Raw genomic sequence first — 54,817 nt, 5'->3', positions numbered from 1 at the left:
TGCCGACCCGGGCCGCGACGCGCTGCTGGTGCACGGCCACCTGGACGTGGTGCCCGCCGACGCCGACGAGTGGTCGGTGCACCCGTTCTCCGGCGAGGTCCGCGACGGCTACCTGTGGGGCCGTGGCGCGATCGACATGAAGGACTTCGACGCCATGGTGCTCGCCGTGGTCCGCGACTGGCAGCGCACCGGGGTCCGCCCGCCGCGCGACATCGTGCTGGCGTACACCGCCGACGAGGAGGCCGGCAGCGACTACGGCGCCCGCTACCTGGTGGAGCGGCACCCCGACCTCTTCGACGGCTGCACCGAGGCGATCGGCGAGGTCGGCGGCTTCTCCTACTCGGTCAACGACGCCACCCGGCTCTATCTCATCGAGACCGCCGAGAAGGGACTGGACTGGCTGCGGCTGCACGCCAAGGGCCGCCCCGGGCACGGCTCGTTCATCCACGACGACAACGCGGTCACCGCGCTGGCCGAGGCGGTCGCCCGGATCGGCCGGCACCGCTTCCCGGTCACCGTCACCGACACCGTGCGGGCCTTCCTGGCGGAGGTCTCCGACGTCCTCGGCGTCGAGCTGGACCCGGAGGACCCGGAGACCGCCATCTCCAAGCTCGGCCCGATCGCCAACATCATCGGCGCCACCATCCGTAGCACCGCCAACCCGACCCGCCTTCAGGCCGGCTACAAGGACAACGTCATCCCCGGTCGGGCGACCGCCACCATCGACTGCCGCAGCCTGCCGGGCCAGTCGGAGATGCTGGAGCAGCAGCTGCGCGAGCTGGTCGGCCCGGACATCGACATCGAGTACATCCAGCGCCAGCCCGCCTGGGAGACCACCTTCGACGGTGACCTGGTCGCCGCCATGTCGGCGGCGCTGCGCGCCGAGGACCCGGGCGCCCGGCCGGTGCCGTACATGCTCTCCGGCGGCACCGACGCCAAGGCGTTCGCGCAGCTCGGCATCCGCTGCTTCGGGTTCGCGCCGCTGCGGCTGCCCGCCGACCTCAATTTCTCCGCCCTCTTCCACGGCATCGACGAGCGGGTGCCGGTGGACGGGCTACAGTTCGGCGTGCGGGTTCTCGACCGGTTCCTCCGCAGCTGCTGACCGGCTGCGGTCCTTCCCACCCGGCCCGAACCTCCCCCCATCGCGAAGGGACTGCCTCACATGACCGACCAGCACGGTGAGCTGGACGCTGCCCTCGAGCGCGTGATCGAGACCGCCCGCCGGCACCTGGCCGCCGTCCGCGCCGCCCAGGGCCGGGTCGACGACGACGACGTCTGGCAGGCGTACGTGGCGTTGAACAACGCCTCCTACGCCTACGACGAGTTGCTGCTCGACGCCTTCGGGGAGGTCACCCCCTGGGACGTGGAGTCCATCGACCCGGACGAGGCCGACGAGCGGTTCGCCGGCGCCGAGGGCGTCGAGGCCTCCGACCCGCACCCGCGGGTCATCTCGGTGCGTCAGCGCCGCGACTACCGGGTGCCGAGCATCGCGGCGCTGGTCCGGGTCGCCGACGCGGCCCGCCGCGAGAGCACCCCGGAGGGCGACGAGCCGGCGCCGGTCGAGGGCGTCGGCGAGGCGGTGCTGGAGCTGCTCCAGAGCGGCGACGGTTCGCTGTCCGCGCTGGACGTGCCGGAGCTGGAGCCGCTGGACGGCGTGGTGATGGTCAGCGAGGTGGGCACCCCGGTGGACCTGGAGTCGTTCGACGACGACGACCCGGTGGGCCCGTTCCAGCCGGCCGCCGACGACCGCCTCGTGGGCCGGCTCGACGAGCACCCGTACCTGGACGACGAGGAGCACGACCACGCCGGCCACAGCCACTAGGGCACGGAAGAACGTCGGGGCCGGGCCGTGGTACGCGGTCCGGCCCCGACGCGTACGCCCGCCGAACTAGTACGACAGGCCCGGCTCCAGCTTGTTGACCCGGCGCCGGCGCAGCATCACCTGCCGCGTCCCGTCCCGGAACAGCTGGACCCGGGCCAACTCCCAGCCGGAGAACTCCGCCTGGATCGCCAGCTGCACCGCGGCGGTCACCCGGTCGACGTTCGGCGGCAACCGCAGTGGCGCGTATTCGTAGTCCATGCCGTCCATGCTGCCCAGCTCGCGGGCCCGGCGCCACCCCCTGGCCGGTGACCCGCGCCGCCCGGGAACCGGACAGTCGGGCTCAGCCGTCGCGTTCCGGGTAGCCGACCGGCATCGCCGACACGTCGTCGAGGGCGGTGACGATCTCCTCGGGCAGGGTCATCCGCTCGACCTGGAGCGCGCCGAGCAGCTGCCCCACCGTCCGGGCGCCCAGGATCGGCGCGGTCACCCCGGGCCGGTCCCGGATCCACGCCAGCGCCACCTCCAGCGGCGAGACGCCCAGCCCACCGGCCGCCGTGGCGACCGCCTCCACGATGCTGGAGCAGCGCGGGTCCAGGTAGCTTGCGACGAAGCGTTCGAAGTGCGGCGACACCGCTCGGGAGTCCGCCGGGCGACCGTTGCGGTACTTGCCGGTGAGCACCCCCCGACCCAGCGGCGACCAGGGCAGCACCCCCAGCCCCATCGACTCGCAGGCCGGCAGCACCTCGCGCTCCACCCCCCGCTCCAGGAGTGAGTACTCCACCTGCGCGGCGACCACCGGCGCGCGGCCCGGCCAGGCGGCCTGCCAGGCGGCGGCCCGGGCGGTCTGCCAGCCGGCGAAGTTCGACACCCCCACGTACCGGGCCCTCCCGCTGGACACCGCGTGGTCCAGGGCCGACAGGGTCTCCTCCAGCGGGGTGTGCGGGTCGTACCCGTGCACCTGCCACAGATCGACGTGGTCGGTGCCGAGCCGGCGCAGCGACGCCTCCAGGGTGCGCAGCAGGTGCCCCCGGGAGCCGTCCCGGCGGCGGCCGCTGCCCGGCCGCAGCCCCGCCTTGGTGGCGATGAGCAGCTCGTCGCGGGGGACCAGGCCACCCAGCAGCGACCCGATGACCGACTCGGCGTCGCCGTCGGCGTACACGTCGGCGGTGTCGACCAGGTTGCCGCCCGCGTCGAGGTAGCTCTTCAGCTGGGCGGCCGCGTCGTCGGCATCGGTGTCCCGTCCCCAGGTCATGGTGCCGAGCGCGAGCCGCGAAACCGCCAGCCCGCTTCGGCCGAGCGGTCGCTGTTGCATGGGTGAACCTTATTTCGAAGCTGCCGTCACGGATATCCTCGCCCGGAGTCAACTTCCCGCTTCACCCGCCGGACGGTGTGACGTTTTCGGGTGAGCCGGTGATCGGGCCCACGTCCGGCATTGCGTAACCTGGTGCGACCTGTGGTGCGGATGGGGGAGGACCAGTGCGACTCGGGCTCAGCCTCGGATACCAGACGGCGTGGAGTACGCCGGCAGACCACCTGGCTCTGGCGCAGGAGGCGGACCGACTCGGCTACTCGGTGGTGTGGGCGGCGGAGGCGTACGGCTCCGACTCGCCGAGCATGCTCGCGTGGATGGCCGGTCAGACCGAACGGATCGACGTGGGCGCCGCGGTGATGCAGATCCCCGCCCGTACCCCGGCGATGACCGCGATGACCGCGGCGACGATCGACGCCCTCTCCGGCGGCCGGTTCCGGCTCGGCCTGGGCGTCTCCGGGCCGCAGGTCTCCGAGGGCTGGCACGGCGTGCGCTTCGCCAAGCCGCTGGCGCGCACCCGCGAGTACGTCGACATCGTCAAGCTGGCGGTGGCCCGCAAGGAGGTCGCGTACGACGGCGAGCACTACACCCTGCCGCTGCCGGACGGGCCCGGCAAGGCGCTGCGGCTGGGCTTCCACCCGCCCCGCGAGCACATCCCGATCTACCTGGCCGCCGTCGGCCCGAAGAACCTCGAACTGGCCGGCGAGATCGCCGACGGCTGGCTGGCCGTCTTCTACGCCCCCGAGTTCGCCGAGGAGCAACTCGCCTCGGTGCGCGCCGGCCGGGCGAAGGCCGGCAAGGAACTGGCCGGCTTCGACGTGGTCCCTTCGGTGCCGGTGGTGGTCGGTGACGACGTGGCGTCCTGCGCCGAGCTGGTCCGCTGGTACGCCGCGCTCTACGTCGGCGGGATGGGCAGCCGGCAGCAGAACTTCTACAACCAGCTCGCCACCCGGATGGGCTACGGCGACGCCGCCCGCGAGGTGCAGGACCTCTACCTGGCCAAGCGGCAGCGCGACGCCGCCGCCGCGGTGCCGATGGAGTTCATCGACCGCACCTCGCTGCTCGGCCCGAAGGAGCGCATCGCCGAGCGGATGCGCGAGTACGCCGCGGCCGGCGTCACCACCCTGTCGGTGACCCTCTTCGTGGCCGACCGGGACAGCGGCGTGCAGACCCTGCGGACCGTCGCCGAGGCCCTGGAGCTCTCCGGAGTCGGCGAGTGACCTGGATCGAGGCCATCGTCCTGGGCATCGTCCAGGGGCTCACCGAGTTCCTTCCGGTCTCCTCCTCGGGGCACCTGCGGATCACCTCGGCCATCTTCTTCGGCCGGGACGCCGGTGCGTCGTTCACCGCGGTGACGCAGCTCGGCACCGAGGCCGCCGTGCTGATCTACTTCTTCAAGGACATCTGGCGGATCGTCCGTACCTGGTGCCTGGGGTTGGTCGACAAGTCGGTGCGGTCCAGCCTCGACTACCGGATGGGCTGGTACGTCATCGTCGGCACCATCCCGATCGGCATCCTCGGTCTGCTGTTCAAGGACCAGATCCGCACCGCCGGCCGGAACCTGTACCTGATCTCCTTCACGCTGATCTTCTTCGCCCTGGTGCTGGCCTTCGCCGAGTACTGGGGTCGACAGACCCGCACCCTGGAGAACTTCCGGATGCGCGACGGCGTGGCGATGGGTCTGGGCCAGGCCATGGCACTCATCCCGGGCGTCTCCCGTTCCGGCGGAACGCTGACGGTCGGCCTGTTGCTCAACCTCACCCGGGAGACCGCGGCGCGGTACTCGTTCCTGCTGGCCATCCCGGCCGTGGTGATCTCCGGGGTGTTCAGCATCCCGGACGTCTTCGAACCGTCCGCCCCGGGCACGGCCGCGCCGAGCGTCGCGCAGATGATCGTCGCGACGGCGATCGCCTTCGGCATCGGGTACGCGGCCATCGCCTGGCTGCTGCGGTACGTCGCGCACCACACGCTGTACCTGTTCGTGCTGTACCGGGTGGCGCTCGGGACGCTGGTCCTCTGCCTGCTGCTGACGGGGACGATCAGCGCTACCTGACAGTTCGGTTGAATACGCCGCTGGCCGGCACCCGTCGGGGTGCCGGCCAGCGTTCGTTCATGGGTCAGTTGTTCCAGTGCTGGGCGACGAGGTCGGCGGCCTGCTGCTCCCACTGGGCGTAGGCGTCGGGGTAGGCCGAGACCTGGACGGTCTGGGCGGCGTCGGTCAGGGGCATGTCCTGCCAGCCGTCGACCTGCTTGAGGCCCTTCAGGAACGCGGTGGTGGAGTAGGCGGGGTCGGTGATCTGCTCCGGCGAACCCCAACCACTGGACGGGCGCTGCTGGAACAGACCCAGCGAGTCATGGTCGTTCTTGTCGCCCAGGTGGCCGAGGTTCTCCAGCTTCGACTCCTGCAAGCTGGTGGCGATCGAGATGACCGCGGCCCGCTCGGGCAGGCCGGCCTTCTTCGTGGCGGCGATGATCGCCTTGGCGTTGGCGGTCTGCTCGTCGTTCAGGTCGATCTTCGACTGGGTGCCCTGCACACCATGCGGGATCAGCGCCTTGGCGTCAGGCTTGTCGGCCTGCTGCACCGCGGCCGGGGTGAGGGCGGTGGTGGGGGTGGTGTCGGCGTGGTTCAGCGGACCGGCGGCCATCCCACCGGCGAAGGCCAGACCAGCGATACCCAGCACACTCTTGGTCAGCATCTTGTTCATGGGGAAGCTCCGTTCGGGGGTTGGCGCGGCACCCGATGGGGGTCGGGCGACGCGCAAGCACCGTCAGGCGCTCGAAAAGATCCAGGGGGAAAGTCTTTGGGTGTCCGGCACGGCCACGGACCCTGCGGGGGCTCGTCGTGGCGGCGGACCATGTGTAACGACCTCGGACCCGGGATCATTCCGGGGCCCGGCCCGATCCGTCGGGGCATCGGTGCTGGCAGCCGGGGGTGCTGCTGCGGTCGTCCAGTGGATGTAACGACCCGGCCCCGGCCGCCATTCCGCCGCCGGGGTGCGACCGGTCACCCCGGATTCGGACAACCGACCCCAGACCGCCCAAGCGCCCCGATGACTCACCCGGCGGACGGGCCGGTGGGTGCCGGTGAGGCACCTGCGGGTGCGCACCAGCCGAGGTGCGGGACGGGCCGGCCGGTGCCGCGGGGCCGCAGCCGTCCCCCTGAGCTCGTCGGGCGGGCGGGACGCCACCGGGGCCGCCGCGGGTGGTGGGGCGGTGTCAGGCCCTAGGGTGGTCACCGTGGCGACCCTTCTGCTTCTGCGACACGGCCGGACCACCGCGAACGCCGAGGGCGGTCTGGCCGGCCGGCAGCCGGTGGAGCTCGACGACACCGGCCGGGCCCAGGCGGCGGCCGTCGGCGAGCGCCTCAAGGGGCTGCCGCTGGCCGCCGTGGTGACCAGCCCGCTGATCCGTTGCCGGCAGACTCTCGAGCTGGCCCTGCCGCAGTCCACCCCGGTGGTGGAGGAGGGGCTGATCGAGTGCGGGTACGGCAGCTGGGAGGGGCAGCCGCTGAAGAAGCTGGCGAAGGAGCCGCTCTGGCCGGTGGTCCAGCAGCACCCCAGCGCGGCGGTCTTCCCCGAGGGGGAGGCGATGGCCGCGATGGCCGCGCGTGCGGTGGCGGCGGTGCGCTCGTGGGACGCCCGGATCACCGCCGAACACGGCCCGGAGGCGGTCTGGCTCGCCTGTAGCCACGGGGACGTGATCAAGGCCATCGTCGCCGACGCCCTCGGCGTACACCTGGATCTCTTTCAGCGGATCGTGGCGGACCCGGCGTCGGTGACCGCGGTCCGATACACCCCGCTACGCCCGTTCCTGGTCCGGCTCAACGACACCGGCGGCGACCTGGCGGGCCTGGTGCCGCCGGCGCGCAAACGGCGCCGGCGGGCCACCCGGGCGACGGACTCCGACGCGGCGGTCGGCGGTGGCGCGGGGGCGGCCCGGTGAGCAGCGCCGCCACGCCCGGGACGGCGGCGGGGGAGCACCGGCGTTTCGCCCTCGGCGGAACCACCCTCGGTGCGCTGCGCGTCGTTCCCACCCGCCGGATAGGGTCGTGGGTATGACCCACCAGGTGCACGCCTTCGAGCCGCCGGAGCGGTTCGTCGCCGGGACCGTCGGGCCGCCGGGGGAGCGCACGTTCTTCCTGCAGGCGCGCGGCGGCGGCCGGCTGGTCAGCGTCGCGCTTGAGAAGGTGCAGGTGTCCCTGCTCGCCGAGAAGCTCGAGGAGCTGCTCGTCGAGGCGCAGCGCCGGTTCGGCGTGGACCTGCCCGAGGCGCCCGTGGCCCCCGTCGTCGGCGACAACGAGCCGCTCGACACCCCTGTCGACGAGGAGTTCCGCGTCGGCACCCTCGGCCTGGCCTTCGACGTCGACACCGCCACCGTGGTGATCGAGGCGATCGCGGCCGGGGAGGCCGAGACCGAGGTCGAGCTCGGCGGCGACGACGAGGACGACGACGATGACGACGAGGTCGAGGAGCTGGACGAGGACCTCGACCGGCTGCGGGTGCGGCTGACCCCGGAGGCGACCCGCGAGTTCATCGCCCGGGCCCGCCGGGTGGTCAACGCCGGCCGGCCGCCCTGCCCGCTCTGCGGTCAGCCGCTGGACCCCGCCGGGCACCTCTGCCCGCGGCACAACGGTTACCACCGGTGACGTCGTCGGAACTCCGACCCCGGCAGGACGAGCGTGCCGCTCTGCGGCTGCTGCACGACGGTGAGCTGGAGCTGGAGGGCCGGTTGGTCGACGCCTCCAACACCACGCTGCGCGGCATCGTCACCCTGGACGGGGTGAGCGCCCGCTGCGTCTACAAGCCGGTGCGGGGCGAGCGCCCGCTGTGGGACTTCCCCGACGGCACCCTGGCCGGCCGGGAGGTCGCGGCATACCTCGTCTCCCGGGCCAGCGGCTGGGGCCTCGTCCCGCCCACGGTGCTGCGGGACGGCCCGTTCGGCCCTGGCTCCTGCCAGCTGTGGATCGACGAGCCGGAGGACGCCGAGCCGCTGGTCGGCTTCGTCCCGGCGGACGCGCTGCCGCCGCGCTGGTTCCCGGTCGCGGCGGCCCGGGACGACGACGGCGCCGCGTACGCGCTGGCGCACGCCGACGACCCGCGGCTGGCCCGCCTCGCGGTGCTCGACGCGGTGATCAACAACGCCGACCGCAAGGGCGGCCACGTGCTGGTCGGCCCGGAGGACCGGATCTACGGCGTCGACCACGGGGTGAGCTTCCACGTCGAGGAGAAGCTGCGTACGGTCCTCTGGGGCTGGGCCGGCCGGCAGTTGCCGCCGGACGCGGTGGAGATGCTCGACGGCCTGGTCGACCAGGTCACCGGGGCGTTCGGTGAGGAGCTGGCCGAGCACCTCACCATCTCCGAGGTGGCCGAGCTGGCCGCCCGCTGCGAACGGCTGCGCGACGCCGGCGCCTTCCCGCTGCCCTCGGAGGACTGGCCGGCGATCCCCTGGCCGCCGATGTGAATCGCTGTCATGTTGATCACCCGAGTGCTGGCAGTGGCCCGTGCCGGGCGGACGGCTCGTTAGGCTGGGGTAATGGAGTCTTGGGCGGGTCACGAGGTGCCACGGCTGCCGGGTGAGGGCAGCACCCTGGGGTTGTACGACTCGGCGCGGCAGCGCGTCCAGCCCAGCCGTCCCGACGGCACGGCCACCATGTACGTCTGCGGCATCACCCCGTACGACGCCACCCACCTCGGCCACGCCGCCACCATGATCACCTTTGACCTGGTGCAGCGGATGTGGCGCGACGCCGGCCTTTCCGTGCGGTACGTGCAGAACGTCACCGACATCGACGATCCGCTGCTGGAGCGCGCCAACCGCGACGGCGAGGACTGGAAGGTCCTGGCCATGCGGGAGACCGCGCTGTTCCGGGAGGACATGGAGGCCCTGCGGATCATCCCGCCGGCGCACTACGTGGGCGCGGTGGAGTCCATCCCGGACATCGCCGAGAAGGTCGAGGTGCTGCTCAAGGACGGCGCCGCGTACCGGCTCGACGACGGCACCGGCGACGTCTACTTCGACATCAGCGCCGCACCCCGGTTCGGTTACGAGTCCAACCTGTCCCGCGCGGAGATGCTGGAGATCTTCCCGGAGCGCGGTGGCGACCCGGACCGGGCCGGCAAGCGCGACCCGCTGGACCCGCTGCTGTGGCGCGGCGCCCGCGAGGGTGAGCCCTCGTGGCCGGGCGGCGAGCTGGGCGCGGGCCGCCCCGGCTGGCACATCGAGTGCGCCGTCGTCGCGCTGAACCTGCTCGGCGACCAGATCTCCGTGCAGGGCGGCGGCAACGACCTGCTCTTCCCGCACCACGAGTGCTCGGCCGCGCACGCCGAGCGGCTCACCGGCCAGACGCCCTTCGCCGACCACTACGTGCACGCCGGCATGATCGGCCTGGACGGCGAGAAGATGTCCAAGTCCCGGGGCAACCTGGTCTTCGTCTCCCGGCTGCGGGCCGACCGGGTGGACCCGATGGCGGTCCGGCTGGCGCTGATCAGCGGCCACTACCGCGCCGACCGCTCCTGGACCGACGACCTGCTGACCACCGCCGAGCAGCGGCTGGACCGCTGGCGGCGGGCCGCCGCCGCGCCCGCCGGGCCGTCCGGGGCCGAGCTGGTGGCCGGCGTACGCGCCCGGCTGGCCGACGACCTGGACACTCCGGGCGCCCTGGCGCTGGCCGACGCGTGGGCCGACCGGGCGCTCGCCGGGGTCGCCGACGACGCGCAGGCCCCGAAGCTCTTCGCCGACACCGTCGACGCCCTCCTCGGCGTCCGCCTGTAAGGAGGGGCCCCCTGTCAACGCCTCCGGTATGGCAGGGGCCCCTTCTTGACGCTCAGCCCAGGACGAGGCCGGGGTCGGGGTCCTGCTCGGGAACGGGGCCGGGGATCCGGTACTCCTCGGTGAGGGTGGTCATCGGCCCGGGCCAGGTGGCCTGGGCGACCTCGATCGGCTTGTGGTGGGCGTCGTAGGCGACGTGCAGCAGGTGCAGCACCGGCGTGTCCGGGCGGATCTGCAACGTCTCCGCCTCCTCCCGGCTGGGCTGCCGGGCGCTGATGGTGTCGGTCGCGGTGGCGTACCGGCGGCCGGTGGCCTCCTCGGCCTCCTGGTAGAGCGGGCGGCCGAACGCCTCGGCGCGTTCCAGGGAGGTGCCGGCGGTGTCGGCCGGCAGGAACCAGGAGGCGCCGACCTCGACCGGTGAGTCCTCGGTGCGTACCAGGTGCCGGCGGCAGAGCAGGTCGGTGCCGTCGGCGACGCCGAACGCGTCGGCCACCTCCGGCGGCGCGGGGGATCGGCCCACCGAGACCAGTTGCTGCCGGTACCGGGCGGCCAGGTCGGTGTGGTAGCCGCGGAAGCCGCCGTACCGGCCCCGGGAGAGCCGGTTGAGCCGCCGCCGGGTGCCCCGGACGTACGTACCCGAGCCGGGCTTGGTGATCAGGATGCCCTCGACCCGCAGCTGGTCGACGGCGCGCTGCACGGTCTGCTTCGCGACGCCGAACATCTCGGCGATGGCCGGGATGGACGGCAGCCGCTCGCCCGGCCCCCAGTCGCCGCGGCGCACCTGGGCCTTGAGCTGCGCGGCGATCTGCCGGTGCGGGAACTCGGCGGCCCCCGGGTTGATCTGCACGCCCGCCTCCTCAGAACAGCTAGGTTCCTAGGATGCCCTACGCGCGGTGTCGAGGGAAGCCGGGCACGCGCGGAACGTCGGTAGATCGCCTCCGGACGGAGCGCGGGTCAACCCCAGTCGGGGCCGCGGGCGTCGCGCCGCGCGGCCGCCGACAGGGGGACGTTCACCAGGAGCCGGCGGTGGGGCCGGCGGAGCCGCCGCGACGGCGCAGGTACTTCTCGAACTCCTGGGCGATCTCGTCCCCGGTCAACGGGGTGATGCCGGCGTCGCCGACCCGCTCCTCCAGCTCGCGCACGTACTCGCCCAGCTCGGCGTCCTGCTCGGCGGCACTGTGTACCCGCTGCTCCCACTCGGCGGCCTCCTCGGCCAGGTCGGCCATCGGCACCGGCAGGTCGAGCACCTCCTCGACCCGGTGCAGCAGGGCCAGGGTCGCCTTCGGGCAGGGCGGGTTGTTGGCGTAGTGCGGCACGTGCACCCAGAAGGAGACGGCGTCGACCTCGGCCCGGGTGCAGGCGTCGTGCAGCACCCCGACGATGCCGGTCGGTCCGTCGTAGCGGGTCGGGGTGAGCTGGTAGCGGCGGGCGGACTCCGCGTCCGAGGCGCTGCCGGTGATCGGCAGGGGCCGGGTGTACGGCACGTCGGCCAGCAGCGCGCCGAGCAGCACCACCCGCTCGACCTCCAGGCTGTGGCAGATCTCCAGCACCTGCTCGCAGAAGGTGCGCCACCGCATGCTCGGCTCGATGCCCCGGATCAGCACCACGTCGCGCTCGGTGCCCTCGGGGCTGGCCACCATGAACCGGGTCGTCGGCCACTCCACCCGCCGGGTCTCACCCTCGGCCATCGTGATCGTCGGCCGGCTGACCTGGAAGTCGTAGAAGTCCTCCGGGTCCAGCTCGGTCACCTGGCGGGCCTGCCAGACCTGCTCCAGGTGTTCCACCGCGGCGGTGGAGGCGTCCGCGGCGTCGTTCCAACCCTCGAAGGCCGCGATCGCCACCGGGGACCGCAGCACCGGCAGTCCGTCGAACTCGGTCACGCCGTCACCCCGCCCTGTTCGTCGGCCCGGACGGTGGCGTCCTTGTTGTCCTTCACGTCCGTCAGCCTACGTGCCGGCGCGGTGGCCGGCCCGTCGGCCGCGCCGGTCAGCCGCCGCCCGGGCGGCGGACCGGTCGGGCGAAGCGGACGAACGGGACGCGGTGATCCCGCTGACAGTATGTGGGAAGCCCCAGCGTGGTGCGGCGGAGGCGTTGGTGGGCGCACTAACCTGGCGGGGTGCGGACTTCGTTGCTGGATGTGCTGTCAGATCGGATCCTCATCGCCGACGGGGCGATGGGCACGATGCTGCATGCCGCCGACCTGTCCCTCGACGACTACGAGGGGCTGGAGGGGTGCAGCGAGATCCTCAACGTGAGCCGCCCCGACGTGGTGCGCGGCGTGCATGAGGCGTACCTGCTGGCGGGGGCGGACTGCGTCGAGACGAACACCTTCGGCACCAACCTGCCCAACCTCGCCGAGTACGGCATCCCCCACCGGATCCGGGAGCTGGCGGAGGCCGGGGCGCGGATCGCCCGGGAGGCCGCCGACGCGTACGCCACGGCGGAGCGCCCCCGGTTCGTGCTCGGCTCCATCGGCCCGGGCACCAAGCTGCCCACCCTGGGCCACGCCCCGTACGCGGCGCTGCGCGACGCGTACCAGGAGAACGCCGCCGGCCTGATCGCCGGCGGCGCCGACGCGCTGATCATCGAGACGTCGCAGGACCTGCTCCAGGTCAAGGCCGCGGTGGTCGGGTCGAAGCGGGCGATGGCCGAGCTGGGCCGGGACGTGCCGATCATCTGTCAGGTGTCGGTGGAGACCACCGGCACCATGCTGGTGGGCAGCGAGATCGGCGCCGCGCTGACCGCGATCGAGCCGCTCGGGGTGGACCTGATCGGGCTGAACTGCTCCACCGGCCCGGCCGAGATGGGTGAGCACCTGCGCTACCTGTCCCAGCACTCCCGCATCCCGGTGTCGGTGATGCCGAACGCCGGCCTGCCGGTGCTCACCGCCGACGGGGCGTACTTCCCGCTGACCCCGGTGGAGCTGGCCGACGCCCTGGAACGCTTCGTCACCGAGTACGGCGTGGCGCTGGTCGGCGGCTGCTGCGGCACCACCCCGGAGCACATCCGGGTGCTGGCCGAGCGCCTGCACGGCCGCGCCCCGGTGGCCCGAGAGCCGCAGTCCGAGGCGGGTGTCTCGTCGATCTACCACCACGTGCCGTTCGCCCAGGACGCCAGCGTGCTGATGGTGGGGGAGCGGACCAACGCCAACGGCTCCAAGGCGTTCCGGGAGGCGATGCTCGCCGCCGACTGGCAGGCCTGCGTGGAGATCGCCCGCAGCCAGGCCCGGGACGGCTCGCACCTGCTGGACCTCTGCGTCGACTACGTCGGCCGGGACGGCACGACGGACATGCGGGAGCTGGCCGGCCGGTTCGCCACCGCCTCCACCCTGCCGATCATGCTGGACTCCACCGAGCCGGCCGTGGTCGAGGCGGGCCTGGAGATGCTCGGCGGCCGATGCGTGGTCAACTCGGTGAACTTCGAGGACGGCGACGGCCCGCAGTCCCGCTACGCCCGGGTGATGCCGATCGTCCAGGAGCACGGCGCCGCCGTGGTGGCGCTGCTCATCGACGAGGAGGGCCAGGCCCGCACCTCCGAGTGGAAGGTCCGCGTCGCCGGCCGGCTGATCGACGACCTGACCGCCCGGTGGGGGCTGCGCCGGGAGGACATCCTCATCGACGCGTTGACCTTCCCGATCGCCACCGGCCAGGAGGAGACCCGCCGCGACGGCATCGAGACCATCGAGGCGATCCGGGAGATCGCCACCCGCTGGCCGGGGGTCAACTTCACCCTCGGCATCTCCAACATCTCGTTCGGCCTCAACCCGGCCGCCCGGCAGGTGCTCAACTCGGTCTTCCTGCACGAGTGCGTGCAGGCCGGCCTGACCTCCGCCATCGTGCACGCCAGCAAGATCCTGCCGATGGCGAAGATCCCCGACGAGCAGCGGGAGATCGCCCTGGACCTGGTCTACGACCGGCGCCGCGAGGGGTACGACCCGGTGCAGCGCTTCATCGAGGTCTTCGAGGGCGTGGACGCGGCCTCGGCGCGGGCCACCCGGGCGGAGGAGCTGGCGGCGTTGCCGCTGGACGAGCGGCTCAAGCGACGGATCATCGACGGCGAGCGCAACGGCCTGGAGGCCGACCTGGACGCCGCGATGGCCGGCGGTCGGGCGCCGCTGTCCATCATCAACGACATCCTGCTCGACGGGATGAAGGTGGTCGGCGAGCTGTTCGGCTCCGGGCAGATGCAGCTGCCGTTCGTGCTCCAGTCCGCCGAGGTGATGAAGACCGCCGTGGCGTACCTGGAACCGCACATGGAGACCGCCGAGGACGGCGGCAAGGGCCGCATCGTGCTCGCCACGGTCAAGGGCGACGTCCACGACATCGGCAAGAACCTGGTCGACATCATCCTGTCCAACAACGGCTACGAGGTCGTCAACATCGGCATCAAGCAGCCGATCAACGCCATCCTGGAGGCGGCCGAGGAACACCGGGCCGACGCCATCGGGATGTCCGGGCTGCTGGTCAAGAGCACCGTCATCATGAAGGAGAACCTGGCCGAGATGGCGTCGCGCGGGGTCGCGGAGCGCTGGCCGGTCCTGCTCGGCGGGGCGGCGCTCACCCGGGCGTACGTCGAGGACGACCTGCGGTCGATCTTCCCCGGCCAGGTGCACTACGCCCGCGACGCGTTCGAGGGGCTGTCCCTGATGGACCGGGTGATGGCGGCGAAGCGGGGCGGCGTACCCCTGGTGGACCCGGAGCGGGAGGCGGCCCTGGCGGCCCGGCGGGCCCGGCGCGAGAAGCAGCGGGCGATGGTCACCGAGGCCCTGCCCGAGCTGCACGACTCGTCGGTCCGCTCGGACGTGGCGCTCGACGTGGCGGTGCCGAAGCCGCCGTTCTTCGGCACCCGGGTGGTCAAGGGTGTTCCGCTGGCCGACTACGCGGCGTTGCTGGACGAGCGGGCCACCTTCCTCGGGCAGTGGGGGCTGCGCGGCTCCCGCGGCGGCCAGGGGCCGTCCTACGAGGAGCTGGTGGAGACCGAGGGCCGGCCGCGGCTGCGGTACTGGCTGGACCGGCTCACCGCCGACCAGGTCCTCGAGGCCGCCGTGGTGTACGGCTACTTCCCGGCGTACGCCGAGGGCAACGACCTGGTGGTGCTGGACGAGAACGGGCACGCCGAGCGGGCGCGGTTCTCCTTCCCCCGGCAGCGGCAGGAGCGGCGGCTCTGCCTGGCCGACTTCTTCCGCCCCAAGGGCGACGAGCTGGACGTGGTGGCGTTGCAGCTGGTCACCGTCGGGCAGCCGGTCAGCGACTACACCGCGAAGATGTTCGCCGCGAATGAATACCGCGACTACCTGGAGGTGCACGGGTTGTCCGTGCAGCTCACCGAGGCGCTGGCCGAGTACTGGCACCGGCGGATCCGCACCGAGCTGACCCTGCCCGGCGGCGGCACCGTGGCCGGCGACGATCCGGCCGACCTGGCCGGCCTGCTGCGCAACGACTACCGCGGCTGCCGGTACGCGTTCGGCTATCCGGCGTGCCCGGAGCTGGAGGACCGGGCGAAGATCGTCGAGCTGCTCGGGGCGGAGCGGATCGGGGTGCAGCTGTCGGAGGAGTTCCAGCTGGTGCCGGAGCAGGCGACCGACGCGATCGTGGTGCACCACCCGGAGGCGAACTACTTCAACGCCAAATAGGCCCGCCAGAGATCATCACGGGGTTTAGCTGCGGCAACGTAGATCACGCCTCCTTGTTGGGGCGCACCTGGGGCACATCGGGTCCGAGCAGGTCGTCAATCGCCTGCCGGGTCCGGTCCTCGTCATCAGGCCAGAGGTGACTGTACGTATTCAGCGTCATGGCGGCGTTGGCGTGGCCGAGCCGCGTGGCCACGACCTTGGCATTCAGCCCGGCCCGGATCAACGCCGAGGCGAAGAAGTGCCGCAGGTCGTGCATCCCCACACCGGGCAGGCCGGCGGCCTCAACCGCCGGGCGCCAGACTGACGCGTTGAAGGCGTTGCGGGTGAGCGCGACGCCGGCCGGCGTGGTGAAGACGTACGAGGTGCGCTCGGGCGCCGGGTACGCCTTGAGGTGCGCGGCCAGCGCGTCGGTGACCACTTTCCCGACCGGCAGCGTCCGGTAGCTGGCCCGGTTCTTGAGCGGACCGACCAGCACCCCGCCGCCGGCCGCCGGCTGTACCTGGCGCTCGACCGTGACCGTCTTCCGTAGGAAGTCGATGTCCTCGACGTGTAGGCCGAACAGCTCACCCTGGCGCAGCCCGGTCGCCGCGGCGACGACGACCAGGGCGCGGTACCGGGCGGGCATCGCGGCGACCAGCTGGTCGACCTGGGCGACGGTCAGCGGCACGATCTGCTCGCGCGACCGCTCCGGCATCTTCACGCCGGCGGCCGGGTCGCGTCCGATCACCCGGTCGTGCACCGCCGTCTTGAAGATAGCCCGGACTGTCGCGTAGACCGTGCGGACCGAGCCGGGGGCGAGGGCCGCCGACAACCCGGTCACGAACGCCTGTAGCTCGCTGGGCCGGATCGCCGCCATGGGCCGGGAGCCCAGCACCGGGTAGACGTGCTTCCCGAGCTGGGACAGCGTGCGGGCCGCGGTGTTGGGGCGGTGGGGCTGCGCCAGCCGCCACGCCTCGGCGTACTCGCGGAACGTCTTGCGGCCGGCGGCCGGGTCGACGTACGTCCCGACGTTGAGACTGTGCTCGACCTCGGCGCGGAACCGGTCGGCGTCGACCTTCCGCGTGAACGACTTCTTCCGCTGGGCGCCGGCCTCGTCCCGCCAGCGGACCAACCACGGCCGCGGGCGCCCGTCGTCGCGCTTCTCAACGCTCGCCATCGGCACCCTTCGGTTCCCAGATCACGAGCCGGTCCGGGTACTTCGACAGCCCAAGCTCCCGCATGATCTCGACCCACGCGCGCGGCTTCCCTGGCGGCTGCACGTCCATCGCCACCATGTCGTCCAGCGCGGTGGCCAGCTCGCCCAGCGCCTTGACGTGCGCCGAACGGGCGCCGGCGATGACTGCGCTGTCGCCGGTGTACTCGGCTGACCGCAGCGCGGTGAGGGCTTGGTGCACGGCCTCCGAAGCGTTCTGCTCGTGCTTGTAGAGGTGCACGGCGGTCCGGGCTCGCTCGTACTCCTCAACCCTGGTCACTACCCCGGAACCGAGCGCGCCCCGTAGGAGCGGGGGTTCCTGCCCAGTGGCCCACCGCCAGACCAGCCAGGGGTGGAGCGCGACGTTCGGCGCGATCGCGATGTCGGCACCCGTCTTGAGGTCGATGAAGAGCAGCGGCGGCGGCACCGCCAGGGCGTGGGCCAGCTGCAACCACTCGTCCAGGCTGACGCCGCGGTCGCCGTTCTCGATCTTCGAGATAGCCACCCGGCTCAGCGAACCGCCCAGCTCCTTGATGCGGTCGGCCAGACCCTGAGCGGACAGTTTCCGCTGGTCACGCCACACCTTCACCTGCTCGGCGAGCACTTCGCTGGGGCGTCGCGGTCGATCACTCACGTTCTCTCCTTGTTCGGAATCAGAGCGAACCTAGCACGATTGGTTGCGAGGCAACAGGACTTGTGCTTATCCTTCCGGCAGTTGCGCGATCTCAGGTCGCGTCCGTTCGGATTTGGAGCAACCATGGCAACGAGCGGCACCGCTGCGGTACGCCGAGCGCTCGCTACCCCTCCCGAGATCGCCACGTTCCTTGGCGTGCCGGAGAAGACCCTCACGCAGTGGCGCTACGTCAAGACCGGGCCGCGCTGGTCGAAGGTTGGCCGGCACGTCCGCTACCGGTGGGAAGACGTCGAGAAGTGGCTGGACCAGCAGGCGGGGGCGGCGGCATGAGCGAGCAGGACAAGCCCCGCTTCGACCCCGTGGCTGCCGCCCGGCGCCGCACCGAGGCCGCCCGCCGCCTCCCGCCGATGCCGTGCGGCTGCCGCGACCCGTTCACGCTCCAGCACCGGGACGGGCGCTGCAAGTGGCGACGTCGGCGGGGTGCCCGGTGACCGATTCCTTCCTGGCCAAGGCCAAGGCCGCCCGCGGCGTGGCCGAATACAAGCCCCTGCCGCCGATCATGGCCGTCAACGGCTCCGGGCGGGGCTACGCCCAGGCGGCGCTCACCAGGGAGGCCGACGAAGTACGGTTTGCCGCGCCCGGAACCCGCAACGACGCCCTCAACCGCGCAGCGTTCAGCCTCGGTCAGCTCGTAGGCGGCGGGGAACTGGCCGAGGAAACCGTCCGCATGACCCTCACCGCAGCCGCGCTCTCCGCAGGGCTGGACCGGCGGGAGATCGACCCCACCATCGCGTCAGGCTTGAACAAGGGCCTCCTGTCGCCCCGACAGGCACCCCGGCAGACCGAGTGCACTCCGTCCACGCCCTGCCATGGGCCGACGTGCGAGTTCTGCTCACCGGCCGGGTGGATCGATGGTCAGGCGACGGGGGAGGAAGTCGCCGAGCAGCCCACCCCGCTCGACGTGCTCAAGGGCGCACTGGTCGACTCCGCCGGCCTCGACGACATCCCCGACCCGGAGCCCCTGATCGGCGAGGACATCGTCTTCCGGGACACCCTCGTCTGGATGGTCGGCAAGCCGGGCTGCGGCAAGTCGTTCAGCGCGCTGGACATGGCCGGGTGCATCGCCACCGGCGAGCCGTGGCAGACGTACCGCGTCCAGCAGGGCCGGGTGCTGTACCTGGTCGCCGAGGGCGTCCGGGGCGTCAAGAAGCGCGTACGGGCGTGGGAGCAGTCGATGGGCCACCCCATGACGGGGGTCGACTTCCTGCCCATCGCCGTCCAGTCGACCAACGGGGCCCAGTGGGACGCATTCGTTCAACTGGCTCGGGAGAACCAGTACGCGCTGATCGTGATCGACACGCAGAGCCGGGTCACCGTCGGCGTGGAGGAGAACAGCAACACCGAGATGGGCGAGTTCGTCCACCAGGCTGAGAGGCTGCGTGCGGCGTGCGCCGCCTGCGTGCTGATCGTCCACCACATTGGCCGCAACGGTGAGACCGGCCGGGGCGCGACGGTGCTCGATGGTGCGCTCTCCACGATCATCAAGGTCACCAAGGACGAAGACCAGATCCGGCTGGAGTGCACCAAGAACAAGGACGCCGCCGAGTGGGACGACATCAACCTCCGGGTGGTCCCCACAGGCGAGTCGGTGGTCCTGATGCTCGACGACGGCCTCAGTCCGAAGGCGTCCGCCGTCTCCCACGCCGCCCTGAAGATGGGCATCACCTGGTGGGAGCACCACGCGGACAGTTGGGTCACCGCGAGCAACCTCGTGGACGTCGTCGCGCCGAAGACCACCTTCTACCGCAACGTGCGGGAACTGGAGCGCGAGCACATCGTCGAGATCGACACCAGCGGGCGCTGGCCGCGCTACCGGATCTCCAAGCCACCCGAGAACGGTCCCGTGGGACACGTCCCGGCCGTTGTCCCACAGTCCCACCCCTAAGGGTGGTGGGACTGGTCGGGACGACCACGTTGGCCCATGGGAGTACCACGGGACACGTGGGACAAAGAAGGAAACCGCAGGTCAGAGACTTGAGAGGGCAAAAGTGATCCCCATCGACGAAACCCAGGTCGAATTCGCCATCCTGGCCCGCGAGCGCAGGGAACTGGGCGCTCTGCTGCTGCTGCGTGGCGTCCGGCAGGACCACCCGATCTTCGCGGCCATCGAGGCGTACGCCGTGGCCAAGGCACGCGCAGCCGTTGCCATCACTCGCCAAGTGCAGGCACGTGAGGGCTGACCCACGTGAGCGAGTCATGGGCCAAGGGCAGCACTAGGGCGTGGCGCAAGGTCCGCGCGCTGGTGCTGGCCCGCGACGGGTACACCTGCCAGCTACGGCTGCCGGGAGTGTGCACCACACAGGCCAACCATGCCCACCACACGCATGGACGCGGGGTCACGGGCGACGACCCGCGCTACATCGTCGCAGCGTGCGAGGCGTGCAACCTCGCAGTCGGCGACCCCACGAAGAACGACGACCCACCGAACGAGGCGATCACGCGATGGTGAGCACCAACGGCGCCGGTTTTTCCCGGCCGGGCACCTGGCGGACACCCCCGCCCTGTCCTTTTTCTCTCTCTCCGGGACCGGATAGGAGCCGATCGTGACCGTTGTCGCCGACGCCCCGCCGATGCTGGGCTGCGCTGAGCCGCGGCTGTGGACGCCGCCCTTGCGCGAGCTGACGCCGGCCACCAGCTACGGCTTCGCGGTCGTCGACTTCGCCCGGGACGTGCTGGGGATGCCGCTGGACCCGTGGCAGGAGTGGCTGGTCATCCACGCCGGAGAGCTGCTGCCCGACGGTCGGCCGCGGTTCCGCAAGCTGCTGGTGCTGGTGGCTCGGCAGAACGGCAAGACGCACCTGCTGACGGTGCTGGCGCTGTTCTGGCTGTTCGTCGAGAAGTGGTCGATGGTGCTCGGGGTCAGCACGATGCTGGAGTACGCGCGGGAGGCGTGGGCCAGCGCGGTGGAGATCGCTCAGGACGTCGACGAGCTGGCCGCCCAGCTGCCGGAGGGCAACCGGCCGTCGGCGGTGAAGGAGGGCAACAACGACGTTCGGCTGCTCACCTCGCACGGCACCCGGTACAAGATCGCGGCGGCGAACCGGCGCGCTGGCCGGTCGCTGCGGATCGACCGGCTGATCGTGGACGAGCTGCGCGAGCACCAGACCCGGGTGGTGTGGAACGCGGCGTACAACGCGATGAACGCGCGCCCGTACGGTCAGGCGTGGGCGATCTCGAACATGGGGGATGACACCGCCGTGCTGCTGAACGAGCTGCGCGAGTCGGCGGTCGACTTCATCGAGACCGGCGACGGGGACGCGCGGCTCGGTCTGTTCGAGTGGTCGGCGCCGGAGGAATGCGAGGTTGACGACCAGGCTGCGCTCGCGGCGGCGAATCCGAACGCGGGCCGCCGGCTGCACTGGGATGACCTGCTCGGCGAGGCCCGGCGCGTGAAGAAGCTCGGCGGGGGCGCGGAGGCTGACTTCCGCTGTGAGGTGCTGTGCCAGCAGGTGCCGAACCTGAACCCGGCGATCGACCCGGACTCCTGGCGGCGGTGCAAGGACGTCGGGGACCTGGCGGCGGCGCGCGGCCGGCTGGCGGCGTGCGTGGACCTCACCCCGGACGGCACGCACGCCACCCTGGCGGTGGCGGCCGTCCTCGAGGACGACCGGGTGCGGGTGGAGACGGTCGCCGAGTGGTCCGGGCCGGGCGCGGCCACCGCCCTGCAGCGGGAGTTGCCGGGCTGGGTGGAGCGGCTGAAGCCGAAGGCGCTGGGCTGGTTCCCGGCCGGGCCGGCGGCGGCGGTGGCGGCGAAGTTGGCGGACCGGCGCAAGGACGGCGTGACCGGCTGGCCGCCGCGGGGCGTGACGGTGGCCGAGATCCGCGGCGAGACAACCGCGGTGTGCATGGGGCTGGGCAAGGAGGTCACCGCCGGCACGCTGGCGCACTCCGGGCAGGCCATGTTGGACGCGCAGGTCGGCGGGGCGGAGCGGCTGAAGCGCGGCGACGCCTGGGTCTTCACCCGGGCCGGTGACAAGCCCGTCGACGCGGTGTACGCGGTGGCCGGGGCGGCGCACCTGGCCCGCACCCTGCCGAAGCTGCGGAAGGTGTCCCGAAGAACGCACGCAGGCTGAGTCCGGAATCGAGACTCAGGCAGTACACTTCCGGTATGGGGTGGTGGGCGGCGGCGGGGCAGCAGGTGCGCGACATGTTGTCCCTGCCCCGTCCGCTGGCGCTGGACCTCCCCGCCGAGCACGGGTTCGATGCCCCGCCGCGCCCCGTCGACCAGGTGATCGCCGACATGCTGGCCACCGGCTGGGGCGCCCGGATCTCCCGCGCTGACGCCCTGTCCGTGGCCGCCGTGCAGCGGGGACGCAACGAGCTGTGCGCGATCGCCACGCTGCCGCTGCGGCTCTACAAGGGCCTGGACGTGGTCGCGTCGCCGCTGCTGCGCCAGATCAACCCGGACGTCGCCAACGTGGTCACCATGGCCGCCACGATCGAGGACCTGATCTTCGAGGGCATCGCCTGGTGGCAGGTCACCGGCCAGGACTTCGACGGGTACCCGGTCAGTGCCCGGCACATCGACGTCGGGAAGGTGTCGCTGAAGCCGCCGGCGCGCAAGGCCGACCCGACGCACACCCCGGCCGGCTACACCTCGCCGGGCAAGCCGTCCGGCCCGTACGTGTACGTCGACGGCGAGCCGGTGTCGGCCGCCCTGATGATCCGCTTCGACTCGCCGAACCCGGGCCTGCTGAAGGCCAACGCCCGGGCGATCCGCCGGGCGCTGCTGCTCGACCGCCTGGCGGCGATGTTCGCCGAGAACCCGCAGCTGCGCGAGTTCTTCACCGACGCCGACAACCCGGACGTCGACCCGATGGACGACGACGAGATCAACGCCTTCCTCGCCGAGTACATGGCGATGCGCAAGGTCCGGCCGGTCGGCTGGATCCCGTCGACGGTGAAGCGGGCCGACGTCAACGCCCCGTCCCCGGTGGACCTGCAGCTGGTCGAGCTTCAGCGGCAGGTGTCCCTGGAGATCGCCAACGGCATCGGCGTCGACCCGGAGGACCTGGGCGTCGCCACCACCAGCCGCACGTACTTCAACGGGGTGGACCGGCGGCAGGAGAAGGTCAACCGCACGTACGGGCCGTTCATGAAGGCCATCACCGACCGGCTGTCGATGGGCGACGTGACTCGCCGCGGCTACGAGCCCCGGTTCGACCTGTCCGACTACCTGAAGTCCGATCCGGTCACGCAGGCCCAGTACTGGGAGGCGCTCAAGCGCATGGGAGCGATCGACAGCGACGAGATCCGGGCGCTGGCCGGGTTCTCCGGCAAGGCACCGAAGGCCGAGCCGGCCCCGGCGCCGGCCGCCCCGCCGACGGAGAACTCACGGCCGGGGCGGCAGGTGCACGGCCGGTTCGACGACCGGCCCGGCATGACGTTCTCCGTCACCGAGTTCGACGCGCCGCCGCCGGCGCCGAAGGTCGACGCCGCCCGGCGCACGATCACCGGCCTGGCCCTGCCGTACAACGCGGTGGCCCGCAAGTACGGCATCGCCTACCGGTTCCGGCCCGGCTCGCTGGAGTACGGCGACGTCGGCCGCGTGAAGCACCTCCAGGACCACGCGACACCGGTCGGGTCGGCGGTGAAGCTGACCGACGGCAAGGACGGGCTGACCGCCGAGCTGTCGGTGCTGTCCGGCCCGGAGGGGTCCGCGACCCGCCTGCAGCGCGACCAGCTGCTCTACGACGCCGAGAACGGCCTCTACGACGGCCTCTCGGTGGGCGTCGACTTCAGCCTCTTCCCGGAGGACGGGGACGTCGAGTTCAACGAGGACGACCAGGTGTACGACGTCGTCCGCGCGACCCTCCGGGAGATCAGCTCCACCCCGATGCCCGCTTTCGACGATGCCCGCGTGACCAAGGTGGCCGCGAGCCTGAACGGAGGACACCAGATGGACCCGTGCCCGCACTGCGCGCACCGGCACGCCCCGGGCATCGCTTGCGCGACGTTCGCGGCGCAGCTGCGCACCGCGCCCACCCCCGCCCCGGCCCCGACCCCGGCGCCCACGCCGGCCCAGCCGTCGACCGAGACGATGGCCGCGTTCACCGCGGCGATGGAGGCGTTCGCCGCCCGGCAGATGCCCACCGTCCCCAACGGCGGGCAGGGCCCGACGATCGTCAACCCGCACCACGGGCCGGCGGCCGTGACCGAGCCGGAGCCGTACCGCTTCGACCGGTCGGGCAACCTGCGCGAGGGCACGCACGACTTCTCCACCGACCTGCACGACGGTTGGCGGCAGGGCGGCGGCGGCGACAAGGCGGCCCGGGACCGGGCCAACGCCTGGCTCCAGCGGGTGTTCGCCGACCGGCCCCGGCAGGAGTTCGCGGTGACGCCGTCCAACGTGACGTCGCTGAACTACCCGCCGAACCGGCCCGAGCTCTACGTCGACCAGATGGAGTACGAGTACCCGCTCTGGCAGGCCATCAACAAGGGCACCCTGGACTCGGTCACCCCGTTCGTGATCCCGAAGTTCTCGGCCGCCACCGGCCTGGTCGCCGACCACACCACCGGCACCGAGCCCACCCCGGGCACGTTCACCGCCACCAGCCAGACGCTGACCCCGACCCCGGTGTCCGGGAAGATCGAGATCACCCGTGAGGCGTGGGACCAGGGCGGTTCCCCGCAGATGTCCGGGCTGATCTGGCGGCAGATGGTCCGCGCCTACTACGAGGCCCTGGAGGCGTACGCCGTCGCCCAGCTGGCCGCCGTGGCCGCGTCGCTGCCCGACATCACCATCACCACCGCCGCGGTGGACTCGGCGCTGGACCAGGCGCTGTCCGGGGCGATCGTGCCGCTGAACTACATCCGGGGCGGCAACCGCTTCCGCACGGTGTTCACGCAGATCGACCTGTACAAGGCGATGGCGCAGGCGAAGGACACCGCCGGCCGCCGGCTGTACCCGCAGATCGGCCCGTCGAACGCCAACGGCACCGTAGAGCCCCGGTACACCGCGATCGACGCCCACGGGCTGCGCTGGCTGCCCGCGTGGGCCCTCGCCGCGTCCGGCACCGTCGCCGCGTCCTCGTACGCGTTCGACCCGGAGAAGGTGTGCGGCTGGGCCAGCGCGCCGCAGCAGATCGACCTGGAGTGGCGGGTCGCCTGGGTCGACCTCGGGATCTGGGGCTACAAGGCGTTCGGCGTCACCGACTTCGCCGGCACCCGCGAGTTCATCTACGACCCGGTCTGATCGGAGGAACCATGAGCGAGACCAAGGACGAGATCGCCGCGGAGCGGGACCAGCTGCGCGCCGAGAACGAGCAGCTGCGTGGCCAGCTCACCACGGCGGGCGTGCCCCGGCTGGAGAACGAGGCCGCGCCGCGGCGCCCGTTCCTGTCCGAGGGCGAGCGGCAGGAGCTGGAGACGTACGGCGTCACCAACTCCCCGTTCACCGGGCAGCGGCTCCAGGCCGACGAGGTCCGCGCCGAGCTGGCCACCTCCGACGACCAGCAGGGCGTCGAGATCGGCGAGGCGGCGCCCGGCCTGGCCCGCGAGGTCCCGCCGACCCGGGAGCGCACCCCGATCGAGGGCGTGGACTACGTCTGGCCGTCGGTCGCCCCGGGCGTGCTCGCCGACGACGTCAAGAAGGCCTGAGGGAGCGCGGCCGTGCCCTGGAAGCCGGACTACATCACCGCGACGCAAGCCGCGGCGTACCTGCGCGTCGGGGACACCCTCGATGACGTGGAGCTGGCGACCTGGTGCACGGCCGCGTCCCGGGCGATCGACAAGCGGTGCAACCGGCAGTTCGGGAAGCTGTCGACGGCCGCGGCCCGCACCTACCGCGGTCCGGCCGCCTACGACCAGGTGTCGGGGCTGTGGCTGCTGGAGATCGACGACGTGCAGGACTCCACCGGCCTGACCGTCGGCGGTGTCGCCCTGGCCTCGTCGGGGGCGGTGCTGCTGCCCGACAACGCCCCGGCCGACGGGGTGCCGTACGAGCGGCTGGGCTTCACCACCGCGCCGACCGGCCCGGTGGTCGTCGTGGCGGTCTGGGGCTGGTCGGCGGTGCCCGCGCAGGTGGTCGGCGCGGCCAAGCTCCAGGTGTCGCGCTGGTCGGCCCGCCGGGAGTCCCCGTACGGCATCGCCGGCTCGCCCGATGCCGGGTCGGAGCTGCGGCTGCTGGCCCGCCTGGACCCGGACGTGTCCACCTCGCTGGCCGGGCTGTCCCGGCGCCGGAAGGTGGGCTGAGCCGTGGACCTGGAGGACGTGGTCGCCGAGCTGACCACCGCGCTGGCCCCGACGGGGCTGCGGGTGCCGCCGTGGGGTGTCGAGCGGATCACCCCGCCGGCCGCCGTGATCGCCCTGCCGGAGCGCATCGACTACGACTCGACGTACGGCCGCGGGTCGGACCGGTGGCCGGACCTGCCGCTGGTCGTGCTCGTCGGCAAGCCGGAGGCCCGCACGTCCCGCAAGGCGGTCGCGGCGTACGCCGACGGGTCCGGCCCGAAGAGCGTCAAGGCCACGCTTGAGGCCCACACGTACACCAGCTGCGACAGCGTGCGGGTGGCGTGGGCCGAGTTCGACAACGCCCGGTACGCCGGCACCGACTACCTGGCCTGCATCTTCCACCTGGACATCACCGGAAAGGGCGCGTAGCCATGGCCTACGTTCACGGCAAGGACACCGTCATCACGGTGGCGACCAAGGACATCAGCGCGTACTGCAAGACCTCGTCGTACGAGGGCAGCGCGGACGTGCACGAGACCACCGGCTACGGCAAGGCCGCCAAGACCAAGGCGGGTGGGCTGCTGGACGGCAAGTTCACCTGCGGCGGCACCTACGACAACACCGCGCTGACCGGCCCCCGCAACGCCCTCAAGCCGCTGCTGGGCACCACCGTGGCGGTGGTGCGCAAGCCGGAGGGCACCGGGACCGGCAAGCCGCAGGACTCGTTCCAGGCGGTCGTCGCCAAGTACGTGGAGACGTCCCCGGTCGACGACATGGTCACGTGGTCGGCGGAGTTCGAGATCTCCGACGTCATCACCACCTCCACCCAGCCGTAAGGGGCCACCGATGGGACACCTGACCCGTGAGCAGATCCTGGCCCGCAAGACCGGCCGGGGCACCGCCACCCTGCCCGACGGCAGCACGGTGGCCATCCGGGCGCTGACCCGCGACGAGGTGCTCCAGGCGCAGGAGAGCGGCCGGTCGACCGCCGAGCGGGACACGTTCATCGTGGCCACCGGCATGACCGACCCGAAGCTGTCCGAGGAGGACGTGGCGGCGTGGGCGGGGTCTGGGGACGCCGGTGACCTGGTCGCCGTGTCCGACGCGATCGCCGAGCTGTCCGGGCTGAAGCCCGGCGCTGGGAAGGACGCCACCAAAAGCCCTGCTGGCCGACGATGACCTGCACTTCGAGTTCTTCCTGGCGCAGAAGCTCGGGATGACGGTGGCCCGGCTGCGGGCCGAGATGACGCAGGCGGAGTTCCTGCACTGGACGAGGTACTACGCGCTGAAGGCGCAGGCCGAGGAGCTCGAACGGGCGAAGGCGGGAGGGTGACGTGGTAGCGAAGATCCAGGTGACCGGCCTGCGCGACTTCCAGCGGCAGCTCAAGGCCATGGACGCCGGCCTGCCCAAGCAGCTCCGGCTGGCGCTCAACGAAGCGTCGAAGGTGGTCGTCGACCACGCCGCCGCGCGGATGCCCAGCCGCACTGGCCGGGCCAAGGCGTCGCTGAAGGCCCGCTCGACGCAGCGCACCGCCCGGGTCGCCCTGGGCGGCAACCGCGCCCCGTATGCCCCGTGGCTCGACTTCGGCGGCGAGGGCCGGCGCAAGGGACGCCCCGCCGCGCGGCCGTTCATCAAGGCCGGCCGGTACGTCTACCCGGCGCTGGACGTGAAGCGCGACCAGGTCACCGAGATCATGAGCGAGGCGCTGACCCAGCTGGCCCGTGACGCGGGATTCGAGGTCGGCTGATGGCCAACGCGGTCACCCTGACGTTCGCCGGTGAGGACAAGCCGCTGGTCGACTCGTTCGGCCGGGTCGGTGGCGCCGCCCGCGACATGGAACGCGACCTGGACCGGGCCGGCGGCGGCTTCGACAGGGTCGGTGAGGCCGCGGACACCGTCGACACCCGGGCCATGGGCTTCCGGGACACGATGACCGGTGTGCAGGACTCCGCCGCCGGTGTGTCGGAGCTGATGAAGGGCAACCTGTTCGAGGGCACCATGCTGGTCGCCACCGGCGTCGGTGACCTCGGGTCGGCCTTCTATAACTTCCTGATGCCGCAGCTGAAGTCCGCGGTGAGCTGGCTGGGCAAGACCCGGCTGGGCACCCTCGCGGTGGCCGGCGCGCAGCGGGTCCAGGCCGCCGCGCAGTGGCTGATGAACTCGGCGATGTGGGCGTCGCCGATCACCTGGATCATCGTCGGGATCATCGCCCTGGTCGCCGTGATCGTGCTGATCGCCACGAAGACCGACTGGTTCCAGCGGGCCTGGCGGGCGTCCTGGTCGTGGATCAAGTCGGCGGCGTCGAACACCTGGGAGTTCATCAAGAAGATCCCCGGCTGGATCGGTAACGTCTTCTCCCGGATCGCCGACGCGATCGGCGGGCCGTTCCGGGCGGCGTTCAACTTCGTCGCCGAGGCGTGGAACTCGACGGTGGGCCGGCTGTCGTGGTCGGTGCCGTCGTGGATCCCCGGGATCGGCGGCAACTCCATCAGCGTGCCGAACCTGCCGTACTTCCACGCCGGCGGCCGGGTGCCCGGCGCGCCCGGGCAGAACGTCCTGGCGATGCTCCAGGCCGGCGAGACGGTGTCGTCGGCGGCTGGCCGGGGTGGCGGCGGCAGCGTACGGCTGGAGTCCGACGGTACGCCGGTGGCCGACTTCCTGATCGAGATTCTTCGCTCCGGCATCAAGCACCGCGGCGGCGACGTCCAGCTCGTCCTCGGGCGGTGAGCTGATGCCGTTCACGCCGAAGGTGGAGCTGTACCTGGGGTCGACGTCCGGGTGGGCGGACATCACCGCCGACGTGCGGCAGGCCGACGGGATCCGCATCCGCCGCGGCCGGTCCGCCGAGGGCAAGGTCGCCGACCCGTCCACCTGCTCGATGGTGCTCGACAACCGGGCCGGGAAGTACTCGCCGCGCAACCCGGCCAGCCCGTACTACGGCAAGCTGGGCCGCAACACCCCGATCCGGGTACGGGTGGCCGAGGTCGACCCGTCCCGGGCCGTGGCCGTGCCCGGCACCGCCACCGTCGAGCCGGTCACCGCCCCGGGCACCCTCGCCCTGGGCGGCGCCGGGGACCTGGACGTGCGGTTCCAGGGCCGGCACCACGCCGGCTGGTTCGGCGGCGACCGGTGGATCATGCTGGCCGCCCGCTTCGAGCCGACCGGCAACCAGCGGTGCTGGTACTTCGGCGTGGTCCCGGGCGGCTACCTGGGGTTCGTCTGGTACACCGACGGCGGGTCCACGTTCGGGTTCGCGCAGTCCACCGTCCCGATCGTCGCCGAGGCGTCCGGGGAGCTGACCGTCAACGTCGAGCTGGACGTCGACAACGGCGCCGGCGGCTGGTCGGTGCGGTTCTACCAGGCGCGGACGATGGCCGGGCCGTGGCAGCAGGTCGGGGCGACCCGCACCGGTGCTGGCGTGACGTCGGTGTTCAACTCGGCCAGCACGCCGCTGAACGTGGGCTGGGAGCACAACGTCAACGCGCAGCCGTTCGTCGGCGACCTGATCGCCTTGCAGGTGCGCGTCGGCGGCACCCTGGTCACCTCGCCGAACTTCGCCAGCATGTCGCTGGGCACCAGCACGCTGACCGACGCGCAGGGCCGGGTGTACACCCTGTCGTCGGAGGCGAGGGTGATCGACCGGGGCGCCCGGTTCTACGGCGAGGTGTCGTCGTGGCCGGTGCGCTGGTCGCCGACCGGCGCGGACCGGTGGGTGCCCATCACCGCGGCCGGCGTCACCCGCCGCCTGGCGCAGGGCAAGACGCCGCTGCGCTCCCCGCTGTACCGGACCCTGGTGGCGGCGAAGCCCACGGCGTACCTGCCGCTGGAGGACGGGCCGTCGTCGACCAGGCCGTCCAGCGCGGCGGCCGGCGTCTCGGCCGGCCGGTCGTCCGGGGTGGAGTTCGGCGTCACCTCCAACCGGCTGGCCGGCGCCACCACCACCGCCCGCTTCACCGCCCCCGACGGGTACCTCGGTTCGTCGGTGGTGCACCGCCCCTCGGCGACCGTCTGGTCAGTGCTGACGTTCTTCCGGCTGTCGTCGGCGCCCACCGGCGCGGACACTGTGTTCCTGCGCATCTACTGCGCGGGCGGCCGGGTGGCCCGCTGGGACTGGCTGGTCGGCAACGGCGTGTACCGGTGGATCGGCTACGACATCGACGGGGTGGTCGTCGACAACCGGGTGCTCACCAACAGCGTCGCCCCGCCCACGTCGTGGTCGCTGATGTACTTCGAGGTCGTCCGGTCCGGCTCGTCGACGACCTGGAAGCCGGTGTTCGCCAACGCCGGGTCGCCCACCTACTACACCGACCCGTCGGCCCCGTACACGATCACCGGCCTGCCCGGCTACCCGACCCGCATCGACGTGCTCAGCTCCACCTACCTGGACGGGTCGCAGTGGTCGCACCTGGCCGTCGACGACCAGAAGCTGCTGACCGTCGGCGACCTGACCGCCCTGTCCAGCGCGTACGCCGGGGAGCTGGCGGGGCGGCGGATGGCCCGGGTCGCCGCGGAGGCCGGCGTGGAGCTGGTCATCGACGGCCTGGCCGACGACACGATCCCGCTGGGCCCGCAACCGGTGGGGACCGCCCTGGACGTCATCCGCGACGCCGCCGCCGCCGACATGGGGATCTTGCAAGAGCGGCGCGGCGCCCTGGCCCTGTCGTACCGGCCTCGCTCCAGCCTCTACAACCGGCCCGCCCTGGCCCTGCCGTACGACGGCGGGTACCTCACCGAGCCGCTGGAGCCCGTTGACGACGACGACGCGGTCCGCAACGACATCACCGTGTCCCGGCCCGACGGCGCGTCGGTGCGGGCGGTGCGGACCAGTGGGCCGCTGTCGATCGCCGACCCGCCCGCCGGCGTCGGCGTCTACGACACCTCCGAGACCGTCAACGTGGCCAGCGACGCGCTGCTCGACGACGTGGCCGGGTGGCTGCTGCTCCTGGGCACCGTCGACGATGCCCGCTGGCCGCGCATCGGCGTGCAGCTGGCCGGCCCGGCCTGGCCGGTCGACACCGACCGCCGGGCCACCGCCGTGGCCCTGGACGCCGGCGACGTGGTGGCCCTGACCAACCTGCCCGACTGGGTGCCCGGCGGCGTCGCCCGGGCCATGGTCCAGGGCTACGACGAGCAGATCGGCCAGTACACCTGGTCCATCGTCTGGAACGCCACCCCCGCCGACCCCTGGACCGTGGCCATCACCAACGGCCCGCAGCGGGCCGGCGCCACCGGGGCGAGCCTGGCCACCGCCGTGACCGCGGCGTCGGCGACGTTGTCCCTGACCGCCACCGAGTCGGGCGCGCTGTGGACCACCAACCCGCTGGACTTCCCGCTGGACCTGCGCGTCGGCGAAGAGCAGGTGACGGTCTCGGCGATCACCGGTACCGCCAGCCCGCAGACCGCCACGGTGGCGGCCCGCGGCGTCAACGGCCCGGCGATGGCCTGGCCGGTCGGCACCGACGTGGACGTGTGGACCCCGGCCGTGGTGCCGCTGTGAGAGGAGAGCGCTGATGCCGGCAGGGCAGAGACTGGACGCGGGGCGGATCCCCGGTGAGCGGATCGCCACCACGTACCTGGACACCGACTCCGCCACCTTCACCGCCGAGACGGTCATCGCCACCGTGTCGGCGCCGCTGGTGACGGGCCGCACCTACCGGGTGCGGCTGATCACCCGTATCGGCACCTCGGTGGCCGGTGACGTCGCGACGCCCCGGCTGCGCGAGGACTCCCTCACCGGTGCGGAACGGACCGTGGACTACCTGCCGCTGCCCAACTCCGGCACCGTGGGCAACCTGTTCCAGGTCGAGTTCGAGTACACCGCCACGGCGACCGCCACGAAGACGTTCGTGGCCACCTGTCTGCGCTCCGGCACTGGCAACGCGTACCGCGAGGCCAGCTCCAACCGGCCGACCTACTTCTACGTCGAGTACCTCGGGGGCTGACGGTACGTACCACGCCGCTGCGCGCCCGCCGTACCACTGCGCGTACCACGTGGTACGGCGACGTCCGTACCACGTGGTACGTACCGCGACCCGACCCGCCATTTGGCGACCACGGAACCCGCCACTCAACCCGCCAACCAGCCCGCCACGGAACCCGCCACTCAACCCGCCAGCGGCGATAGCGCGACCCGCCAACCGGGCCCCGCCGTGCGCTATCCGACGGCGCGCCAGCTAGCGCACTTGCACCCGCCGCGACCTGCGCGAGGAAGCCCGGATAGCGGATAGCCCTGCTAGCCCCGGTGGGGGCTACTGCTAGCCCCTAGCCCCTAGCCCCATGTCCCCGGTCCCCGGGGACATCCCTGCTCAACGGCCCATCAGGGCCGGTCGCGGGGCGCAGCATGGTCGCGGTTCCGCGACCAGCCCCGCGACCGGCCCCCACCAGCAACAACGCCCGTTGGTCGCGCGGTCGCGGCACCCCCGCCGAGGCCCGAAAACCGCACCCTGAGGCACTTCGAGGGGGACCGCTCGCCGCGACCGCGACCCGCCGGCAGTAGCGCCGCCCGCGCTACCGGTAGCAGCCGCGCTACCTTCCCGCGCTACCTGGACCGCCGCCCGCGACCAGCGGAAACGCCACCAGGTAGCAAGTAGCAGACGAGCAGAGGCCCCCGACCTAACCCGGGTTCCGGGGGTTTCGGGGGTCTCTGGCGTGCTACCGCTACCGGCCGCCGAGCAAGGTAGGGCCAGGCTCGGATGCCGGTACGCGGCTACTGGCGGCCCAGCAAGGCGGAATCAGGCTGGGACGCGTTCCGCTCCGCGATGACCTGCTCGCACATCTGAGCCACGGCGATGCAGTGGGCGGCCAGGCGGCGGAGCTGCTCCGGGCTCATCTCGAAGTCGTCCGGCTCCCGGTGCGTCTCGCCGATGATGCCGACCGGGTAGGCGTGACCGTCCGGGGTTACGCGGAGCTCCGGCCAGACGTTCACCTCCATGGGCTCGCCGCTGGTGGCGGACTCGCCGACCACGCCGCGGGTGAACGGGCCGGAGTGGTTCTGCGTGCCGTCCTCGGCGGTGTAGTGCTCGACGCACCAGGGCGGGCAGGTGGCCGTACGTGCGGCGGTGGCGGTCATCGCGCGCTCCCGTCCACGAGCTCGGCGGCGGCCAGCAGCGCGGCGGCCAGGCGGCGGGCCTCGGCCGGGGTGCCGGTCCAACCCTCGGTGTTCTCGCTGCCGTGCCAGTGCCCCTGGTCGTCCTCGGCGACGGTCAGCACCACCCGCGGGGCCGTGGTCACCTCGCCGCGCTCGGTGGTGGCCTCCACGTACACGGTGGCGGTGGCCGCGTGCTCGGCGGACCAGGACGGGTCCTGCGCGGTCAGCTCGACCAGCACGCGCTCGTGGACCAGGCCGATGGAGAAGCCGTCCTGCTCGGTCACCTGGCCCCGGTGGTCCTCGGTGCACCAGGCCGGGCAGCCGGCGGTAATGGCCCGGGCGAGCTCGTGCACGCCGGCCGGGTTGTGGTGCGTGGCCAGCTCGATCAGCTCGGCGTCGGTGATGACCGGCCGGGACGCGGTGAACGCCCGGTGCAGGCCGTCGGCGTAGCCAGCGGCGTACCGGTCGTCCAGGAGGTCGGCGGCCGGGCGGGGACGGGGGATCGAGCGGAGATCGGTGGTGTCGGCGTCGTCGAGACGCGAGGCCGGCGGGACGGGTGCGGATGCGATGATGGTCATCGGGTCGCCTCCTGGGGCGATCAAGGGCCCGGGGCTCAGGAGGTGCAACTCCTGCCGGGCCCGTCTTCGTTCTTGCCAACAGCTTGGCATAGGCGTTGGCGGTACGTCAACACCTTGGCCTATCGGAAGGCCAAGATCTTGTGGCATGATGCACGCCATGAGCGATTACGACCTGACGCGCCTGGCCGGGCTCGGCAAGCAGTACGCGGAGCAGCGCGCCGCCGCCGAGAAGACCCGCGAGCAGCTCGCGCCGGAGATAGTGGCCGCTGCCCGCGCGAGGGTGCGTCAGGCCGACATCGTGAAGGCGTCAGGCCTCACCCGCGAGCGCGTCCGCCAGATCTGCCGCGCTGCCGGCATCGACCCGGAGTGACGGTCAGCGCTGGGGCACACCCGGGGCACATGGGGGCCGGATCGGATGAGATCCACTGAGACGACGTGAGAGGCAAAATCGCAGGTCAGGGCCGCTACGGCGGCCCTTTCCGCTGGTCGGGGAAGATCGCTAGTTATTCCAACGCCAAGTGATCGCCGCAGGCGCTCCGACCTTCGTCGGGGTGCCTGCCAGGGCCGCCCCTCTCTGCGATGCTGTGGGCGTGGAGTACGTGTCCAGAGTGCCGCGACCGCCGCTGGACGGGCTGATCGACGACATCTACCACCTGGAGGGTGTGCCGCCGTACGCCCGGCTGACGCTGCCGCCCATGCCGGCGGCGCTGCTCATCGTCAACCTCGGGGCGCCGTTCCGGATCCGCGCGGGCGCCGACATCGAGACGGCCGAGTACGCCGACGGCTGTGTGGTCACCACGCCCACCCGCGCGGTGGAGTTCGGCTACCCGCGCCCGACCCGCTCGGTCGGCGTGCACTTCAAGCCGTGGGGGCTGGCGCCGTTCCTGCCGATGCCCGCGGCCGAGCTGCGTGACCGGCCGGTGACGGTGGAGCAGGTCTGGGGGCGGGGCGCCACCGCCGAGCTGCGGGACCGGCTGGCCACGGCGGACGGACCGCACGAGATGCTGACGCTGCTCGAGGAGGAGCTGATGCGACGGCTGCGCGAGACCGCCGGCCTGGCGCTGGTCCGCCACACGAGCAGCGTCATCGCGTCGACCGGTGGGACGGTGGCGATCGGCGACCTGAGCCTGGCGGCCGGGGTCAGCGGCACGCATCTGGCCCAGCGGTTCAAGGAGCTCGTCGGCGTCACGCCGAAGCGGTTGGCCCGCACGTACCGCTTCGCCGCCACCGTGTTCGCGATCGACCCCGCCGGGCCGGTCGACTGGGCCGGTCTCGCCGGCGGCGCCGGTTATTTCGACCAGGCCCACTTCGGCCACGAGTTCCGGGCGTTCACCGGGCTGACGCCGACCCGGTACGTCGAGGTCCGGCGGCGGTTCCTGCGCGAACATCCCGGCCACACGCTGGACGGCTGGCCCCTGCCGCTCGATTGATTTTCTACAAGAGCGCCAGCTCAGGCCACGCTAGCTTGGGGGCATCCCAAGGGCAGAGGAGAGCCGGAGTGGGCACGGTGGTCATGTACAGCTCGGTGTCGGTGGACGGCTTCATCGCGGACGAGAAGGATCAGCCCGGGCCGCTGTTCGACTGGCTGTCGGGCGGTGACGTCCCGCTGGACGACAGCGGCGCGTTGACGGTGTCGCAGGCGTCCTACGACCACACCCGGGCGTACTGGGACCAGATCGGGGTGACGGTCGTCGGCCGGCACGTCTTCGACCTGACGGACGGCTGGGACGGGAAGCCGCCGGGTGGGGTCGACCACGTGGTCGTCGTGACGCACCGGCCGGCGCCGGAGGGCTGGGACGCCGGGGCGCCGTTCCACTTCGTCGACGGGGTCGAGGCGGCCGTGGCCAGGGCGCAGGAACTCGCGGGCGACCGCGTGGTCGAGGTCGCCGCCGGCGACGTCGGTGGCCAGGTGCTCGCCGCCGGCCTGGTCGACGAGGTACGGATGGACGTCGTACCCGTCGTGTTCGGGTCGGGCAAGCGCTACTTCGGCTCGGTCGACGCGCAGCACCTGTTGGCGGATCCTGACCTGGTGGTCCGGGGTGACCGGGTGCTCCACCTGCGCTACCGGGTGCGCCGCTGACCGATCCGGCGTTCCCGCTCGGCGGCGTACGCCGCGTCCAGCCGCTCGAAGGCCCCCGGCCCGTCCTGCGCCTTCGGCGGGGCGTCCAGGTGGCGTACCCGAAGCTCGTCCATCAGTTCCTCGACGAACTCCGGCCCCTCGTCCCGCATGATCTGCTGCCGGATCCGCAGCTCGTCGCTGCCCGGACACCAGTCCAGCCCCCACTCGCCCAGCGCGTGGATCACCGGGAGGGTCCGGATGCCGGCCTCGGTGAGGCTGTAGCGAGCCCGCTGCCCGCGCGCCGCGGTGCCACGGGTGAGGATCCCGGCGTCGACGAGCCGCACGAGGCGGTCGGCGAGGATGTTCGACGCGATGCCCTCGATCGATCCGGTGAGCAGGGCCCGGAAGTGGCGGCGGTCGCCGAAGATGACGTCGCGGAGCACCAGCAGCGACCAGCGGTCCCCGAGCACCTCGACGGCGGCGTTGATCGGACACCCGGACCGTGGTTCCACACTTCCTCCTTGACAGGCATCTCGTCCTCAATAGAGTAGTTGCAAATCGCAACCACTATGAACGGGGGCCGGATGGGCCGCTTCCTGTACTGGATGAACGTCTCCCTCGACCTGCGGATCGAGCAGGTCCCCGGGGACGACGGCGCCGGCGAATGGCTGCGCATCGACGAGGAGCTGCACCGCGAGTTCAACGCCCGGGCCCGCCGGCTCGCGGCCATGGTCCAGGGCCGGGTCATCTACGAGACGATGGAGGAGTACTGGCCGCGGGCCCGCGAGGACGCCTCGCTGCCGCAGGTCATGCGGGAGTACGGCCACATCTGGACCGACGCGCCCAAGGTGCTCGTCTCCCGCACCCGCGACCGCGCCGACCACCACACCCGGATCTTCGGCGGGGACGACGCGATCGACCAACTCGCCGCCCTGCGCGCCGGGACCGACGGCACGATCGGCGTCGGCGGCGCGACTATCGCCACCCAACTGCTCCGGGCCGGGCTCCTCGACGAGCTGCTGCTCTTCACCCACCCGTCGATCCTCGGTTTCGGCCGGCCGCTCTTCGACGACTACGACCGGCCGATCGACCTCGACCTGGTCGAGCAGCGGTCGTTCTCGCAGGGCGTCACGATGCACCACTACACGATCCGGGAGACGATCCCGTGCTGAGGCAGGTCGCGGACGGGGTGCTCGTCCACCAGAGCGGGTTCCTCCGGACCAACACCACCGTCCTGGAGGGCCCCGCCGGCGTGCTGCTCGTCGACCCCGGCCTGACCGGCCAGGAACTCGCCTGCCTCGCCGACGACCTGTCCGCATCGGACCGGACCGTCATGGCGGGCTTCTCGACCCACCCGGACTGGGACCACCTGCTCTGGCACGCCCGCCTCGGCGAGGCGCCCCGCTACGGCACGGCCCGCTGCGCGGCCGCCGTCACCGAGCAGTTGTCCGACCCGGACCTGAAGGCCAGGGTCACCGAGCACCTGGCCGAGACGGAGATCGCCGGGCAGGTCCCACTGGACCGGTACGGCCAGATCGCCGCCCTGCCCATCGGAACGACCCGGGTCCCCTGGGACGGCCCGGCAGCCCGGATCATCGAGCACCGCGCCCACGCGGTCGGCCACGCGGCGCTGCTCGTCGAGGAGCGCCGCGTCCTCGTCGCCGGTGACATGCTCTCCGACGTCCTGGTCCCGATGCTCGACCTGGAGAGTCCCGACCCGGTCGAGGACCATCTCACCGCGCTGGCGTTGCTGGAGGAGGTGGCGACCGACGTCGACGTCCTGATCCCCGGCCACGGGTCGGTCGGCGGAGCCGGTCAGGCGCGGGAGCGGATCGAGCGGGACCGGGCGTACGTGCTCGCCCTGCGCGACGGCCGCGAGCCCGACGACCCGCGGATCGGCCCCTCGGCGCCGCCCGGCTGGGAGTGGGTGACCGACCTGCACACCTGGCAGGCCGAGAGCGTTGCGAAGCGGAACCCGGGCGGCGGCACCGGAACCTGACACGCCCGCTGTCGTTTCCGTCCAAGACGACCGCCCCCCGCGGCGACTACGGTCGAACCGCAGCCCGACGGACGAAGAGGGGACAGCACCATGCGTGACCTGGTCTACACCGGTTTCATGTCGCTCGACGGCGTCGTGGACTCGCCCGGCGGCGGGCCGGGGGAGGAGCACCGCTGCGGCGGCTGGGTGTTCAAGGACCTCGACTTCGTCCCGGAGGCCTGGTCGATCAAGGGCGAGGAGCTCGCCGACACCACCGCGCTGATGTTCGGCCGCCGCAGCTACGAGGCGTTCGCCTCGGTCTGGCCCGGCTCGCCGGACCACGCCGACTACCGGGACCTGCCCAAGTACGTCGTGTCCGGCACGCTGGCCGACGACGCCCTGGTCGACGGGTGGGGGCCGACGACGATCCTGCGCTCCACCGAGGACGTCGCCGCGCTCAAGGCGGGCGACGGCGGCGCGATCTTCATCCACGGCAGCGCGGAGCTGGCCCGGCGGCTGTCGGACGCCGACCTGATCGACCGCTACCACCTGCTCGTCTTCCCCGTGCTGCTCGGCGCCGGCAAGAGCCTGTTCGGCCGGGCCGACCGGGACAAGCACATGCTGACGCTGCGGGAGTCGCAGAGCTATTCCAACGGGATCCTCAAGCTGGTCTACGACGTCACGCGCTGACCCAGGTCGAGACCCAGCGCGCCGCCGGCGCCCTCGCGCAGCTGCCCGGCGGTGCGTCCGACGTAGCAGCGCAGGGCCCGGGCCAGGTGCGGCTCGTCGAAGTAGTCGAGCTCGGCGACGACATCGGCGGCCGGTTCGCCGGCCGCCAGCAGCGCCGCCGCCGTACGGGCCCGCTCGATCTGCCGGACCGCACCCCGGGTCAGCCCGGTCGCGGCCCGGAACCGGCGTTCGACGGTACGCCCCGACACGACCGGCCGGTGACCGCGCAGCACCTCGGCGACGAGCGGGTCACGGACCACCGTCCCGGCCCGGACCAGCGCGTCGACCAGCGCCTCGACGTCGTCGGGGCCCGGCGTCGTCCAGCGCGCGCCGTCCAGCCGGAACGACCGGCGGGTGGTGTCGGGAAGCTCGACACCGTCGTCGACCAGCGCCGGCGTCGGCACCGCCCGCAACGAGGTGCCCACGGCGAAGTCGACGCCGGTGAAGGTCGCCCCCTGCGGCACCGGCGCCGTGCCGGCCCGGGTGCCGGGACCGGTGACGCTCGCGTACGCCCGGCCGGACTGCTGCCAGAACACCAGGCCCCAGCGCGCGCCGGCGACGGACGTCATCGTGGTGACCCGCTCGCTCGTGCAGGTCCAGCCGGCGTCGACCCACGGCGAGTCGGACCCACGCGTCTCGAACACCAGCCCCACGGGCGCGACGATACGCCGCGGGTCCGACCGGGTGCCGCCGGAAAAGATCACGCGTTCCGGGCGGCGCTTCGGTAGCGTTCCCGCTCGTGATCGAGCTTGTGGAGCGGCACACCGTGCTCGCCGTGGTGGTCGGGTCGCGGGCGTACGGGCTGGCGGGCCCGGGCTCCGACCACGACCGGCGCGGCGTGTTCGTGGCGCCGACCCGGGCGTTCTGGCGGTTGGAGAAGCCCCCCACCCACCTTGAAGGGCCGGCCGAGGAGCAGTTCTCCTGGGAGGTCGAACGCTTCTGCGTCCTCGCCTCGCAGGGCAACCCGACGGTGCTGGAGGTGCTCTGGTCCCCGCTGGTGGAGGCGGTGACCGAGGACGGGGAGCGGCTGCTGGCGGCCCGGTCGGCCTTCCTGTCCCGGCGGGTGGCCGAGACGTACGGCGGCTACGCGCGGGACCAGTTCGCCCGGGTGACCGCCCGCCGGGAGCGTACCGGGGAGACGAACCACAAGCAGGCCATGCACATGATCCGGCTGCTGGTCGCCGGGGCGCACGTGCTGCGTACCGGGGAGGTCCTGGTCGACGTGCGGCAGCTGCGGGACCGGCTGCTCGCGGTGCGCCGGGGCGAGACGCCCTGGGACGCGGTCACCGGATGGGCGGACGAGCTGCACGCCGAGCTGGCCGAGGCGGCCACCGCCACCGCACTGCCGCAGCGGCCCGACCTGGCCGCCGTGGACCGGCTGCTCACCGACGTACGGGAGAGGAACCTGCGGTGACCGTCGACGTGCCGGCGTGGGCGGCGCAGGCCGCCCGGGCGCTGCCCCGCCCCCTGCTCTTCGCCACCGTCAGCGGCGCCCACCTGTACGGCTTCGCCTCGGTCGACTCCGACCTGGACCTGCGCGCCGCGCACCTGCTGCCCGCGACCGAGGTGGTCGGCCTGCGCACCGGGCCGGAGACGTTGCAGCACACCGGGGTACGCGACGGCGTCGAGCTGGACGTGGTCAGCCACGACCTGCTGAAGTTCGCCCGGCTGCTGAACAGTCGCAACGGGTACGTCCTGGAGCAGCTGCTGTCCCCGCTGGTGGTGGTGACCACGCCGGTGCACGACGAGCTGCGGTCCCTGGCCCCGCGGCTGGTGACCCGCCACCACGCGCACCACTACCTGGGCTTCGCGGCCGGTCAGGAGCGGTTGTCCGCCCGGACCGGGCGGCTCAAGCCGGCCCTGTACACGCTGCGGGTGCTGCTCACCGGCATCCACCTGATGCGCACCGGCCGGCTGGAGACGGACCTCGGGGTGCTCGGGACTCACCTGACGTACGTGCCGGAGCTGATCGCCGCCAAACGGGAGGCCGAGCACGGGCCGCTGCCTCCCGGGGCCGCCGACCGGCTCGCCGCCGACGTGCCGCGGCTGCGCGCCGAACTGGAGGCGGCCCGGGACTCCTCGGCGCTGCCGGAGCACGCCGACCCGGCCGCGGTGGACGCCCTGCACGACCTGGTGGTCCGCACCCGCCTCGGTGGGGCGTGACGCCGGCCGGGCCGACGTGAGCGTCGACCGGGCCGGCGTCCGCGCTCAGCGGCCGGCGCCCACGGTGGCGGGGGCGGGCCAGCTGTCGGTGAAGACCCCGGAGGTCGCGGCGGTGCGGGCGGCGAAGCTGAAGTTGCGGTCCACCGTCGTGGCCTCGCCGGAGCTCGGGTACGGGTTGGTGCAGCTGGTGCCGGCGCTGCCGCCGGACATCAGGATCGCGCAGTTGCCGTTGTAGTTGTCGGGCAGGCCGAGGATGTGCCCGATCTCGTGGGTGACGATCCGCAGTGGGGAGTACTGCTGCGCCTGGTAGTAGTCGATGACCACGTAGCCGTTGCCGAGGCTGTTGCGCACGGCGTACGAGCCGCCGCCGTAGGTGTAGTAGATCATCAGGTTCGAGCCGCACTGCGCCATGTTGATGTTGAGGGTGGCGTTGTTCCAGATGGTGGCGGCCTGGTTGGCGTAGCTGGCGAACGGTCCGGCCTGGCTGGTGTTGTAGCAGACGTTGCGGAGGGCGGCGGTCGCCGGCGCGGCCTCGACGGCGACGGCGCCGAGCGTCGCCAGCATTGCCGCGGCGAGGGTGGCGAGGGCTCGGGTGATCCTGGGCAGACGCATCGTTCACGCTCCGTCGGGGGAAGGGGTGAGCGGGATGAGACCACCCTATAAATGGATGCGTGTCGATTTCAATAATTGACAGAGATGAATCTGGCTCGGCCGCCGTCGGTCACCGCTCGACTCGTGGCGCGAGCCGCTTCTCGAACCAGTGGTGCGCGTACCGCTCGGTGTTGAACGGCTCGACCTCCCGGTAGCCGGCCGACCGGTACAGCGCGATCGCCTCGGTGAGGTTGCGGTTGGTGTCCAGCCGGACCCGACGCCGGCCGCGCTGCGCGGCGTGTCGTTCCAGCTCGGCCAGGAGCCGCCGGCCGACCCCGAGCCCGCGTACCGTCCCGGCGACCCAGACGCGTTTGATCTCGGCGGGAGCGTCCGGGCGCAGCTTGACCGCGCCGCAGCCGACCGGCTCCGCGTTCAGCGTGGCCAGCAGGAACAGCCCGGCCGGTGGGGTGAGGTCGGCGTCGTCGACCGGGCTGCTCAGGGCGGGATCGAAGCCGTCGTCGAACCGTCGGGCCACCTCCCGGGCGTACGCCCGCACGCAGGCGCGGGCCCGCGGGTCACCCGGCGGGCAGGGCTCGATGACCACCATCGAGGAGACCAGCAGCCGCTCGACCTCGGCCATCGCCGCGACGAGCCGTTCCCGGTGCGGCCCGGCGAGCGGCTCCAGGATCGACTGGGCGAACCGGTCGGAGCGCTCGTCGAGCTCGGTCCACTCGGCCCGACCGGCGTCGGTGAGCCGGGCGTGGCGCACCCGGGCGTCGTCGCCGGCCCGGTCGCTCGGCCCGACCGTGACCAGCCCGTCGCCCTCCAGGGCCCGCAGGAGCCGGCTCAGGTGACCCGAGTCCAGGCCCAGCCGGGCGCGCAGCGCCGCCACCTCGGCGCCGCCCGGGCCGATCTCCCACAGCAGGCGCGCCTGCGCGAGTGGGCGGGCCCGGGCCATGTACGCGTCGTCCAGCGCGCCGATCCGCTGGGTGACCGTACGGTTGAACCGGCGTACGGCGGCGACCTGTCGTTCCATAAAGCTGACTTTAGTCAGGAATCCTGGTCGGGCAAGCGCGGCGGGCACGGGACATCGGGCCAGGATGCCAGGCGTGCCGGTCGCCGGGTGGGTCAGGGCCAGGTGCGCGCCTGCGCGTCGAACAGTTCCCGGTCGCTCTCCACCGGCAGCACGCAGACCAGGTGCCCGCCCGGCACCCGCAGCACCCGGCACTCCTGCCACCGCGCCACCTGGGTCGCGCCGAGGGCGAGCAGCCGGTCGGTCTCCGCCACCGGATCGTCGGTCTCGATGTCCAGGTGGAAGCGGGGGGCGTCGTCGACCGACTGGACGGCGGTCACCAGCCCGGGCAGCGCGCCGTGCAGGTCGATGAACTGCGGCTCGCCGGGGTCGGGGCCGGCGGGCACGCCGAGGGCGGCCGACCAGAACGCCGCGGCCGCGTCGGCCTCGTCCCGTGGGGCGTCGATGATGAGGGCGTACACCCGGCTGCGATGCATGCCCCGGACCATAACGGCCGGTCGCACCCGACGCTCGACGGCGAGGTCAGCGACCGTGCCCGAACCCGATGATCAGCGCCATGGTGACGCCGGCCAGCCCGGTCACGATTCCCGCCGCACCCGGTCCGACCGCCACGAACGCGACCAGGCCGCCGACCACGGCCACCACCAGCGCGACGGCCGCCGCGACCCACTGGGCGCGGGTCAGCGCCACCGAGCCGGGGCGCAGCGAGTACCGACGTCTCTCCACAGAGGTCAGTCTGGCATCGTTTGCCGCCGTCGTCGCGGTGGGAACCAGGGCGCATGGCTCTCTCCGGGAACCACCGCCGGTCGCCGGCGAAGCTGTACGCGGCGATGATGGTCGTGGTGGCGGGCTGTCACCGGGTGACGTCGTGCTCGTGGTGGAGCACGTCGTGCAGGAAGTAGACGGCGAAGCTGCGCACGGTGAACAGCGACCCGTTGTCGCGCCGCCCCGGCCGTTCCCACTGGTCGTCGCGGACCGCGTCGAACGCCGCGGCGGTCGCCTCCGCCTCGACGGCCAGCTGCTCGGCCACCTCGGCGGGGTTCCGGTGGAAGTAGTCCTCGGCGAGCGCGGTGGCGTCCTGGTCCCAGTTGGCGAAGGTCGGGTCGTCCTCCCGCAGCATCAGGGCCAGGCGCTGACGGAAGATCCGGCAGGTGTCCCGGACGTGGCAGGCGTACTCGACAGGTGACCAGACCGTCGGGGCCGGCCGGTCGCGGGCGTCCGGCCGGGCCAGCCGGGCCCGCCACAGCGGCACGGAGGCCCGCAGCCGGGCCGCGGTGGCCTCGGCCGGCTGCGGGGTGAACCCGCACTCCCGGCACCCCCGCGCGATGACGAAGGTCCAGTCGGCGGTCTCCGGCGGCACCGCCGCCGGCTCCCGCGCCGCGCCGGCGGCCGGCGTCCCGGCGTCGGCCGGCGGGTCGGCCAGGGCGGCCAGCCGGCGCAGCGCCGCGGTGGCGCTCGACGCCGAGGCGGGCAGCAGCGGCAGGCGGACGGCCGGGGTCGGGATCCGGCCCTCGGCGTGCAGGACGGCCTTGACCACGGTGGGGTTGGGTTCGGCGAAGAGCGCGGCGGCCAGCGCGGCCAGCCGGTGGCCCAGCGGTCGCGCCCGGGCCACGTCCCCGACCCGCCACGCCGCGACCAGGGCGGTGAAGTCGCCCGTGGCGAGGTGCGCGGAGGCGGCGATGCCGCCGTGCGCGCCGAGCGCCAGCACCGGCGAGAGCAGCTCGTCGTCGCCGCCGAGCACCGCGAAACCCGGTGGCGGGTCGGCCAGCAGCCGGACCGTGGTCGGGTCGAGCGCACCCACCGCGTGCTTGACCCCCACCACGCCCGGGATCGCCGCCAGCTCCCGCAACGCCTCGACGGAGAGGGACTGCCCGGTCCGGTACGGCACGTGGTAGGCGACCAGCGGCACCGGGCTGAGCGCGGCCAGGTGGGCGAGGTGGGCGAGCACCCCCCGCTCGCCGGGGCGTACGAAGGGTGGCACCAGGGTCAGTGCGGCGCTCACCTCCGGCCGCCCGGCCAGCGCCGTCAGCTCCTCGGCGGTGTGCGCCCCGACCAGCAGGGGCGCGGACCGCTCCCGGCACGCCCGCGCGACCGTGTCGAGCACCGCACGCCGTTCGGCGGGGGAGAGCGCGCCCGGTTCGGCGGTGGTGCCGAGGGCCACCAGGCCGGTCGCCCCGCCGTCGAGCAGGTGGCGGGCGAGGCCGGCGAGCGCGTCCAGGGCCACCGTCCCGTCCTCGGCGAACGGGGTGATCAGCGGAACGAAGAGGCCGGTCATCGTCATGACCCCAGCCTCGGCCACCGGACCGGTCAGCACCAGTTCCGATTCCTCAACGAAACCGTAAGCTGAACTTATGCTCGACGTCCGTCGCCTGGTCCTGCTGCGCGACCTCGCCCACCTCGGCACCATCGCCGCGGTCGCCGACGCCCACGCCTACACCCCGTCGGCGGTGTCCCAGCAGCTGGCCGCCCTGCAACGGGAGGCCGGGGTGCCCCTGCTGGAACGCACCGGCCGGCGGGTCGGCCTCACCCCGGCCGGGGTGGCCCTGGTCCGGCACGCCGAGACCGTGCTCGCCGCCCTGGAGTCCGCCGACGCCGCCCTGGTCGCCGCCCGCACCGGCCTGTCCGGCACGGTCCGCATCGGCGCCTTCCCCAGCGCCGTACGCACCCTGCTGCCCGCCGCCCTGGTGGCCCTCGGGCGGGAGCACCCGGCGCTGGACCTGATGGTCACCGAACTGGACCCCACGGCCGTCCCGGCGGCCCTGCGCGAGCGGCGCCTCGACGTGGCCCTGCTCCACGACTACGACGTCGCGCCCGTCCCACCCGACCCGGCGCTGGACGCCGAACCGCTGCTCACCGAGACGGTGTACCTCGCGGTGACCGCCGACACGCCGTTCGACCCCGCCGATCCCGTCCGGGCCACCCGGGACGCCGACTGGGTGATGGGCAGCCCCGGCACCCTCTGCCACACCATGGCCGTACGCGCCTGCCAGCTGGCCGGCTTCACCCCGACCGTCCGCCACCACGCCGACGACTTCACCGCCGTCCTGGCCCTGGTCGCCGCCGGGCAGGGGGTGGCGCTCGTGCCACAGCTCGGGGCGGAGAACCCACCACCCCGGGTGCGGCTGGTGCCGCTGCCGCTGCGCCGGCTGACCCGGATCGCGTACCGGCGCGGCGCCGGCCGGCACCCCGCGGTGGCCGCCTGCGCCGCCGCGCTGCACGCCGCCACCGCCGCCCACCTCGACGGCCGGGAGGCCCCGGCGAGCGGGTGACCGGACTGGCAACGCCCGGCTACGGTGCGGGCATGCGAACTATCTGGATCGTGCTCGGCGTCGTGGTGCTGCTCGGCCTCATGTCCATCTGGTACGTCGCCCGACGGGACCGGGCCCGGACGACCTCCGGCGAGGACACGGCGGCCACCCGGGCCGCCACCGCCGAGCAGGAGCGGCACGCCGCCGAACGGCACGGCGCGCAGGGCGGCGTCTGGCAGCGTGGGCAGCAGGGACCCGGCTGAGTCCCACGTGGACACGGTGACCGGCCGGTCCGGGATCGCCGCCGTCCGGTCACCCGAACCGCCGCGCCCCTCAGCGCCGTACGCCGGACCCGGCCGCCACCAGGGCGTCGCGCCACCCGCGCATGTTCCACCCGGCCCGTTCGTTGAACATCGCGTCGAGGAATCCGGGTCCCTCCGTACCGTCCGGCGCGGCGGCGCGGTCGGCCCGGAAGGCGGCGAGCGCCTGCTGCTGCTCGCGGCTGGGGTCGGGGGAGATGCTCGCACCCCGCCCGACCAGGGCGTACCGCCGACCGTCCACGTCCAGCAGCAGGGTGCGCAGCCGGGTCAACCGGCCACCGACCTGGCCGACGGGGACCACGAACACCTCCGCCCCGACCCGGTCCCGGGCCCGCAGCCACCCCTGCTCCAGGGTCAGCAGCACCGGCACGCACCGCAGTCCGTTCCAGAGGCTCTTCCGCCAGTAGACGATGCTCGCGTGCGCCGGGCCGTTGGTCACGACGGCACCCTACCGGCGCGCCGCCGTCGAACGATCCCCGGCCGCCATCCGTGATCAGCGATGGGCATCATCGGAGTACGGCCGGGGTACTGCGCCTGACAGGAACGACTGGAGCCGGGGAGGCAACGGTGGGGGAGAAGACGGGACGTCGGCGGCCGGGACCGCTGGCCGGGCTCGTGGTGGCCGTCCTGGTCGGCGCCGGTTGTGCGGTCGGCGGGGTGAGCAGCCAGGGCGAGCCGCAGGACCAGCCGCCCGGGCAGCAGGAGCCCCGCGGCTCGGCCGACCCGCAGGCCACCCGGGCCGACGGCACCACCAGCGTCGCGGAGTTCAAGGAGGACTTCAACGGCGCGGTGGGCGGTGCCCAGCAGTACTGGACCGCCCAGTTCAAGGCCTCCGGCGAGCGGTTCCGGCCGATCCGGCGGGTCATCCCGTACCAGCGCGGCGGCGAGGTGTCCTGCGGCAACCAGCCGCTGCCCCGCAACAACGCCGTCTACTGCTCGGCCGGGGACTTCATCGCCTACGACGTGAACTGGTCCGTCCAGGCGTTCCGCAAGATCGGCGACGCGTTCGTGTTCTACCTGCTCGGCCACGAGTACGCCCACGGCGTCCAGGTGCGCCTCGGCATCCGCTACAGCTACACCATCCAGCAGGAGTTGCAGGCCGACTGCATGGCCGGGGCGTACATCGGCGACTCGGTGCGGGCCAAGACGCTCACCCTCCAGGACGGCGACCTGGACGAGCTGCGCGAGGGGCTGCTCGCGGTCGGCGACGACCCGGACCAGCCCTGGTTCGCCGAGGGCGCCCACGGCACCGCCGAACAGCGCACCGAGTCGTTCTTCCGCGGCTACGAGAAGTCCCTGGACGCCTGCGACCTGAACTGACAGCGGGGGGACCTGGGTCACCCCGCGCCGGGACCCCCGCGGGCCGCGGCGCGCCCGGTTGAGAGGATCCCCGGGTACGCCACACCCCGGGAGGATCCGCTGAGCAGCTCACACCCCGCCGCCGTGCTCTTCGACATGGACGGCACGCTGGTCGACAGCGAGAAACTCTGGGACGTCGCGCTCCAGGAGCTGGCGGCGACGTACGGCGGCACGCTCTCCGCCGCCGCCCGGCGTGCCATCGTGGGCACCAGCATGGCCGCCTCGATGCGGATCGTGCACGACGACCTCGGCCAGCCGGAGCGGGACCCGCAGGCCAGCGCCGCCTGGATCAACGAACGCATCCTGGAGTTGTTCCGCACCGGCCTGGCCTGGCGGCCGGGCGCCTCGGCCCTGCTGCGGGCGGTACGCGCCGCCGGCATCCCCACCGCGCTGGTCACCTCCAGCGGCCGGCCCCTGGTCGAGGTCGCCCTGGACACCCTCGGCCGGGACAGTTTCGACGCGGTGGTCTGCGGCGACGAGGTGGACGCGGCCAAGCCGCACCCGGAGCCGTACCTGACCGCCGCCCGGCTGCTCGGCGTGCCGATCGGGCGGTGCGTGGCGATCGAGGACTCGCCGACCGGGGTGGCGAGCGCGTTGGCCGCCGGCGCGGCGGTGCTGGCCGTACCGCTGGAGGTGCCGATCCCGGCCGCCGACGGCGTACACCAGCTGGAGAGCCTCACCGCGGCGGACCTGGAGCTGCTGGCGGCGCTGCTCGGCGAACCACCGGCCTGAGCCGGCGGCGTCCCGTCGATCGGGACCCGGACGCCGGACGGCCCCACGCCGGTGGCGTGGGGCCGTCGCGGTTGCCGTCGACTCAGTCGTGGGCGATGGCGCCCAGGACGTTGATCCGGGCGGCCCGGATGGCCGGCACCACCGCGGCGACCACCCCGACGATCGCGGCCAGGAGCAGGAAGACACCCATCCGACCCCACGGCAGGACCAGGTCGGTGATCCCCTCGTCCTTGAGCGCCCGGACCACGGCCGCGCCCAGCCCGGTGCCGACCACCACGCCGAGCAGGGCGCCGAACACCGAGATCACCACCGCCTCCACGGTGATCATGCCCATGGTCTGCGCCCGGCGCAGCCCGATCGCCCGCAGCAGGCCCAGCTCCCGGGTGCGTTCCAGCACCGACAGGGCCAGCGTGTTGACGATGCCCAGCACCGCGATCACGATCGCCAGCGCCAACAGGATCTGGATCATCGTCAGCGGCGTGTCCAACTGGCTGGTCTGCTGCTTGATGAAGGCGTCCCGGTCGGCCACCGACACCTCCGGGCTGTCGGCCAGCAACCGGTCCAGCTGCGGCTGGACGTCGGCGACCCGGGCCCCGGGCGCGAGCTGCACGTAGCCCTGGATCGGCTTGGGGATGCGGAAGTCCTTCGCCGCCGCCACCGGCACCACCGCCGGGTTGGTCAGCTGGGAGCTTTCGTAGATGCCGCTGACCGTGTAGGTCCGGGCCTCGCCCCGCGACGGCTGGACGGTGACCTGCTGGCCCACCTGCACCCCGCGGGACTTCGCGGTGTCCGCGCTGAACAGCATCTGGTCCGGGCCGAGCCGGCTGATGTCGCCGGCCACCCGCTTCGCCCCGAACACCCGCGTGAGCGCCGTCGGGTCGCTCGACGCGCCCACGAAGGTCTTCTCCCCGTTCACCACCGCCAGGTCGCCGTACTCGCCGTCGACCAGGGCCACCCCGGGGATCGCGGCGGCCCGCTCCAGCACCGCCGGATCGAAGCTCGGCGGGCGCGGACCGCCCTGCGGCCCGGCGATCACCAGCTCCGCCGAGATCCGGTCCTGGGCCAGCCTGGTGATGCTGCCCTTCGCCGAGTCCAGGATCACCGTCACCCCGGTCACCAGCGCGATGCCGACCATCAGCGCGGCGGCGGTGATCGCCGTGCGGCGCGGGTTGCGGCCGGAGTTGAGCCGGCCCAGCTTGCCCGGCACCGACCAGGCGAACAGCGACCCGAGCAGCGTCACCACCGGCCGACTGATCAGCGGGGTGAGCAGCGCGACCCCGATGAAGGTGAAGAGCACCCCACCGAGGATGGTCGGCAGCGTCCGGTCGCCGGCGTTGTCGGTGAGCCCGAGGAAGAGCAGCACCGCCCCGACCGCCGTGACCAGGGCACCGCCCACGGTCACCCTGGTCAGCGGCCGGTCCGGGGTGGCCACGTCCTGCATGGCCGCGATCGGTGGGATCCGCGCCGCCCGCAGCGCCGGCAGCAGCGCCGCCACCACCGTGATGACCAGGCCGACGGCGAACGCGCCGATCACCGCTGCGGCCGGCACCCCCAGCCCCGCCAGGGTCAGACCGCCGGCGAGCTTGCCGAACAGGTACGCCAGCAGCGCCCCCACCCCGATGCCGGCGCCCAGCCCCAGCACCGAGGCGACCAGGCCGATCGCCACCGCCTCCAGCACCACCGAGCCCACGATCTGCCGCCCGCTGGCACCGATGGCGCGCATCAACGCCAGCTCCCGGGTCCGCTGCGCCACGATGATCGAGAAGGTGTTGAGGATCAGGAAGGTGCCCACCAGCAGCGCCACCGCGGCGAAGCCGAGCAGCACCTTGTTGAAGAACGACAGCCCCTCCTTGAGCCCGGCGGAGGCGGCCGCCGACTCCTGGGCGCCGGTCCTCACCTGGTAGCCGTCGCCCAGGGCCCGCGCCACGTCGTCGCGCAACGCCGCGTCGTCGACCCCGTCGGCGGCCCTGACCCGGATGTTCGTGAAGGTGTCCTTCTTGCCCAGCATCAGCTGCTGCGCCACCGGGGTGGTGAACGCGACCTCGTTCACCCCGCCGACGGAGTCCCGGCCACCGCTGTAGCCGAAGACGCCGACCAGGGTGAAGTTCTGCCTCGGCGCCAGGGTCAGCACGCCGACCCGGTCGCCCACCTTCACCTTCGCCGCCTGCGCCAGCGCGGCGTTGACCACGATCTCGGTGTCCGCTCGGGGCTCGCGCCCCTCCCGCAGCTTCACCACGTCGTCCTCGCCGAGCCAGTTCTCACCCAGCTGCGGCGGCCCGAACGAGGTGACGGCCTTGCCGTTGCTGCCGATCAGCAGCGCACCGTCGGAAGCCACCACACCGGTCGCCTCGGCGACCCCCGGCACCCCGCGCACCTGTTGCAGTACGGCGCCCGGCACGGGCGCCGTGACCTGCTCGCCCTCGGTCTCGCCGACCGCCACCTTCGGCTTCGCCGAGACGTTGACGTCGACCCCCTCGTAGGCGTCGGCGAAGACCTGGTCGAACGAGCGGCCCAGCGTGTCGGTCAGCACGAACGCGCCGGAGACGAACATGACGCCCAGCACCACCGCCAGGCCGGACAGGATCAGCCGTACCTTGCGGGCGAGCAGGCTCTTGAGGGTGGCCCGGAACATCAGCGGGTCACCTCGGCCGCGGTGTCCAGCTTCTTCATCGTGTCCAGCACGGTCTCCGCCGTCGGCTCGGTCAGCTCCGAGACGATCTGCCCGTCGGCCAGGAAGACCACCCGGTCGGCGTACGCCGCGGCGGTCGGGTCGTGGGTGACCATCACGATGGTCTGCCCGTGGGCGCGTACCGAGTCGCGCAGGAAGGCGAGCACCTCCGCGCCGGAGCGGGAGTCCAGGTTGCCGGTCGGCTCGTCGGCGAAGATAACCTCCGGGCGGGCGACCAGCGCCCGCGCGCACGCCACCCGCTGCTGCTGACCGCCGGAGAGCTGCGCCGGACGGTGCCCCAACCGGTCCCGCAGCCCGACCGTGTCGATCACCGTGTCGTACCAGGCCGGGTCCGGCCGGCGCCCGGCGATCGACAGCGGCAGCAGGATGTTCTCCTGCGCGGTCAACGTGGGCAGCAGGTTGAACTGCTGGAAGATGAAGCCCACCTTGTCCCGGCGCAGCTTCGTCAGCCCGGCGTCCCCCAGCCCGGTCACCATGGTCTCGCCGATCGACACCGTGCCCCGGGTGACCGAGTCCAGCCCGGCCAGGCAGTGCATCAGCGTCGACTTGCCCGAGCCGGAGGGGCCCATGATGGCCGTGAACCGGCCGCGTTCGAACTCCGCGGTCACCCCCCGCAGCGCGACGACCTGCGCCTCACCGCTGCCGTACACCTTCCACACGTCGTCGGCCCGGGCCGCAGCCCCGGCCTGCCGGCCCACCGTAGCCGTCACGTCATCTACCTCTTCCTGACCGTGGTCGCACCGCCCCCGCTGGTCGGTGCGGCGACTCCATCCTCCGTGCCGCGCGGCCCCGAACCGTCCGCCTGGCGGCGGAGCCGGTGCCGATCTTTCGCTGCGGGTCGGCCCCGAGACCGACTCAGGGTCATCCCCGACCGCCGCGCGTGGCGTGGTCGACGGTAGGACCTGACGCCACGTGAGGATCAACCCCGTCGCACCGCCTGCGGTCACGGTAGGTGACGACGGCAAGCGCCGTCGTCCGTCCGGAGGCGGATCCCCGGGTACGCCCGGTGCACGGCCGCGGGCGGGGCCGCTACGCCCGGGGACGTACCAGACCCGACTCGTACGCCAGCACCACCGCCTGCACCCGGTCCCGCAGGCCCAACTTGGTCAGCAGGTGCCCGACGTGGGTCTTGACCGTGGTCTCGCTCACCGCCAGCACCCGGGCGACCTCCGCGTTCGACAGCCCCCGCGCCACCTGCACGAGCACCTCCCGCTCCCGCTCGGTCAACGCGTTGAACAGCCGAGGCGGATCCACCGCCGGATCGGGCAGCAACTCGGCGAAGCGGTCCAGCAGCCGCTTGAGGATGCGCGGGGTCACCGCCGCCTCGCCGGCCGCGACCGTCCGGATCGCCGCCACCAGGTCCTCGGCCGGCACGTCCTTGGCCAGGAAGCCGTACGCCCCGGCCCGCACCGCGCCCACCACGTACTCGTCCAGGTCGAAGGAGGTCAGCACCAGCACCCGCACCGGCAGCCGGGCCTCGACGATCGCCCGGGTCGCCGCCACCCCGTCCAGCCGCGGCATCCGGACGTCCATCAGCACCACGTCGGGCGACAGCCGGCGGGCCAGCTCGACCGCCTCCACCCCGTCGGCCGCCTCGCCCACGATGTCCAGGTCCGCCTCGGTGCCCAGCACCATCCGGAAGCCGGCGCGCAGCAGCGGCTGATCGTCGGCGAGCAGGACGCGCACCGGACGGGTCGCTCGCGCGCTGTCGGTCATCCGGCCTCCCGGTCGTCGCCGTGGCCCGGGCCCGGTCCTTCGCGGCCAGGCTCCGGCCGTTGCACCGCGCATTGTCGCCCAGGCGCCCGCCGTCGGGGGCCGCCCGGTGGCTACTCGTCGGCGCCCGGCGCGGCCGGCCGGGAGCGGGCGTCGGTCAGCGGATCGGCGGCGCCGGCCGCGACCGGGAACGGCGGCGGCGTGCCGCCGAACGTCGGGCAGTGCGCCTGGTGGCTGCACCAGTCGCAGAGCCGGCTCGGCCGGGGCCGGAAGTCCTGCCGCGCGGTGGCCTGCTCGATCGCCTGCCAGAGCGCCACCACGGTGCGCTCGAAGCGCAGCAGTTCGTCGGCGTCGGGCGAGTAGTCACAGACCTCGGCGTCCTTGAGGTAGAGCAGCCGCAGCACCCGGGGCACCACCCCACGGGTGCGCCACAGCACCAGGGCGTAGAACTTCAGCTGGAACAGCGCCCGCGCCTCGAACGCCTCGCGCGGCGCCCCGCCGGTCTTGTAGTCGACCACCCGCAACGCGCCGTCCGGCGCCACGTCCAGCCGGTCGAGGTAGCCGCGGATCAGCAGCTCGTCGTCGACCACCGCGGAGATCAGGCTCTCCCGCTCGGCCGGCTCCAGCCGGCTCGGGTCCTCCACCGCGAAGTAGCCCTCCAACAGGGCCGCCGCCGAGCGCAGGAACTCCGCCGGGCCGACCTCGTCGCCGGCCTCGAAGAGCCCGGCCAGCTCCGGCTGCTCGGTGACCAGCCGGTCCCACTGCGGGGCCACCAGGTCACCGGCCGACGCCGGGGTACGCGTCGCCGCCGGCAGGTCGAACAGCCGCTCCAGCACCGCGTGCACCAGGGTGCCCCGGGCCTGCTCCACGGTCGGCCGCTCCGGCAGCCGGTCGATGCTGCGGAACCGGTAGAGCAGCGGGCAGGTCTTGAAATCCGCCGCCCGCGACGGCGACAGCGACGCCCGCACCGAGGGCGGCGGCACCACCACCGTGGTGGACGCCCCGTCCCCGGACGCCGGGGCGGCGCCGCGCAGGGCGAGGGTTTCCTGTCCGTCGATCACCGGTTCCGCCGTCATGCCCGGAAGGTTAGGCCACCGGTGTGACAGCCCCTCCGTCGCCGCACCGGAGCATGATCCGCGCCGCGTAGCATCGACCCGGTGGAGCAGACGAGCAGGCCGCCGCGCCGGCCCCGGCGACGTCCCGGCCTGACCGTCGGCCGGATCTTCGGGGTGCCGCTGCGGCTGGACCTGTCGATGCTGCTGCTCACCCTGGTCGTCACCGTCACCTACGCCGAGCTGGCCCGCGACCGGCTCGGCTTCACCGCGCTCGGCGGTTACCTGATCGGCCTCGGCTTCGTCGTGTCACTGCTCGGCTCCGTGCTGCTGCACGAGCTCGGGCACGCGCTGACCGCCCGCCACCACGGCATCGGCGTGCGCGGGATCACCCTGGAGCTGCTCGGCGGGTACACCGAGATGGACCGGGACGCGCCGAACGCCCGGATCGACCTCCAGGTCTCGCTGGCCGGGCCGGCGGTCTCCGCCGTCCTCGGCCTGGCCGCCGTCGGCGCCACCCTGGCCCTGCCCGCCCACACCCTGGCCCACCAGCTGGCCCTGCAACTGGCGCTGAGCAACGTCATCGTCGCGGTGTTCAACATCCTGCCCGGCCTGCCGCTGGACGGCGGCCGGGCGCTGCGCGCCGCCGTCTGGGCGCTCACCCACGACCGGCACCGGGCCACCGAGATCGCCGGCTGGGTCGGCCGCGCCGTCGCCGTCGGCACCGCCGTCGCGGTGGTGCTGCTCACCCTCGCCGATGTCGTGGTCCCGCTGGTCCTGCCGCTGATGCTGCTGGTGGTCCTCACCCTCTGGCGCGGCGCCGGGCAGTCCATCCGCTACGCCCGGATCAGCCGCCGCTTCCCCCTGGTCGACCTGAGCCGGCTCGCCCGACCGGTGCTCGCCGTGCCCACCGGCACCCCCCTCGCGGAGGCGCACCGCCGCCGCGCCGAACACCAGCCGGCCGGCGCCGCGGTCACCGTCGTCGACTCCGCCGGCCGTACCGTCGCCCTGGTCGACCCCGCCCGCGCCGAACGGGTGCCCGCCGAGCGTCGCCCCTGGGTCGCGGTCGACGCGGTGTCCCGACCGCTGGCCCAACTGCCCGCCCTCCCGGTCGGGCTGGACGGCGAACGGGTGATGGAGGTCGTGCAGACCCACCCGGGCGCACAGTACGTCGTGACCGCAGGCGAAGATGTCGTCGGCGTTCTGCACATCGCGGATCTGGCGCAGCTCCTGGAACCCAAACGGAAGATGAACACGTGACCGCACAGCCCTCCACCGTCCCGGCCGACCCCGCCACCGCGGCGCTGCCCCCCGTGCACCGAGGGCCGTTCCGGGTCGGCGACCGGGTGCAGCTGACCGACCCCAAGGGCCGGATGCACACCCTGACGCTGGAGCCCGGCAAGGAGTTCCACACCCACCGCGGCATCCTCAAGCACGACACCCTGATCGGCCTGCCCGACGGCAGCGTGGTCACCACCGCCGGCGGCGGCACCGCCTTCCTGGCCCTGCGCCCCCTGCTGTCGGACTACGTGCTCTCCATGCCGCGCGGCGCCCAGGTGATCTACCCCAAGGACTCCGCGCAGATCGTCGCCATGGGCGACATCTTCCCCGGCGCGAAGGTGCTCGAGGCCGGCGCCGGCTCCGGCGCGCTGAGCTGCTCGCTGCTGCGCGCCGTCGGCACCGAGGGCGAACTGCACTCCTTCGAGGTCCGCGACGACTTCGCCCAGATCGCCCGGCGCAACGTCGAGGCGTTCTTCAACGGCCCGCACCCGGCCTGGAACCTGCACGTCGGCGACGTGGCGCAGTGCCAGGAGACCGGCTTCGACCGGATCATCCTGGACATGCTCACCCCCTGGGAGACCCTCGACATGGTCGAGCGGGCGCTGGTGCCCGGCG

60 protein-coding genes and 1 pseudogene (2 of these 61 cut by a window edge) are annotated in these 54,817 nt (G+C 72.8%); 39 read left to right on the top strand and 22 right to left on the bottom strand.

Annotated features, from left to right (window positions below; all coding sequences use genetic code 11):
* Positions 1-1,102, top strand: partial view of a M20/M25/M40 family metallo-hydrolase gene (locus tag GA0070564_RS15905; RefSeq protein WP_091609421.1) — the 3' portion only. The gene continues 227 nt to the left of window position 1, outside the view; only the last 1,102 of its 1,329 coding nucleotides appear in the window; its start codon lies off the left edge, out of view; it ends in the stop codon at positions 1,100-1,102.
* A gap of 60 nt (positions 1,103-1,162) precedes the next feature.
* The gene (locus GA0070564_RS15900) at positions 1,163-1,822 is read left to right on the top strand and encodes a hypothetical protein (protein ID WP_091609420.1); all 660 of its coding nucleotides are present in this window, start codon (positions 1,163-1,165) and stop codon (positions 1,820-1,822) included.
* A 66-nt stretch (positions 1,823-1,888) separates the two neighbouring features.
* Here GA0070564_RS15900 and GA0070564_RS15895 read toward each other — a convergent pair whose 3' ends face one another.
* On the bottom strand, positions 1,889-2,080 hold the full coding sequence (locus GA0070564_RS15895) for a DUF5703 family protein (RefSeq protein ID WP_088973730.1): 192 nt from the start codon (positions 2,078-2,080) through the stop codon (positions 1,889-1,891).
* Positions 2,081-2,162: 82 nt separating this feature from the next.
* A complete protein-coding gene (locus GA0070564_RS15890) occupies positions 2,163-3,134 on the bottom strand; it encodes an aldo/keto reductase (protein ID WP_091609419.1) in 972 nt (323 codons plus the stop codon).
* 164 nt (positions 3,135-3,298) lie between these two features.
* Here GA0070564_RS15890 and GA0070564_RS15885 point away from each other — a divergent pair, with 164 nt between their 5' ends.
* Together GA0070564_RS15885 and GA0070564_RS15880 are read left to right on the top strand one after the other, a co-directional pair.
* Complete coding sequence (locus GA0070564_RS15885; protein ID WP_091609418.1) at positions 3,299-4,351, top strand: LLM class F420-dependent oxidoreductase; 1,053 nt, start codon at positions 3,299-3,301, stop codon at positions 4,349-4,351.
* Complete coding sequence (locus GA0070564_RS15880) at positions 4,348-5,184, top strand: undecaprenyl-diphosphate phosphatase (protein WP_091609417.1); 837 nt, start codon at positions 4,348-4,350, stop codon at positions 5,182-5,184. Before GA0070564_RS15885 ends, GA0070564_RS15880 begins: the two co-directional genes overlap by 4 nt.
* A gap of 64 nt (positions 5,185-5,248) precedes the next feature.
* Here the strand turns inward: GA0070564_RS15880 and GA0070564_RS15875 are convergent, their stop codons facing one another.
* Positions 5,249-5,836 (bottom strand): hypothetical protein, encoded by a 588-nt coding sequence (locus tag GA0070564_RS15875; RefSeq protein WP_091609416.1) that lies wholly within the window; start codon positions 5,834-5,836, stop codon positions 5,249-5,251.
* A 523-nt stretch (positions 5,837-6,359) separates the two neighbouring features.
* On the opposite strand from GA0070564_RS15875, the gene GA0070564_RS15870 reads away from it, so the two are divergent.
* The 4 genes from GA0070564_RS15870 to mshC all read left to right on the top strand — a co-directional run bounded on the left by GA0070564_RS15870 (position 6,360) and on the right by mshC (position 9,902).
* Positions 6,360-7,073 carry a histidine phosphatase family protein gene (locus tag GA0070564_RS15870; RefSeq protein WP_091609415.1) on the top strand — a complete coding sequence of 238 codons (714 nt, stop codon included), beginning with the start codon at positions 6,360-6,362 and terminating at the stop codon, positions 7,071-7,073.
* A gap of 112 nt (positions 7,074-7,185) precedes the next feature.
* Complete coding sequence (locus GA0070564_RS15865; protein WP_091609414.1) at positions 7,186-7,776, top strand: DUF3090 domain-containing protein; 591 nt, start codon at positions 7,186-7,188, stop codon at positions 7,774-7,776.
* Positions 7,773-8,591, top strand: coding sequence for an SCO1664 family protein (locus GA0070564_RS15860; protein ID WP_091609413.1), 819 nt, complete (start codon positions 7,773-7,775; stop codon positions 8,589-8,591). Before GA0070564_RS15865 ends, GA0070564_RS15860 begins: the two co-directional genes overlap by 4 nt.
* A gap of 72 nt (positions 8,592-8,663) precedes the next feature.
* The gene (mshC, locus tag GA0070564_RS15855; RefSeq protein ID WP_091609412.1) at positions 8,664-9,902 is read left to right on the top strand and encodes a cysteine--1-D-myo-inosityl 2-amino-2-deoxy-alpha-D-glucopyranoside ligase; all 1,239 of its coding nucleotides are present in this window, start codon (positions 8,664-8,666) and stop codon (positions 9,900-9,902) included.
* A 52-nt stretch (positions 9,903-9,954) separates the two neighbouring features.
* Here the strand turns inward: mshC and GA0070564_RS15850 are convergent, their stop codons facing one another.
* Both GA0070564_RS15850 and GA0070564_RS15845 read right to left on the bottom strand, forming a co-directional pair.
* Positions 9,955-10,746, bottom strand: a complete 792-nt coding sequence (locus GA0070564_RS15850; RefSeq protein WP_091609411.1) for a GntR family transcriptional regulator — start codon at positions 10,744-10,746, stop codon at positions 9,955-9,957.
* A gap of 163 nt (positions 10,747-10,909) precedes the next feature.
* On the bottom strand, positions 10,910-11,779 hold the full coding sequence (locus GA0070564_RS15845) for a PAC2 family protein (protein ID WP_091609410.1): 870 nt from the start codon (positions 11,777-11,779) through the stop codon (positions 10,910-10,912).
* Positions 11,780-12,015: 236 nt separating this feature from the next.
* On the opposite strand from GA0070564_RS15845, the gene metH reads away from it, so the two are divergent.
* Positions 12,016-15,531, top strand: a complete 3,516-nt coding sequence (metH, locus tag GA0070564_RS15840; protein WP_176730688.1) for a methionine synthase — start codon at positions 12,016-12,018, stop codon at positions 15,529-15,531.
* A gap of 43 nt (positions 15,532-15,574) precedes the next feature.
* Here the strand turns inward: metH and GA0070564_RS15835 are convergent, their stop codons facing one another.
* Together GA0070564_RS15835 and GA0070564_RS15830 are read right to left on the bottom strand one after the other, a co-directional pair.
* Positions 15,575-16,687 (bottom strand): tyrosine-type recombinase/integrase, encoded by a 1,113-nt coding sequence (locus GA0070564_RS15835; protein WP_141714784.1) that lies wholly within the window; start codon positions 16,685-16,687, stop codon positions 15,575-15,577.
* Positions 16,674-17,357 (bottom strand): helix-turn-helix domain-containing protein, encoded by a 684-nt coding sequence (locus tag GA0070564_RS15830; RefSeq protein ID WP_091609407.1) that lies wholly within the window; start codon positions 17,355-17,357, stop codon positions 16,674-16,676. Before GA0070564_RS15830 ends, GA0070564_RS15835 begins: the two co-directional genes overlap by 14 nt.
* A gap of 123 nt (positions 17,358-17,480) precedes the next feature.
* Here GA0070564_RS15830 and GA0070564_RS15825 point away from each other — a divergent pair, with 123 nt between their 5' ends.
* The 16 genes from GA0070564_RS15825 to GA0070564_RS15760 all read left to right on the top strand — a co-directional run bounded on the left by GA0070564_RS15825 (position 17,481) and on the right by GA0070564_RS15760 (position 31,532).
* Positions 17,481-17,687, top strand: coding sequence for a helix-turn-helix transcriptional regulator (locus GA0070564_RS15825; RefSeq protein ID WP_091609406.1), 207 nt, complete (start codon positions 17,481-17,483; stop codon positions 17,685-17,687).
* A complete protein-coding gene (locus GA0070564_RS29315) occupies positions 17,684-17,848 on the top strand; it encodes a hypothetical protein (protein WP_176730687.1) in 165 nt (54 codons plus the stop codon). Before GA0070564_RS15825 ends, GA0070564_RS29315 begins: the two co-directional genes overlap by 4 nt.
* Positions 17,821-19,302: an AAA family ATPase gene (locus GA0070564_RS15820; RefSeq protein ID WP_141714783.1), complete on the top strand. Its 1,482-nt coding sequence runs from the start codon at positions 17,821-17,823 to the stop codon at positions 19,300-19,302. Before GA0070564_RS29315 ends, GA0070564_RS15820 begins: the two co-directional genes overlap by 28 nt.
* Before the next feature lie 103 nt (positions 19,303-19,405).
* Positions 19,406-19,597 carry a hypothetical protein gene (locus GA0070564_RS15815; RefSeq protein WP_091609404.1) on the top strand — a complete coding sequence of 64 codons (192 nt, stop codon included), beginning with the start codon at positions 19,406-19,408 and terminating at the stop codon, positions 19,595-19,597.
* Positions 19,598-19,602: 5 nt separating this feature from the next.
* Complete coding sequence (locus GA0070564_RS28885) at positions 19,603-19,866, top strand: HNH endonuclease (protein ID WP_141714782.1); 264 nt, start codon at positions 19,603-19,605, stop codon at positions 19,864-19,866.
* A gap of 94 nt (positions 19,867-19,960) precedes the next feature.
* On the top strand, positions 19,961-21,490 hold the full coding sequence (locus GA0070564_RS15810; RefSeq protein ID WP_245670034.1) for a terminase large subunit: 1,530 nt from the start codon (positions 19,961-19,963) through the stop codon (positions 21,488-21,490).
* A gap of 35 nt (positions 21,491-21,525) precedes the next feature.
* Positions 21,526-24,612 carry a phage portal protein gene (locus tag GA0070564_RS15805; protein ID WP_091609403.1) on the top strand — a complete coding sequence of 1,029 codons (3,087 nt, stop codon included), beginning with the start codon at positions 21,526-21,528 and terminating at the stop codon, positions 24,610-24,612.
* A gap of 11 nt (positions 24,613-24,623) precedes the next feature.
* Complete coding sequence (locus GA0070564_RS15800; protein WP_091609402.1) at positions 24,624-25,016, top strand: hypothetical protein; 393 nt, start codon at positions 24,624-24,626, stop codon at positions 25,014-25,016.
* 12 nt (positions 25,017-25,028) lie between these two features.
* On the top strand, positions 25,029-25,610 hold the full coding sequence (locus GA0070564_RS15795) for a hypothetical protein (protein ID WP_091609401.1): 582 nt from the start codon (positions 25,029-25,031) through the stop codon (positions 25,608-25,610).
* 3 nt (positions 25,611-25,613) lie between these two features.
* On the top strand, positions 25,614-26,018 hold the full coding sequence (locus GA0070564_RS15790; protein ID WP_091609400.1) for a hypothetical protein: 405 nt from the start codon (positions 25,614-25,616) through the stop codon (positions 26,016-26,018).
* Positions 26,019-26,020: 2 nt separating this feature from the next.
* Positions 26,021-26,425, top strand: coding sequence for a hypothetical protein (locus GA0070564_RS15785; RefSeq protein WP_091609399.1), 405 nt, complete (start codon positions 26,021-26,023; stop codon positions 26,423-26,425).
* Positions 26,426-26,435: 10 nt separating this feature from the next.
* Positions 26,436-26,768 (top strand): hypothetical protein, encoded by a 333-nt coding sequence (locus GA0070564_RS15780; protein WP_091609398.1) that lies wholly within the window; start codon positions 26,436-26,438, stop codon positions 26,766-26,768.
* Between the two features lie 155 nt (positions 26,769-26,923).
* Positions 26,924-27,337: an HK97 gp10 family phage protein gene (locus GA0070564_RS15775; RefSeq protein WP_091609397.1), complete on the top strand. Its 414-nt coding sequence runs from the start codon at positions 26,924-26,926 to the stop codon at positions 27,335-27,337.
* On the top strand, positions 27,337-28,317 hold the full coding sequence (locus GA0070564_RS15770) for a phage tail tape measure protein (RefSeq protein ID WP_245670026.1): 981 nt from the start codon (positions 27,337-27,339) through the stop codon (positions 28,315-28,317). Before GA0070564_RS15775 ends, GA0070564_RS15770 begins: the two co-directional genes overlap by 1 nt.
* Before the next feature lie 4 nt (positions 28,318-28,321).
* Complete coding sequence (locus tag GA0070564_RS15765; RefSeq protein ID WP_091609395.1) at positions 28,322-31,087, top strand: hypothetical protein; 2,766 nt, start codon at positions 28,322-28,324, stop codon at positions 31,085-31,087.
* 13 nt (positions 31,088-31,100) lie between these two features.
* Complete coding sequence (locus tag GA0070564_RS15760) at positions 31,101-31,532, top strand: hypothetical protein (protein ID WP_091609394.1); 432 nt, start codon at positions 31,101-31,103, stop codon at positions 31,530-31,532.
* 764 nt (positions 31,533-32,296) lie between these two features.
* On the opposite strand, the gene GA0070564_RS15755 is transcribed toward GA0070564_RS15760, so the two are convergent.
* Positions 32,297-32,659 (bottom strand): DUF6907 domain-containing protein, encoded by a 363-nt coding sequence (locus GA0070564_RS15755; protein ID WP_091609393.1) that lies wholly within the window; start codon positions 32,657-32,659, stop codon positions 32,297-32,299.
* Positions 32,656-33,255 carry a DUF6907 domain-containing protein gene (locus tag GA0070564_RS15750; protein WP_091609392.1) on the bottom strand — a complete coding sequence of 200 codons (600 nt, stop codon included), beginning with the start codon at positions 33,253-33,255 and terminating at the stop codon, positions 32,656-32,658. Before GA0070564_RS15750 ends, GA0070564_RS15755 begins: the two co-directional genes overlap by 4 nt.
* Before the next feature lie 157 nt (positions 33,256-33,412).
* On the opposite strand from GA0070564_RS15750, the gene GA0070564_RS15745 reads away from it, so the two are divergent.
* The 3 genes from GA0070564_RS15745 to GA0070564_RS15735 all read left to right on the top strand — a co-directional run bounded on the left by GA0070564_RS15745 (position 33,413) and on the right by GA0070564_RS15735 (position 35,335).
* A complete protein-coding gene (locus GA0070564_RS15745) occupies positions 33,413-33,625 on the top strand; it encodes a hypothetical protein (protein WP_141714781.1) in 213 nt (70 codons plus the stop codon).
* A gap of 220 nt (positions 33,626-33,845) precedes the next feature.
* Positions 33,846-34,685, top strand: coding sequence for an AraC family transcriptional regulator (locus tag GA0070564_RS15740; RefSeq protein ID WP_245670024.1), 840 nt, complete (start codon positions 33,846-33,848; stop codon positions 34,683-34,685).
* Positions 34,686-34,753: 68 nt separating this feature from the next.
* Positions 34,754-35,335: a dihydrofolate reductase family protein gene (locus GA0070564_RS15735; protein ID WP_091609389.1), complete on the top strand. Its 582-nt coding sequence runs from the start codon at positions 34,754-34,756 to the stop codon at positions 35,333-35,335.
* Here the strand turns inward: GA0070564_RS15735 and GA0070564_RS15730 are convergent.
* Positions 35,317-35,826, bottom strand: coding sequence for a winged helix-turn-helix transcriptional regulator (locus GA0070564_RS15730; RefSeq protein ID WP_091609388.1), 510 nt, complete (start codon positions 35,824-35,826; stop codon positions 35,317-35,319). The two genes, GA0070564_RS15735 and GA0070564_RS15730, sit on opposite strands and share 19 nt — an antisense overlap.
* 72 nt (positions 35,827-35,898) lie before the next feature.
* On the opposite strand from GA0070564_RS15730, the gene GA0070564_RS15725 reads away from it, so the two are divergent.
* The 3 genes from GA0070564_RS15725 to GA0070564_RS15715 all read left to right on the top strand — a co-directional run bounded on the left by GA0070564_RS15725 (position 35,899) and on the right by GA0070564_RS15715 (position 37,982).
* Positions 35,899-36,486 carry a dihydrofolate reductase family protein gene (locus GA0070564_RS15725; RefSeq protein WP_091609669.1) on the top strand — a complete coding sequence of 196 codons (588 nt, stop codon included), beginning with the start codon at positions 35,899-35,901 and terminating at the stop codon, positions 36,484-36,486.
* Positions 36,480-37,313, top strand: coding sequence for an MBL fold metallo-hydrolase (locus tag GA0070564_RS15720; RefSeq protein WP_091609387.1), 834 nt, complete (start codon positions 36,480-36,482; stop codon positions 37,311-37,313). Before GA0070564_RS15725 ends, GA0070564_RS15720 begins: the two co-directional genes overlap by 7 nt.
* A gap of 90 nt (positions 37,314-37,403) precedes the next feature.
* Positions 37,404-37,982: a dihydrofolate reductase family protein gene (locus GA0070564_RS15715; RefSeq protein WP_091609386.1), complete on the top strand. Its 579-nt coding sequence runs from the start codon at positions 37,404-37,406 to the stop codon at positions 37,980-37,982.
* Here the strand turns inward: GA0070564_RS15715 and GA0070564_RS15710 are convergent.
* A complete protein-coding gene (locus tag GA0070564_RS15710) occupies positions 37,964-38,674 on the bottom strand; it encodes a helix-turn-helix domain-containing protein (protein ID WP_091609668.1) in 711 nt (236 codons plus the stop codon). The two genes, GA0070564_RS15715 and GA0070564_RS15710, sit on opposite strands and share 19 nt — an antisense overlap.
* An 86-nt stretch (positions 38,675-38,760) precedes the next feature.
* On the opposite strand from GA0070564_RS15710, the gene GA0070564_RS15705 reads away from it, so the two are divergent.
* Positions 38,761-39,435: a nucleotidyltransferase domain-containing protein gene (locus GA0070564_RS15705; protein WP_091609385.1), complete on the top strand. Its 675-nt coding sequence runs from the start codon at positions 38,761-38,763 to the stop codon at positions 39,433-39,435.
* Complete coding sequence (locus GA0070564_RS15700; RefSeq protein ID WP_091609384.1) at positions 39,432-40,184, top strand: nucleotidyltransferase domain-containing protein; 753 nt, start codon at positions 39,432-39,434, stop codon at positions 40,182-40,184. The genes GA0070564_RS15705 and GA0070564_RS15700 overlap by 4 nt, the downstream gene beginning before the upstream one ends.
* A gap of 45 nt (positions 40,185-40,229) precedes the next feature.
* Here GA0070564_RS15700 and GA0070564_RS15695 read toward each other — a convergent pair whose 3' ends face one another.
* From GA0070564_RS15695 to GA0070564_RS29885, 6 genes and pseudogenes are all read right to left on the bottom strand, one after another.
* Positions 40,230-40,796 carry a snapalysin family zinc-dependent metalloprotease gene (locus tag GA0070564_RS15695; RefSeq protein WP_091609383.1) on the bottom strand — a complete coding sequence of 189 codons (567 nt, stop codon included), beginning with the start codon at positions 40,794-40,796 and terminating at the stop codon, positions 40,230-40,232.
* 109 nt (positions 40,797-40,905) lie between these two features.
* On the bottom strand, positions 40,906-41,811 hold the full coding sequence (locus GA0070564_RS15690) for a bifunctional helix-turn-helix transcriptional regulator/GNAT family N-acetyltransferase (RefSeq protein WP_091609382.1): 906 nt from the start codon (positions 41,809-41,811) through the stop codon (positions 40,906-40,908).
* A gap of 92 nt (positions 41,812-41,903) precedes the next feature.
* Entirely contained in the window at positions 41,904-42,284 is a 381-nt protein-coding gene (locus tag GA0070564_RS15685; protein ID WP_091609667.1) for a VOC family protein, read from the bottom strand.
* A gap of 46 nt (positions 42,285-42,330) precedes the next feature.
* Positions 42,331-42,534, bottom strand: a complete 204-nt coding sequence (locus GA0070564_RS15680) for a hypothetical protein (RefSeq protein ID WP_091609381.1) — start codon at positions 42,532-42,534, stop codon at positions 42,331-42,333.
* 127 nt (positions 42,535-42,661) lie between these two features.
* Complete coding sequence (locus GA0070564_RS29890) at positions 42,662-43,060, bottom strand: DinB family protein (protein WP_245670082.1); 399 nt, start codon at positions 43,058-43,060, stop codon at positions 42,662-42,664.
* 177 nt (positions 43,061-43,237) lie between these two features.
* Positions 43,238-44,089: pseudogene (locus tag GA0070564_RS29885) on the bottom strand (dihydrodipicolinate synthase family protein); the annotation flags it as partial.
* A gap of 70 nt (positions 44,090-44,159) precedes the next feature.
* On the opposite strand from GA0070564_RS29885, the gene GA0070564_RS15665 reads away from it, so the two are divergent.
* Positions 44,160-45,077, top strand: a complete 918-nt coding sequence (locus GA0070564_RS15665; protein WP_091609380.1) for a LysR family transcriptional regulator — start codon at positions 44,160-44,162, stop codon at positions 45,075-45,077.
* 32 nt (positions 45,078-45,109) lie between these two features.
* On the top strand, positions 45,110-45,319 hold the full coding sequence (locus tag GA0070564_RS15660) for a hypothetical protein (RefSeq protein WP_141714779.1): 210 nt from the start codon (positions 45,110-45,112) through the stop codon (positions 45,317-45,319).
* Positions 45,320-45,389: 70 nt separating this feature from the next.
* Here the strand turns inward: GA0070564_RS15660 and GA0070564_RS15655 are convergent, their stop codons facing one another.
* Positions 45,390-45,815, bottom strand: coding sequence for a hypothetical protein (locus GA0070564_RS15655; protein ID WP_091609378.1), 426 nt, complete (start codon positions 45,813-45,815; stop codon positions 45,390-45,392).
* Between the two features lie 128 nt (positions 45,816-45,943).
* On the opposite strand from GA0070564_RS15655, the gene GA0070564_RS15650 reads away from it, so the two are divergent.
* Both GA0070564_RS15650 and GA0070564_RS15645 read left to right on the top strand, forming a co-directional pair.
* Positions 45,944-46,696 carry a neutral zinc metallopeptidase gene (locus GA0070564_RS15650; protein ID WP_091609377.1) on the top strand — a complete coding sequence of 251 codons (753 nt, stop codon included), beginning with the start codon at positions 45,944-45,946 and terminating at the stop codon, positions 46,694-46,696.
* Positions 46,697-46,819: 123 nt separating this feature from the next.
* Positions 46,820-47,467 carry an HAD family hydrolase gene (locus GA0070564_RS15645; RefSeq protein WP_091609376.1) on the top strand — a complete coding sequence of 216 codons (648 nt, stop codon included), beginning with the start codon at positions 46,820-46,822 and terminating at the stop codon, positions 47,465-47,467.
* Between the two features lie 82 nt (positions 47,468-47,549).
* Here GA0070564_RS15645 and GA0070564_RS15640 read toward each other — a convergent pair whose 3' ends face one another.
* From GA0070564_RS15640 to GA0070564_RS15625, 4 genes are all read right to left on the bottom strand, one after another.
* Positions 47,550-50,099, bottom strand: a complete 2,550-nt coding sequence (locus tag GA0070564_RS15640) for an ABC transporter permease (protein ID WP_091609375.1) — start codon at positions 50,097-50,099, stop codon at positions 47,550-47,552.
* Positions 50,099-50,866: an ABC transporter ATP-binding protein gene (locus GA0070564_RS15635; RefSeq protein WP_091609374.1), complete on the bottom strand. Its 768-nt coding sequence runs from the start codon at positions 50,864-50,866 to the stop codon at positions 50,099-50,101. Before GA0070564_RS15635 ends, GA0070564_RS15640 begins: the two co-directional genes overlap by 1 nt.
* 319 nt (positions 50,867-51,185) lie before the next feature.
* Entirely contained in the window at positions 51,186-51,872 is a 687-nt protein-coding gene (locus GA0070564_RS15630) for a response regulator (protein ID WP_091609373.1), read from the bottom strand.
* A 110-nt stretch (positions 51,873-51,982) separates the two neighbouring features.
* Positions 51,983-52,945, bottom strand: a complete 963-nt coding sequence (locus tag GA0070564_RS15625) for a RecB family exonuclease (protein ID WP_091609372.1) — start codon at positions 52,943-52,945, stop codon at positions 51,983-51,985.
* A 144-nt stretch (positions 52,946-53,089) separates the two neighbouring features.
* Between GA0070564_RS15625 and GA0070564_RS15620 the strand changes: the two genes are divergently transcribed.
* Both GA0070564_RS15620 and GA0070564_RS15615 read left to right on the top strand, forming a co-directional pair.
* Complete coding sequence (locus tag GA0070564_RS15620) at positions 53,090-54,181, top strand: site-2 protease family protein (RefSeq protein ID WP_141714796.1); 1,092 nt, start codon at positions 53,090-53,092, stop codon at positions 54,179-54,181.
* A protein-coding gene (locus tag GA0070564_RS15615) for a tRNA (adenine-N1)-methyltransferase (RefSeq protein ID WP_176730686.1) crosses the window boundary here: on the top strand, positions 54,178-54,817 show its 5' portion. Its footprint extends 347 nt past the window's final position; 640 of the gene's 987 nt are visible here — the first part of the coding sequence; its start codon is at positions 54,178-54,180; the stop codon falls past the right edge of the window. Before GA0070564_RS15620 ends, GA0070564_RS15615 begins: the two co-directional genes overlap by 4 nt.

Origin of the sequence: Micromonospora mirobrigensis (genome assembly GCF_900091555.1) — a bacterium.
Taxonomy (GTDB): domain Bacteria; phylum Actinomycetota; class Actinomycetes; order Mycobacteriales; family Micromonosporaceae; genus Micromonospora; species Micromonospora mirobrigensis.
This window is presented reverse-complemented; position numbering and strand designations above follow the sequence as displayed.

What these genes read in the sequence shown, in the direction of transcription:
- GA0070564_RS15900 (WP_091609420.1), top strand. Translation starts at nt 1,163, where the DNA reads ATGACCGACCAGCACGGTGAGCTGGACGCTGCCCTCGAGCGCGTGATC.
- GA0070564_RS15895 (WP_088973730.1), bottom strand. Translation starts at nt 2,080, where the DNA reads ATGGACTACGAATACGCGCCACTGCGGTTGCCGCCGAACGTCGACCGG.
- GA0070564_RS15890 (WP_091609419.1), bottom strand. Translation starts at nt 3,134, where the DNA reads ATGCAACAGCGACCGCTCGGCCGAAGCGGGCTGGCGGTTTCGCGGCTC.
- GA0070564_RS15875 (WP_091609416.1), bottom strand. Translation starts at nt 5,836, where the DNA reads ATGAACAAGATGCTGACCAAGAGTGTGCTGGGTATCGCTGGTCTGGCC.
- GA0070564_RS15865 (WP_091609414.1), top strand. Translation starts at nt 7,186, where the DNA reads ATGACCCACCAGGTGCACGCCTTCGAGCCGCCGGAGCGGTTCGTCGCC.
- mshC (WP_091609412.1), top strand. Translation starts at nt 8,664, where the DNA reads ATGGAGTCTTGGGCGGGTCACGAGGTGCCACGGCTGCCGGGTGAGGGC.
- GA0070564_RS15835 (WP_141714784.1), bottom strand. Translation starts at nt 16,687, where the DNA reads ATGGCGAGCGTTGAGAAGCGCGACGACGGGCGCCCGCGGCCGTGGTTG.
- GA0070564_RS15825 (WP_091609406.1), top strand. Translation starts at nt 17,481, where the DNA reads ATGGCAACGAGCGGCACCGCTGCGGTACGCCGAGCGCTCGCTACCCCT.
- GA0070564_RS29315 (WP_176730687.1), top strand. Translation starts at nt 17,684, where the DNA reads ATGAGCGAGCAGGACAAGCCCCGCTTCGACCCCGTGGCTGCCGCCCGG.
- GA0070564_RS15805 (WP_091609403.1), top strand. Translation starts at nt 21,526, where the DNA reads ATGGGGTGGTGGGCGGCGGCGGGGCAGCAGGTGCGCGACATGTTGTCC.
- GA0070564_RS15800 (WP_091609402.1), top strand. Translation starts at nt 24,624, where the DNA reads ATGAGCGAGACCAAGGACGAGATCGCCGCGGAGCGGGACCAGCTGCGC.
- GA0070564_RS15785 (WP_091609399.1), top strand. Translation starts at nt 26,021, where the DNA reads ATGGCCTACGTTCACGGCAAGGACACCGTCATCACGGTGGCGACCAAG.
- GA0070564_RS15780 (WP_091609398.1), top strand. Translation starts at nt 26,436, where the DNA reads ATGGGACACCTGACCCGTGAGCAGATCCTGGCCCGCAAGACCGGCCGG.
- GA0070564_RS15770 (WP_245670026.1), top strand. Translation starts at nt 27,337, where the DNA reads ATGGCCAACGCGGTCACCCTGACGTTCGCCGGTGAGGACAAGCCGCTG.
- GA0070564_RS15765 (WP_091609395.1), top strand. Translation starts at nt 28,322, where the DNA reads ATGCCGTTCACGCCGAAGGTGGAGCTGTACCTGGGGTCGACGTCCGGG.
- GA0070564_RS15760 (WP_091609394.1), top strand. Translation starts at nt 31,101, where the DNA reads ATGCCGGCAGGGCAGAGACTGGACGCGGGGCGGATCCCCGGTGAGCGG.
- GA0070564_RS15755 (WP_091609393.1), bottom strand. Translation starts at nt 32,659, where the DNA reads ATGACCGCCACCGCCGCACGTACGGCCACCTGCCCGCCCTGGTGCGTC.
- GA0070564_RS15750 (WP_091609392.1), bottom strand. Translation starts at nt 33,255, where the DNA reads ATGACCATCATCGCATCCGCACCCGTCCCGCCGGCCTCGCGTCTCGAC.
- GA0070564_RS15745 (WP_141714781.1), top strand. Translation starts at nt 33,413, where the DNA reads ATGAGCGATTACGACCTGACGCGCCTGGCCGGGCTCGGCAAGCAGTAC.
- GA0070564_RS15725 (WP_091609669.1), top strand. Translation starts at nt 35,899, where the DNA reads ATGGGCCGCTTCCTGTACTGGATGAACGTCTCCCTCGACCTGCGGATC.
- GA0070564_RS15715 (WP_091609386.1), top strand. Translation starts at nt 37,404, where the DNA reads ATGCGTGACCTGGTCTACACCGGTTTCATGTCGCTCGACGGCGTCGTG.
- GA0070564_RS15695 (WP_091609383.1), bottom strand. Translation starts at nt 40,796, where the DNA reads ATGCGTCTGCCCAGGATCACCCGAGCCCTCGCCACCCTCGCCGCGGCA.
- GA0070564_RS15690 (WP_091609382.1), bottom strand. Translation starts at nt 41,811, where the DNA reads ATGGAACGACAGGTCGCCGCCGTACGCCGGTTCAACCGTACGGTCACC.
- GA0070564_RS15685 (WP_091609667.1), bottom strand. Translation starts at nt 42,284, where the DNA reads ATGCATCGCAGCCGGGTGTACGCCCTCATCATCGACGCCCCACGGGAC.
- GA0070564_RS15665 (WP_091609380.1), top strand. Translation starts at nt 44,160, where the DNA reads ATGCTCGACGTCCGTCGCCTGGTCCTGCTGCGCGACCTCGCCCACCTC.
- GA0070564_RS15660 (WP_141714779.1), top strand. Translation starts at nt 45,110, where the DNA reads ATGCGAACTATCTGGATCGTGCTCGGCGTCGTGGTGCTGCTCGGCCTC.
- GA0070564_RS15640 (WP_091609375.1), bottom strand. Translation starts at nt 50,099, where the DNA reads ATGTTCCGGGCCACCCTCAAGAGCCTGCTCGCCCGCAAGGTACGGCTG.
- GA0070564_RS15630 (WP_091609373.1), bottom strand. Translation starts at nt 51,872, where the DNA reads ATGACCGACAGCGCGCGAGCGACCCGTCCGGTGCGCGTCCTGCTCGCC.
- GA0070564_RS15625 (WP_091609372.1), bottom strand. Translation starts at nt 52,945, where the DNA reads ATGACGGCGGAACCGGTGATCGACGGACAGGAAACCCTCGCCCTGCGC.